This window comes from Pseudomonas sp. ICMP22404 (genome assembly GCF_006227205.1).
In the GTDB taxonomy this organism is placed as follows: Bacteria; Pseudomonadota; Gammaproteobacteria; order Pseudomonadales; family Pseudomonadaceae; genus Aquipseudomonas.
This window is the reverse complement of sequence record NZ_VCNG01000023.1, coordinates 1-57,671: the sequence shown is the minus strand read 5'-3', so window position 1 is coordinate 57,671 and position 57,671 is coordinate 1. Positions and strand designations below refer to the sequence as shown.

The 57,671-nt window shown below is 57.5% G+C and carries 42 protein-coding genes and 1 pseudogene; 22 read left to right on the top strand and 21 right to left on the bottom strand.

Features of this window, described 5'->3' with window-relative positions; translation table 11 throughout:
- Positions 1-59: 59 nt before the first annotated feature.
- Positions 60-845, top strand: a complete 786-nt coding sequence (locus FGE05_RS28030; RefSeq protein WP_139650093.1) for a GIY-YIG nuclease family protein — start codon at positions 60-62, stop codon at positions 843-845.
- A gap of 101 nt (positions 846-946) precedes the next feature.
- Here FGE05_RS28030 and FGE05_RS28025 read toward each other — a convergent pair whose 3' ends face one another.
- Positions 947-1,150, bottom strand: a complete 204-nt coding sequence (locus FGE05_RS28025) for a hypothetical protein (protein WP_139650092.1) — start codon at positions 1,148-1,150, stop codon at positions 947-949.
- A 20-nt stretch (positions 1,151-1,170) separates the two neighbouring features.
- Here FGE05_RS28025 and FGE05_RS28020 point away from each other — a divergent pair, with 20 nt between their 5' ends.
- From FGE05_RS28020 to avs1c, 4 genes are all read left to right on the top strand, one after another.
- Entirely contained in the window at positions 1,171-1,512 is a 342-nt protein-coding gene (locus tag FGE05_RS28020) for a hypothetical protein (RefSeq protein ID WP_139650090.1), read from the top strand.
- Between the two features lie 379 nt (positions 1,513-1,891).
- On the top strand, positions 1,892-3,079 hold the full coding sequence (gene avs1a, locus FGE05_RS28015) for an AVAST type 1 anti-phage system MBL fold metallo-hydrolase Avs1a (RefSeq protein WP_139650088.1): 1,188 nt from the start codon (positions 1,892-1,894) through the stop codon (positions 3,077-3,079).
- Entirely contained in the window at positions 3,069-8,873 is a 5,805-nt protein-coding gene (avs1b, locus tag FGE05_RS28010) for an AVAST type 1 anti-phage system protease Avs1b (protein WP_139650086.1), read from the top strand. Before avs1a ends, avs1b begins: the two co-directional genes overlap by 11 nt.
- A 17-nt stretch (positions 8,874-8,890) precedes the next feature.
- Positions 8,891-9,166 (top strand): AVAST type 1 anti-phage system protein Avs1c, encoded by a 276-nt coding sequence (gene avs1c, locus FGE05_RS28005; RefSeq protein WP_139650084.1) that lies wholly within the window; start codon positions 8,891-8,893, stop codon positions 9,164-9,166.
- Positions 9,167-9,335: 169 nt separating this feature from the next.
- On the opposite strand, the gene FGE05_RS28000 is transcribed toward avs1c, so the two are convergent.
- Entirely contained in the window at positions 9,336-10,391 is a 1,056-nt protein-coding gene (locus FGE05_RS28000) for a hypothetical protein (protein ID WP_139650082.1), read from the bottom strand.
- Positions 10,392-11,146: 755 nt separating this feature from the next.
- Between FGE05_RS28000 and FGE05_RS27995 the strand changes: the two genes are divergently transcribed.
- The 5 genes from FGE05_RS27995 to FGE05_RS27975 all read left to right on the top strand — a co-directional run bounded on the left by FGE05_RS27995 (position 11,147) and on the right by FGE05_RS27975 (position 19,027).
- The gene (locus tag FGE05_RS27995; protein WP_139650079.1) at positions 11,147-13,039 is read left to right on the top strand and encodes an ATP-dependent endonuclease; all 1,893 of its coding nucleotides are present in this window, start codon (positions 11,147-11,149) and stop codon (positions 13,037-13,039) included.
- Positions 13,036-14,793, top strand: coding sequence for an ATP-dependent helicase (locus FGE05_RS27990; protein WP_139650077.1), 1,758 nt, complete (start codon positions 13,036-13,038; stop codon positions 14,791-14,793). Before FGE05_RS27995 ends, FGE05_RS27990 begins: the two co-directional genes overlap by 4 nt.
- A 207-nt stretch (positions 14,794-15,000) precedes the next feature.
- On the top strand, positions 15,001-16,239 hold the full coding sequence (locus FGE05_RS27985; protein ID WP_139650075.1) for a hypothetical protein: 1,239 nt from the start codon (positions 15,001-15,003) through the stop codon (positions 16,237-16,239).
- 130 nt (positions 16,240-16,369) lie between these two features.
- Positions 16,370-17,671 (top strand): helix-turn-helix domain-containing protein, encoded by a 1,302-nt coding sequence (locus FGE05_RS27980; RefSeq protein ID WP_139650074.1) that lies wholly within the window; start codon positions 16,370-16,372, stop codon positions 17,669-17,671.
- Positions 17,672-17,860: 189 nt separating this feature from the next.
- On the top strand, positions 17,861-19,027 hold the full coding sequence (locus FGE05_RS27975; RefSeq protein WP_139650073.1) for a reverse transcriptase family protein: 1,167 nt from the start codon (positions 17,861-17,863) through the stop codon (positions 19,025-19,027).
- A gap of 266 nt (positions 19,028-19,293) precedes the next feature.
- Here FGE05_RS27975 and FGE05_RS27970 read toward each other — a convergent pair whose 3' ends face one another.
- The gene (locus FGE05_RS27970) at positions 19,294-19,827 is read right to left on the bottom strand and encodes a hypothetical protein (protein ID WP_139650072.1); all 534 of its coding nucleotides are present in this window, start codon (positions 19,825-19,827) and stop codon (positions 19,294-19,296) included.
- Entirely contained in the window at positions 19,820-20,695 is an 876-nt protein-coding gene (locus FGE05_RS27965; protein WP_139650071.1) for a WYL domain-containing protein, read from the bottom strand. Before FGE05_RS27965 ends, FGE05_RS27970 begins: the two co-directional genes overlap by 8 nt.
- Positions 20,696-20,824: 129 nt before the next feature.
- On the opposite strand from FGE05_RS27965, the gene FGE05_RS27960 reads away from it, so the two are divergent.
- The 3 genes from FGE05_RS27960 (at position 20,825) to FGE05_RS27950 (ending at position 24,940) form a co-directional block, all read left to right on the top strand.
- Positions 20,825-22,015 carry a metallohydrolase gene (locus FGE05_RS27960; RefSeq protein ID WP_139650070.1) on the top strand — a complete coding sequence of 397 codons (1,191 nt, stop codon included), beginning with the start codon at positions 20,825-20,827 and terminating at the stop codon, positions 22,013-22,015.
- Positions 22,012-24,237, top strand: a complete 2,226-nt coding sequence (locus FGE05_RS27955; RefSeq protein WP_139650069.1) for a Mov34/MPN/PAD-1 family protein — start codon at positions 22,012-22,014, stop codon at positions 24,235-24,237. Before FGE05_RS27960 ends, FGE05_RS27955 begins: the two co-directional genes overlap by 4 nt.
- 259 nt (positions 24,238-24,496) lie before the next feature.
- Positions 24,497-24,940 carry a hypothetical protein gene (locus tag FGE05_RS27950; RefSeq protein ID WP_139650068.1) on the top strand — a complete coding sequence of 148 codons (444 nt, stop codon included), beginning with the start codon at positions 24,497-24,499 and terminating at the stop codon, positions 24,938-24,940.
- Positions 24,941-25,422: 482 nt separating this feature from the next.
- Here FGE05_RS27950 and FGE05_RS27945 read toward each other — a convergent pair whose 3' ends face one another.
- Positions 25,423-26,739, bottom strand: a complete 1,317-nt coding sequence (locus FGE05_RS27945) for a hypothetical protein (protein WP_139650067.1) — start codon at positions 26,737-26,739, stop codon at positions 25,423-25,425.
- Between the two features lie 737 nt (positions 26,740-27,476).
- On the opposite strand from FGE05_RS27945, the gene FGE05_RS27935 reads away from it, so the two are divergent.
- Complete coding sequence (locus FGE05_RS27935) at positions 27,477-29,528, top strand: hypothetical protein (RefSeq protein ID WP_139650066.1); 2,052 nt, start codon at positions 27,477-27,479, stop codon at positions 29,526-29,528.
- Between the two features lie 183 nt (positions 29,529-29,711).
- On the opposite strand, the gene FGE05_RS27930 is transcribed toward FGE05_RS27935, so the two are convergent.
- Both FGE05_RS27930 and FGE05_RS27925 read right to left on the bottom strand, forming a co-directional pair.
- The gene (locus tag FGE05_RS27930) at positions 29,712-30,581 is read right to left on the bottom strand and encodes a hypothetical protein (RefSeq protein ID WP_139650065.1); all 870 of its coding nucleotides are present in this window, start codon (positions 30,579-30,581) and stop codon (positions 29,712-29,714) included.
- On the bottom strand, positions 30,535-31,080 hold the full coding sequence (locus FGE05_RS27925) for a hypothetical protein (protein ID WP_257225740.1): 546 nt from the start codon (positions 31,078-31,080) through the stop codon (positions 30,535-30,537). The genes FGE05_RS27930 and FGE05_RS27925 overlap by 47 nt, the downstream gene beginning before the upstream one ends.
- A gap of 410 nt (positions 31,081-31,490) precedes the next feature.
- Between FGE05_RS27925 and FGE05_RS27920 the strand changes: the two genes are divergently transcribed.
- Positions 31,491-31,898 (top strand): hypothetical protein, encoded by a 408-nt coding sequence (locus FGE05_RS27920; RefSeq protein ID WP_139650064.1) that lies wholly within the window; start codon positions 31,491-31,493, stop codon positions 31,896-31,898.
- 668 nt (positions 31,899-32,566) lie between these two features.
- On the opposite strand, the gene FGE05_RS27915 is transcribed toward FGE05_RS27920, so the two are convergent.
- The 3 genes from FGE05_RS27915 to FGE05_RS27905 are packed head-to-tail and all read right to left on the bottom strand — an operon-like array spanning position 32,567 to position 35,547.
- Positions 32,567-32,893 carry a hypothetical protein gene (locus FGE05_RS27915; RefSeq protein WP_139650063.1) on the bottom strand — a complete coding sequence of 109 codons (327 nt, stop codon included), beginning with the start codon at positions 32,891-32,893 and terminating at the stop codon, positions 32,567-32,569.
- Positions 32,893-34,254, bottom strand: coding sequence for an acyclic terpene utilization AtuA family protein (locus tag FGE05_RS27910; protein WP_139650062.1), 1,362 nt, complete (start codon positions 34,252-34,254; stop codon positions 32,893-32,895). Before FGE05_RS27910 ends, FGE05_RS27915 begins: the two co-directional genes overlap by 1 nt.
- Entirely contained in the window at positions 34,255-35,547 is a 1,293-nt protein-coding gene (locus tag FGE05_RS27905) for a CitMHS family transporter (RefSeq protein ID WP_139650060.1), read from the bottom strand.
- Between the two features lie 131 nt (positions 35,548-35,678).
- Here FGE05_RS27905 and FGE05_RS27900 point away from each other — a divergent pair, with 131 nt between their 5' ends.
- Complete coding sequence (locus FGE05_RS27900) at positions 35,679-36,575, top strand: LysR family transcriptional regulator (protein ID WP_176563041.1); 897 nt, start codon at positions 35,679-35,681, stop codon at positions 36,573-36,575.
- Between the two features lie 11 nt (positions 36,576-36,586).
- Here FGE05_RS27900 and FGE05_RS30545 read toward each other — a convergent pair whose 3' ends face one another.
- From FGE05_RS30545 to FGE05_RS27870, 7 genes and pseudogenes are all read right to left on the bottom strand, one after another.
- Complete coding sequence (locus FGE05_RS30545) at positions 36,587-37,450, bottom strand: methyl-accepting chemotaxis protein (RefSeq protein WP_373682528.1); 864 nt, start codon at positions 37,448-37,450, stop codon at positions 36,587-36,589.
- Positions 37,442-38,545: pseudogene (locus tag FGE05_RS30540) on the bottom strand (methyl-accepting chemotaxis protein); the annotation flags it as partial. The gene FGE05_RS30545 and the pseudogene FGE05_RS30540, both read right to left, overlap by 9 nt.
- Before the next feature lie 64 nt (positions 38,546-38,609).
- Complete coding sequence (locus FGE05_RS27890; protein ID WP_257225742.1) at positions 38,610-41,006, bottom strand: RND family transporter; 2,397 nt, start codon at positions 41,004-41,006, stop codon at positions 38,610-38,612.
- Positions 41,007-41,101: 95 nt separating this feature from the next.
- Positions 41,102-42,181, bottom strand: coding sequence for a YCF48-related protein (locus FGE05_RS27885; RefSeq protein WP_139650054.1), 1,080 nt, complete (start codon positions 42,179-42,181; stop codon positions 41,102-41,104).
- Positions 42,182-42,259: 78 nt separating this feature from the next.
- Positions 42,260-43,597 carry a DUF1329 domain-containing protein gene (locus tag FGE05_RS27880; protein WP_373682526.1) on the bottom strand — a complete coding sequence of 446 codons (1,338 nt, stop codon included), beginning with the start codon at positions 43,595-43,597 and terminating at the stop codon, positions 42,260-42,262.
- Between the two features lie 42 nt (positions 43,598-43,639).
- The gene (locus tag FGE05_RS27875; RefSeq protein ID WP_139650050.1) at positions 43,640-45,286 is read right to left on the bottom strand and encodes a DUF1302 domain-containing protein; all 1,647 of its coding nucleotides are present in this window, start codon (positions 45,284-45,286) and stop codon (positions 43,640-43,642) included.
- Positions 45,287-45,380: 94 nt separating this feature from the next.
- On the bottom strand, positions 45,381-46,148 hold the full coding sequence (locus tag FGE05_RS27870) for a coniferyl-alcohol dehydrogenase (RefSeq protein ID WP_139650048.1): 768 nt from the start codon (positions 46,146-46,148) through the stop codon (positions 45,381-45,383).
- Positions 46,149-46,423: 275 nt separating this feature from the next.
- Between FGE05_RS27870 and FGE05_RS27865 the strand changes: the two genes are divergently transcribed.
- Complete coding sequence (locus FGE05_RS27865) at positions 46,424-48,247, top strand: sigma-54-dependent Fis family transcriptional regulator (RefSeq protein ID WP_139650046.1); 1,824 nt, start codon at positions 46,424-46,426, stop codon at positions 48,245-48,247.
- 162 nt (positions 48,248-48,409) lie between these two features.
- Here the strand turns inward: FGE05_RS27865 and FGE05_RS27860 are convergent, their stop codons facing one another.
- From FGE05_RS27860 to FGE05_RS27845, 4 genes are all read right to left on the bottom strand, one after another.
- A complete protein-coding gene (locus FGE05_RS27860; RefSeq protein ID WP_139650044.1) occupies positions 48,410-49,075 on the bottom strand; it encodes a TetR/AcrR family transcriptional regulator in 666 nt (221 codons plus the stop codon).
- Positions 49,076-49,280: 205 nt separating this feature from the next.
- Entirely contained in the window at positions 49,281-50,210 is a 930-nt protein-coding gene (locus FGE05_RS27855) for an alpha/beta hydrolase (protein WP_139650042.1), read from the bottom strand.
- 18 nt (positions 50,211-50,228) lie between these two features.
- On the bottom strand, positions 50,229-51,671 hold the full coding sequence (locus tag FGE05_RS27850; RefSeq protein WP_139650040.1) for a coniferyl aldehyde dehydrogenase: 1,443 nt from the start codon (positions 51,669-51,671) through the stop codon (positions 50,229-50,231).
- Positions 51,672-52,006: 335 nt separating this feature from the next.
- Positions 52,007-53,248, bottom strand: coding sequence for an OprD family porin (locus tag FGE05_RS27845; protein WP_139650038.1), 1,242 nt, complete (start codon positions 53,246-53,248; stop codon positions 52,007-52,009).
- Positions 53,249-53,503: 255 nt separating this feature from the next.
- On the opposite strand from FGE05_RS27845, the gene FGE05_RS27840 reads away from it, so the two are divergent.
- The 5 genes from FGE05_RS27840 to FGE05_RS27815 all read left to right on the top strand — a co-directional run bounded on the left by FGE05_RS27840 (position 53,504) and on the right by FGE05_RS27815 (position 57,555).
- Positions 53,504-54,451, top strand: a complete 948-nt coding sequence (locus FGE05_RS27840) for a LysR family transcriptional regulator (protein WP_139650036.1) — start codon at positions 53,504-53,506, stop codon at positions 54,449-54,451.
- 91 nt (positions 54,452-54,542) lie between these two features.
- Complete coding sequence (locus tag FGE05_RS27835; RefSeq protein ID WP_139650035.1) at positions 54,543-55,346, top strand: putative hydro-lyase; 804 nt, start codon at positions 54,543-54,545, stop codon at positions 55,344-55,346.
- Positions 55,347-55,521: 175 nt separating this feature from the next.
- Entirely contained in the window at positions 55,522-56,061 is a 540-nt protein-coding gene (locus FGE05_RS27830) for a hypothetical protein (protein WP_139650032.1), read from the top strand.
- Between the two features lie 39 nt (positions 56,062-56,100).
- Positions 56,101-57,021 (top strand): LysR family transcriptional regulator, encoded by a 921-nt coding sequence (locus FGE05_RS27825; RefSeq protein ID WP_139650030.1) that lies wholly within the window; start codon positions 56,101-56,103, stop codon positions 57,019-57,021.
- Positions 57,022-57,252: 231 nt separating this feature from the next.
- Positions 57,253-57,555 carry a transposase gene (locus tag FGE05_RS27815; protein WP_257225739.1) on the top strand — a complete coding sequence of 101 codons (303 nt, stop codon included), beginning with the start codon at positions 57,253-57,255 and terminating at the stop codon, positions 57,553-57,555.
- The last annotated feature ends 116 nt before the right edge of the window (positions 57,556-57,671 follow it).

Here is a 57,671-nt window from a genome sequence, read left to right as displayed (position 1 = left end):
CGGTGGGCCTTCTCATCTGGAGGATCTGCGGTCAGAAGTGACTGTTAGAGAGAGCAACCATGGATTGGAAGCTAGAACGATGCACCCGCCACCTTTACGTATTGGAGCTGGAGAACGGCAAGTTTTACGTTGGCCAAGCGAAGGATCCTGATCGGCGTATTCGTAAGCATTTCAACGGTAGCGGCTCCGAATGGACACGTCTGCATGCTCCAGTGAAGGAGCTGATGCGCGAGAGCCTGCAAGACGTCGACTACCGAGCCGCGGAGTTAGCAGAGAATGAGCTCGTGCTGAAGCTGATGCGGCAGTATGGATTTCACAACGTCCGCGGAGGGTTCTTTGCAAATACCAGTGTTGAGCATGTTGAGAAAAACCTGGTCAGCCATGGCCACGGTTGTGTTGTGAGTGCCGGCCTGGCCAACCTCGTCGACCCGCCAGTGGTTGAGGCCGTTCATAGGCTATCGACACAGCCCCCGGGTCAATTCCCAGAAGCATCTTCAACGTCTAGGCATGTGCTGAGTGGAGCGGAGTATGGCTTATTCGTTCTCAAGCTAGAGGGCGGGTACTATTTTGTAGGTTATAGCACCAAACCAAATGTCCGAATCAACCGGCACTTCGCAGGGAAGGGCGCAGATTGGACATCGCTGCACAGACCGATTGAGGTGCTTAGCAAACGATCCCTCGGGTTCCTGACCGAGTCACAGGCCGCCACTAAGGCCACGGATGCAACCGTCGCTCTGATGCGATTGTTTGGCTGGGAAAAGGTGCGCGGAGGCATTTGGAGGTCGGTCGACGAGGAGGTGACGTTCAAGCAGCTTCGCCTGTCTGGCCATACTTTCAATCCGTAGGCGAATGATGAGATCTTGGAAAGATAGCTCTGATTTGTGCCACTGCGGAGAGGGGCAGTTCAGTGAAAGGCGGTTTGCGGCTGCTCTTTCAGCTCCAATAGCTAAAGCACGTCGGGTAACTGGCCCTGGCGCATCAGCAGTTGCAGGACATGCGCCAACAGGCGGAACAGGCACGCGAGGCCCAGCAGCACTACAGTCGCGAGGTCGAAGACCGGTCTTATCGCGAGGTCGATTGAGTTCGCAAGGAGAGCAAAGCGTTGGCCGTCCAGTTCAAGAAAGCCCATGCCCGCCTGCAAAGTCTGCAACAGGCGTTGCTTGCGGGCAGATGGAGTTGAGCGAGGCGCGTGAGCAACGTAGCGAGGCCTCGAGCCAAGCCCGAGGCCTCCAAGACCAACTGCAGCAGTACCGTCAGGCAAGCCTGGAGGCGACGGAACAGCGCAACGCCGTGCAGCAACGTTTGCTGCAGGCCGAAGCCGACTTGGTGAGCGCCCGCGAACGGGCGGCAGCGGCGCAGGCACGAGCCGAGATTCAGGCCGAGCAGCTGGCGGCGGCCACCCGCAGTGTTGCGACGGAGCCTGCTGGGCAGCCGCGCAAGGCCGCGTCCAATAAACGCGGAAAAGCCCGACCTGCAGGCGTCACCGCCGCGCCCGACCCCAAGCAGGCGTAATGCCCGCTGGGCCCATTGCTCCTCCCCTAGGCGCTCTGGCCGGAGCGGCAACCTGATGAGCCTGAAGGCAAGGCGTAGGTCATTGGGCGCGGTGCTTCCAAGCTTAGTACCGGCGCGCAGTTGGAACCAGGCTCGCCACCTGGCTTGTGTGATCAAGGGCTGGTAGCGATCCGCCGGTTGAATGATCGGATGAGCTGCGGCCCTGTATTCGCGTCCGAGGCGAGTGGCGTTCGATTGTGGTCAGGCAACAAATCTGATATCACACTGAGGTCATGTCGAACTAGAAAGGATCATGCATCCTAGTTCGCTCCTTTGCCCTTCATAAGTTGCTTCAAGCGAACCCTGGCCGGTGCGCCCCTAATTTTGTTGATACCCTCACATGCTTAAACTGAAAATGTACCCGGCCAAGAACGGCGATGCCTTCTTGATCAATGCCAATGGTCAGCATGTGCTGGTCGATGCCGGCTATGCCAGCACCTACACCACGCACCTTGCGGGGGAGTTGGCTGAGCTGGCCGAGCGGGGAGAGCCCCTCAGGCTAGTGGTATGCACTCACATCGACGCGGACCATATCGGTGGTCTGTTGGCCTTGTTCAACGACAACGGTCCTCCCGGGCGTCGCCGGATCGAGATCGACGCGGTCTGGCATAACAGTCTGCGCTCGCTGCCTTACACGGCAGAGGGTCCGCGTTTAGGCGATCATGCCGGTGTGCTGGAGGCCATTAAACGACGCGGCTTCCCCGTGCCGCCAGCGCTTGCCGTCAATCCTATCGGGGCCGAGCAGGGGAGTTCGCTGGCCAAACTCCTCAGGACTCAGGGGTATCACTGGAATAATGGTGACGGCTCTCGCTTGATCGATAACCGCAGTGTTCCTTACACCTTGCTCAACCAGGTGCACCTGGAGGTGCTCGGGCCTCGCCTCGAACGATTGGAAGCCTTGCGTACGCTGTGGCTGCGAGAAATACGCCGACTTGGCCATCGAGGCAAACTGCTCAACAGCGACTTGGTCGACGACGCCTATGAAATGTGGTGCAGCTGCGCAGCACAACAAACCAGCGCGCCGAGTGTTCGCCCCATTGCGGCTCACCGCGCCCCCACCCTCGCCGAAACCTATACGCCGGATACTTCGGAAGCCAATGGCAGTTCCATTGCATTGGTGCTCACCGCCGGTCAGGACCGTATGCTGCTTTTAGGTGACGCGTGGGCAGAAGATGTCCTCGACGAATTGACACGGCGCCATCCGGGGACCCAGCAGCTGATGTTCAGTGCTGTCAAAATCGCCCATCACGGCAGCCACTACAACACCAGTCCGGAGCTGCTTGCATTGATCGATGCGCCTTGCTACCTCATTTCCACCAACGGTGGAAGGCACGGCCATCCAGACTTTGAAGTCCTGGCAGCGATCGTTGATCGACCTGCGAGCTTTGAACGCAAGCTCTATTTCAACTATGAAACCGCAGCCGCACAACGGCTACGGAGCTATTCATCAAAAACCGGAGCGCGCTTCAGTGTTCACGTCGTCACGGATGAATGGATTCAACTAGGAGACGTCAGCTGTGGCGGATGAAGCAGTTAAACAAGCGACATGCCGGGTCACCAATGATCATCAGGTGGGCACAGGCTGGCTGATTAGCCCCTCCTTGGTAGTGACGGCCTTTCACTGCGTGGAAGCAGCGGTGGCCGCCGGGGCAGATCTCTCCGTCGAATTTGGCATCGGTTCCGCAGCGATACGGCATAGCGTGGAGGTTCAGGCTCACGATGAGGATTTGGATGTCTGTCTGCTGCGGCTTCCTGTCGCTCTGCAGATCGAGCCCCTCACGATTGATAGCCGACTGCCCCGAGGCGGTGAGCAATGGTCCGCGTTTGGCTATGCCGTACATAAGCTGAACCTAGGCCACGCCCTCAAAGGCACGATCCAGCAGACGTTGGACGAACTCATTCACGGCGTGGATCTTGACCTCTCTGTCAGCCCCGAGACCCAACTCACCGATTATGGTGGTCTTTCCGGAGCGGTGTTGATGGTCGCCGGGGATTGTCGCGGCCTGTTGCGGGTCAGTGTAAACACCGCTGTCGCGGCCATCAGCTTTCACCAGATGCGCCCGTTTCTGGAAGCCAACGGCGTATTGGCGAAGGCCGCTGCGGACGCAACGCCGAACGAGCCCGTCGGCGCCCGTCCGGACTTCGACGCGTTGTTTGAAGAGCGGCTGGCCACACTGCAGAACGGTTACCTGATCATGGACGGGGCACATGGCATCGGCAAGTCGACCTATTGCCAGCAATTTGTGCCCACCGGAGAATCGATCGAGGTGCTGGGTGTGTATGCGCTGTCTGAGCGCGGACGCGGGATCACGCCTGCGCACCAGGCTCAGCCGGAGGTTTTTTTCGATTGGGTCAATTCGCTGTGGTCGAGGACGATGAGCGGAAAACCGGCGCATCTGCAGGAGTTTTCTTACCCGGAGCTGATCCGGGCCAGCCACAAGCGCCTTCAAGAGCTGGCCGATCGACAGGTAACCGTAGGCAAGATTGGCGTGATCTTCATCGACGGCCTGAACGAAGCCGCCGGCGCTGGCACCGACGCGCTGCGACGTCTAGCGGCGTTGTTCCCGCCGACCTTGTCGAACGGGCTGGTCATCGTGATCACCGGTGCCGGTTTGGATGGGCATGCCGCGAGCCTGAGCACCGTACTGCCGGGGGCGATTCGGCTCACGCTGCCGGCGTTGGGGCCGGACAGCCAGCGAGCGCTGTGTGTCGAGTTGCTGGATCAGGGCATGGTGACCTCAAGACTGGTCACCCTGTTGTGTGAGCGGGCCAAGGGGCATCCGCTGTACCTGCGTTACCTGACCGACATGGTGAACTGCGGCGCAAGCGAGACCGACATTGTCCAAATGCCCGCATTTAGCGGCACCATCCAGGATTACTATGAAACCTTGTGGGGGCAGTTGTTGGCTGATCAGGATGCGGTCAACCTGCTGGGCATTCTGGCGCGGCTGCGCTGGGGAATTCCGACCAAGGACTTGGCGGATATGCTGCATCCGGCCGAGAGCGCGGTGTACGTCCCAACCCTCACCCGGATTCGCCATCTGTTGACTGAAGCGGACAACACCGAAATCTACCACGCGTCGTTTTCGGAATTTGTCGAGCACAAAACCGCTGCGGTGAGTGAGCGGCTGCAAGAACGGTTAGCGGTGTTCTGTTGCACAGCTCACAGCGGTGACTATGGACAGTTGAACCGGGTTTATCACGGGCTGCGGGGCGGCACCGCGGCGCAGCAGCAGGCGATCCAGCTCTGCCAGCAAACCTGGGTGGATACCTCGGTCACGCTCGGAGCGGAACCCGATGTGCTGCTTGGTGACATTGCGGCGACACTGGCCGCGGCGACACATATCGGCGCCGCGGAGGATACGATTCGCTTGCTGCTGTTGTCGCAACGCCTGACTTTCCGGTACAACACCTTGTTCACCCAAGCGGCCGAGCAAGTGGCCTTGGCCTTGTGTGCACTCGGGCAGACCGACCAGGCGCTACGTCATGTTATTCGCAACGGCCGCCTGATCGCCCCTCCGCTGGGGGCTTATGTAGTCGTTCACACCCTGATTCGGATGGGTAATACTGAGCACGCCATTCAACTCCTCGACACCATTCAACAATCATTGGATCCGGTTTTCGAAGCGTTTCGAGCGACAGGGAGTATCGAAACGGATCTTTTTCTCCAGACCATCATGCTGCGACTTCATGGATTCGCTCTGGAATGCTCCGCCGGTGGCGAACCACCGACAGGTCGCATCTTGGCGGCGGCGATTCGGCAGGTTCGCGCTACGCCGCAAGCATTTGGCGAGAGCGGCTTGGTTGACGTACTCGCCAACCTAAGCGGCAGCTTCCATGGGACGAGGCTATGTCTGGACGGGCGGTATACCCCGGTTGCGCAATTGCCGTTGGCCGCTGCTCCGCCGGAAGCCCTGGTGTCGATGCTGCTCGGCGTGCTGCACCATGCTGAAACTAGCGCGGGCCTGTACGGGACACCCTTGTCTGCCAGCAAGGTTGGCTCACTGCTCAGTGATCTGGAGGTGGCCAGTGATCGACTTCAGCAGCCCACCGAATTGAGTTCAGGTGTGGTCAGCACATTGATTGAAACCGGTGCGTCACCGGACCTGATCCGCAAGTGTGGCGGGACCAGTATCGTCAAGGACCGGACACTGGTGCTTTATGGGGACAATCGAGCGCGGCCGGACCTGGAGGGGTTCCAGGAGTCCTATGCACGGTGGCGTGCTGCGGAGTTTCTCGATGAGAGTCAGGTGCAACCAACAATTCGACCCGCTCCAGGCGATGACTGGGAGGCGTGGTTACGTTCGTTGGTGGCTGCTGTCGCCTGGGCAGACGGTGCTGCCCGTCGGGCAAAAGCAGGTGCTAATGAGCAGTCTCTATGTCACGTATGGGCGTTTCTGTCGGACCAAGTACTGCCGATGGTCACGCGTCCGTTGAGTGTGCGCAGCCAATGGAAACAGGCGTATGCCATTCCGGAAACCATTTTCCCTGCGCTTTTCCAGCGTTTGGCGAAACTGCTGCTGGACTGTCTGCCACAGCAGGCTGGGCAATTGTTAAAGGTTCTCGATCAGGGCTTCGCCGAGCAATTGGGGCTGTATAACGAAGGGTTTCGACAGAGCCTGGCCCTGGTGACGGCCCAATTTCTGACTGCGGCTTTGGAGCCTGCCACCGCTGATGCATTGTTTGATCTGGTAATCCGTTGGCGCGATTACGTCCAGACCAACGTGGAAAACCGTTACGAGCTCATTCCAGAGTTGTTGCAAATCGTGCCGTTGCTGACGCGCTTGGACGCACAGGAAGAGGCGGCCAGGACCTACCAGGCGGTATTACGCTTTTCGATGGGGCCGAGTTGGTACAAGGAAGATCAGTTGTCGCTGATGTCCAGCACACTCGCAGCGCTGCCAGCGGTCACGCCGGTACCGACCGCCTCATTGGTGCAGGTTGCGGCGTACCTAGAGCGGGCGAGCGGGGAGATGACGTTTCAGCGCTATGTGCGGGCTGGTAAAAGCCATTTCATAGCGCAACTGTGCCGACGATCCCTGTACAGCCAGGCCGTTGACTACTTCAAGCATCAAACGTGTGGAACCTTGTCGCAACTGCAAGTACAAGCGGCGGCAGGGGATTTGGACCGGGTGGGGCCATTGACCGGTATGCATTTCCCTGGCGGCGCGCTTGAAGAGCAGTCCGCTTTGCTCGCGCTGCTGCGGGAAACATCGGACAGTGTTGATTGGCGGTTGCACTGGGCTTTGCTGGAAGTTTACCAGCATGGCGATGAACGCTACCTCGACGACTGGGGAACGCACTATGCCCGCTTGATCGGCGTAATGGCAGCCGGTTCCGACGAGCTCATCTGGGCGACACGTCGCATATGGACCATTTCGCAGGGCATGAGTACCAAAAAGTCACGCAGTCTGCTGCGCGCCATGGTATCAGCCTTGCCTACGACCCATGCCCCCGCTTTTGAGCCGTTGCTTGTCGCCATCGAGAAACGGGCCGAGCCAGAACTATTCGAACCGTTGCCCGCCAGCTCCAGCCATGGCGCTTCCGCTGCGCAGCCGGCAGCGGTTGAACCTGCGGCGACGCCAGAGGCTGAGTCCGTCCACGCCAGCACCGTGGAGGAATCACTCTACCAGCCCGGCGTGTTTGGACGGTTCTCGGTTGACGACAAGGCGCGTATCGACTTGCAGGCGGCCCTGACACTCAAGCGTCGTGGTAATACTGCGGCTGCCGTCAAGGCGGCTGTCAACGTATTGCAGACGTTGCAGGAGGGCGGCTGGTCCATTTGGACGAACAACCACACTGGAGCACCCGCAGAACAACTGATTCAAGACGCGGTTGCAGAGGCTGACGCGGTGGTTAGGCTCTATGGCCCGCTGGTTTTGGATGAACGCCATGCGCAACGCTGGTGGATCGCGTCCCACCTCATCGATAAGGTGGCCATCAAGCTGGATGCGAAAGAGCAAATCAGGCTACTCGACATTTCTCTCGAGCATGTAGGGCACATGGTCGGAGCCGCCTCATCGACGGGATTCGACTACCTCGGAGGCTCAACCACGGATCCCGCCGCAGCACTTTTCGACTTATTACTGTGGACGCTCGATCATCCGTCCTGGGAGCGGCGCGATAGTGCGGCAGCGATGTTGCTCTGGTTGGTGAGCCAAGAGGAGCGCTATTTTCCCCAAGTGGCGCGACTGGCATTTTCGATGGATCCGCGTAACCGGGCGGATCTCGCGGCGGCGGCGCTGGACCTGCTCTCCCAACGCAATCCTGTGGATTGTTGGGAGCGCCTCGCGCCACAGATAGATGTTGCGGCGCTGCTCAGCGCATGTCGACACGTGTCGCGCTTGGCAATATTTTCACGAATCGTTGATCGCGCCGCAGGGCAGGGCAGCGTCTCGGCATGCACCGCACGGGCAGCACTAGACACCGTTTTAATCCAGCAGACCACTGGTTTGTCTGTCGAGCAGAGCGCCCCACCAGACTACTTCCCAAAGAGTCTGCGTACGCACTGGGAGACCCTGGTCGGGCAAGGTCTGGTAACGCCAGCCACGCGGATCACAACCGATGAGACGCTGGCGCGCCTCTGCTCACCGCTGTCAACAGACGTCGCGCAGTTACTGGAGCTGCGCGTCGCAGAAAACTTCAGAGAAGCGGAACAATTCCCGACGAGCCGCTGGGCCAACAAGGTAGGTTATGCGTTCAATATTGGCTTGTATCAACCCATGTCCCGAGAGCAGTTGTACGTTATAGACAACCTGCTACGCTGCTATAACCCAAACAGTAGCGCAACGCCGCAGAACGGGCCGCAACTGCTCTCAGACTTCATCGCAGCGCTGAAAAACCGGTCGCTAAAAGGATTCCGGCCGTTCAGTCAGGGATTAGTGTTTCTCGACGTGCAATCCGTTATCGAGCTCAATGGGGAAATGGCCACCGTTGAACTGCTGGCTCACCTTCGTCCTCCGGATCCTCGGCAGTCAGCGTATTTATCGTTTGAAGGGTTCAGAGCCAACGACGTGGCCCCACTTATGCCTGACGGGCAAATGGCCATTTGCGTGCGGGCCCGGCCTACGGTGGCGTATTTTGCATCGCACACGCCTTCCGTGCCGACGCGCAAGTTCCTCCAGTTGATCGGGGCAAGCGAATCGGCGACTGTCCGTTACCATTGGCGTGATGGCAGTACCGTAGCGGGAAGCGGAAGCAGTCGTTGCTACGAGGCGGCGATGCTTGCTATCCATGAAGGTGCATTAACACTCCCGCATGGATGGGATATTGGCTGGGAGATTCGTCTGAATGGCAAAGTCTTGGCCGTAATGAATAGTTAATAGGACAGGAGATCGCGATGAATTTTTTTGACACGCCAGGAACGCGCGCTGATTTTGAAGAGCGAATGGGCGTGCTGGCCGAACTCTGTCGAACCGGCCGCATGCGCTTTTTCGAGGGAGTAGGGGGGATGGAGAGCCTGACCCGGGTCAGATATTTACCGAACGGTAGGGTAGATTTGCTCAGTATTGATGAGTCAGCTCGCTTGCAAGCGAACTCTGCTCACCAGATGCCGAATTTCGCCGCTTCGCTTGCTGCTGATGAAGCTGAATCGCCTACGGCTGTGGTTAGCTGAACGCGGGGCGGCCAGTCGTAACAGCGCCTATGCCACTGTGCCCGTCCCCGAAACATTCTCAGCCGCCCCGCGGGTTGTGTTTTTCTCACAGACAAAATCCTGATCTGGGCGACGCTCAAATGGCATGGCGAGCCACATACGCCGCCACCAGAGCTCATACCCATTTCCCTCAGTCGTTGATGAACTCTTCAAATTTCCGGTGGAGCGTATGACCCGGATACCTGGAGATACGCTCACTTCCTACAAGATAGGAAGCAATGCTTTTGGGCTTTCGCCCCAGCTCGCGAGCGGCCAATGCTGAAACGGCACCAATCAACATCCCTGTGCATATCCTCCAAGGCTCATAAGGATTGCCGGAACCGATGGTTGGGAGGGCAATCATCGTGGCAGCCACGGGAATCCCGACGGAGAAGATGCTGCAGATGTCATCCGTACAGAAGAATTTAATCGAATCCCTATAGTCAGCTTTTGCCCGCTCAAATCGCTTCACAAAATCGCCGACGATGTACTGAGCGTGGCCTTTGTTGTTGCACGTTGAGATCTCGGCCTTCAACAGCTTTAGTTCGTTCTGAAACAGCGTCCTAACCTCGGTATGCTCCTCGCGAAACCTCAAAAGCTTGTCGATCTTCACGTGCTCCAGATTGTGCGGCAACAGGTCGTTGATGGCCATATTTGCGAGGTACGAATTGGCGTCATCATCGTAAACGGCCTCGGTGAAACATCCTTCGTTGGCGAAGTAGGTACCGACGGCCCAGCAGTCCGAGGAATCCGTTGTAAGCTGCAGAGAACGTCGTTCGGCAACGGACGTTGCAAGGTAGAACATGTAGCCGCCGGCCAAGTCTTCCGGCACCTCCAGAAAACCATCCGCGTTCAAGCGCTGGGCCAGTCCCTCAAACAACGGCAAAAGCTTGGCTTCGATCTTGTCCGGATTGATCCGCGTGAATGATTCTGACGAGCATCCTGCGGGCCAAACCAGGGGACTCGCCGTGCGGGTTCGAAGGTTATAAAAGTCCAGAAAGCGAGTCGCGGCGTTGTGCTTCTCGATCGGTTCAAGTGTCAGGTCGACTACTGCCCCGGCCTGGACTGCTTCCCGAACTTCCGCGTCGTCTTGTGGCGCATATTCCGCAGGTACTATCCGGTGGATGCCATCCCAAACCAGCAGCGACCGCTTCAGCGCGTCGGTATCCTGGAACTCAATTGATGGGTAGTGCAGGGAGCGTGTCATGTGGACGTCCTTGTATTCTCTGAAAAAGGTCTTGAGAGTAGTCCCGAATAGAAGATCATTACGAAAACTAGTTGGCCCATCCTCCGGCCAACGCCCTTTAAACCCCAGCTCAAGGAGCGGTGCTGGCCCGTGGTGAGCGGCCGACGATGGAGCGGTTACACCTGGAACTCGGTCCTGGTCGCCAGACCTGCCGGCGGAAGTGTCTCAGGCCTTCGTCGCCATCTGGCAGCAGGCGATGGAGTACTAGAGCAATCAGTGGACGAGCAGCGCAAGGTGCTGACGGAGAAGCTCGAGCAATTAGCCATGCTGGGAGTCCGAGCCGCACACGCACACTGACAGGCTGGCGAGGCGGTAGCGGCCCGCCAAGCGGTTGAAACCCAGCTGGCATAAACAATTGCTGGATCAGCGGCAAGTTCATACAGCATCTCAACGGACGCAAGCCGACATCCTATCTCAGCAACTGACGCTTCAAGTCCTCCTAGCCAGTGTCGAAACCGAAGGGCCGTAAACGTCCCACAATGGCTTCAAAGCGGAAAAAGTAAGAATTCAGCCTGCGCCTCTCCGTGCTGGCGCTATTTATTGATTGGGGCGACGGCTTAAAACCAGGCTAGGGGGGCCTTGCTCGCCGTTCTGCACCACTGTGTAGCAACGCACCTATAGATCATGGGCTAATGGCCTATGGACATCCTTCGGCCATTTAGAGACATTGGTCAGACCCCGCGGGCGCCAACGTTAAACGGCAAGGATGAGATTTAATGTACTTGAAACAGCTAGAGATTGAGGGCTTCAAGAGTTTCGGCAGGCGTTTCACGGTTGAGTTCCACGCAGGGCTGAACGTGTTGGTCGGAGAAAATGGAGCCGGAAAAACCGGCGTGATCAATGCGTTGCGTCAGTTGTTTCAGGATTCGGAGTCGGGTAAACGCTCGGTCGCCGAGCGCGACTTTCACAAGTCGTTCGAGCTTGATGCCGTGCCAGCCTCCAGTTTCGCCATCAAGGCGATATTTGGCGACCTCAGCATCTTTGAGAAAGTCGCACTCGATTCCTGGTGTGGCGAGCAGGACGAGGCGGTGCTTAATTTGACCGTGCTCAACCGCGAGATGCGCGGTCGCTATAGTCAGGACTTGTGGGGCGGAGCTATCAGGACGGGCGTCTTTAACCAGCAGACGCTGGACCTTATTCACTGCATCTATTTGCCGCCGCTGCGTGATGCGGAGCAAAAGTTACGGGAAGGGCGACAGTCCAGACTATCCAGGCTGATGAAGGCTTTATGCAAGGATCAGTTGCAAGCCTGCGCCAAGACCGGAACGTTGCATCCTCTTGAAGTAAAAGTCGCTGACTTCAACTCCCAGTTGGCCGCTGAACAGGACATTAAACGGGCGAACGCTCTGATCTCTAGTAGTCTGCGTGCGGCTCTCGGGGAAAGGCTGTCGCAAAACACGACGATTCAGTTTTTCGAATCCAACTTCACCAGGATCGTCGAAGGTTTGCGGTTGCTGTATTTCCCCAACGCATCACCCGCCGAACTGTCGCAATTCCGCTCACTGGATGAGAACAGTCTGGGCTACAACAATCTGCTCTATATCGCCTCCATCCTCGCCGAGTTGATTGTCGAAGATGGCGAGGGACCAGGGGAGCGCACACTGCATAAGCTGTTGCTGATTGAGGAGCCCGAAGCGCACCTGCATCCGCAGCTGCAAATCAGGCTCTTAAAACACCTACAGGAGGTGGCCCTCAACAAGAATATTCAGGTGGTGATTACTACCCATTCAACGGTGATTTCGTCAGCTGTTTCCATCAATAACATCATCCATATCAATGGCGGCGTCGAACCATTGGCCGTTCCGGCGCGCTTTTGCGGTCTGTCGGAACCAAGTCGGCGATTTATCGACCGCTGGCTGGACGTCACCAAGTCCAACCTACTTTTTTCTAAAGGCGTCATTCTTGTCGAGGGTGTGGCCGAAGCCATTGTGCTACCAGAGCTGGCTAAAATCGTTCTCGCGAATCGCGGCAAAGGGTTGAACACGTTGGACGACTATGGGGTGTCCGTCATCAATCTCAATGGCATCTATTTCGCCCATTTCATGCAACTGTTTTGCGAAGTCGAGGGGCAAATGCGTAGCCGTAACCTGCCCATCCCCTGCGCAGGTCTCACTGATAAGGATCCGGTCAAAACCCAGAAGGTGCGGGTACAGGATCAGTTGGTCGACGTGGTCGTGAAACCGCATGCAAGGAATTTGGCGGACGGGACCAACCCTGCACTGGGCCTGATCCCCAACATTGCGATGTCCCAATACGGGCGCTTGTTTAGTGGCGAGCTGAAAACCTTTGAGTATGACCTCGCAATGACGGCGAGCAATCTGCAGCTGATGCTGCAGGTGGCGTATGACAACTGGCCCACCGATGGCCCGATCAAGGCTTCGTTCAATGACATGCTTGCGGCCGACTTTGGGGCTCTGTCTGAAGCGCAGAAAGCCGAATATGCCTACGAGCTTTTGGAACGCATTGATTCCAATAGTATGGGGAAGGGGCTGTACGCCCAGCTACTGGCCGACAAGCTTGAACAGGGCAACTGCGCGTTTGCCGTACCGTACTACATCCAACAGGCCATCTTTTGGGCGTGCGCTATCGCTGAGGAAGCAGTTCAATGACCTTTCCCAGCGAAGAGCAGCGGCGGTACCTCGACTCCTCCATTGACGACAATGTTTACCTGGAAGCCTGTCCAGGGAGCGGAAAAACCGAAGTGATTGCCGCCAAGGTGGCGCGCGAAATCGAAGATTGGCAAGATTATCCGGGGGGGATCGCGCTGTTGTCATTTGCCAACAGCGCCGCCGATGAGCTGAGGAGCCGGCTGATCGCTCACCGGCAACGGGCCCCGGTGGCCTACCCGCACTGGGTGTCGACGATTGACAGCTTCATCCTCAATTGTCTCGTGGGGCCCGTCGCCCATCGACTCACCGGCTATGCCGGCAAGGATGGCGACTTCCGGCTGCGGTTAGTCGATGCCTCGTCAACGGTTTACGTCAAAACTAAATACGCCATAGAACACATCCACGTTCCCGCCAACCAGTATGACTTTGATCTGGCTACGGGACAGTTTGTCTTCCGGACGGGGGAGCCAGGGCTGGACCGTAAGCTGAACGCCGCGGTCTTGGCCGAGTGGCAATTGCGTGACCTCAGAGATGCCAAGACGCGTTTCAAAGCGGCAGGTTTTGCCACGTACCGAGATGTCGAACATCTCGCCATCCAGATCCTGCAGGAGGCAAAGTTGTCAGCCTTTTGCGCGCGATTGGCCTTGCGCTATCCATTTTTGGTGATTGACGAGTGTCAGGATCTCTCGGTGGAGCAGTTGACCGTCCTGGAAGGTTTACTCAAGCTGGGTGTGAAAATGCATATCGTAGGGGATCTCAACCAGTCTATTTACGGGTTTCGCCATGCGGATCCTGTACGTGTCGTACGGTTCATCCGCGATCATGGATTTACCTGTCTGCTACTGCGTCAGAACTTTCGCAGTTCGCAGGCCATTGTCGACCTGTGCTCTGAGCTGGTGCCGGGAAGCAAAATTCACGGCAATCCAACGATTCAACCGGCTGTGCCAGTGATTGTCGAGTATGACGACTGTCCCTCGGAAGCGATGCCTCTGTTCATGCGCCTCAGTGATAGCTATGCGAACCGGGTGATCGTCTCGCGTGGTCATTCGACGCTGAACCGGTTTTTCAGCGGCGCCAACGACCTGAACGATACTGAACGCTTGGCACTTGCTTGCTCCTTGGCGTGCAATGATTCGGCGTTCGCCATCCAGAAGTCGCTCGCGCTGTTTGGAGGGTGGCTGGCGAGCAAGTTGAACTACTCAGCAAAACCCAACGCCTTTCACTGCCCTGTGGATGTCGAATCCGAACTCGAATGGCGATTGTTTCTTCATCAGGCGTTGGCATTTTTCACAAGCACAGGCGCCTCTGTCGCGGGTCAGCACTGGAGTGGGTGGTGCCGGGTGGCCAAGGCCCGTCTCAATGAACTGCCAATGCAGGCCTTTGTCATCGCGGATATCGCTGTGGCTATTGCTCCACTGGCAGCACATGGGTTGCGCTCCCCGGCGGGACTCGGTGAGCAACTGGTCACTCAGAGACTTTCATTGGTGGCGTTGCACCAGAGTCGCATTCGGCTGGCAACGATTCATGAGATCAAAGGAGAAACCCACGAAGCGACAATGCTGGTCTCGGCCTCCAGACGAGGGGATCAGTCACATTGGGCGGATTGGATTAGTGACAAGAACTTGGAAGCGGCAAGGCTTGCCTATGTCGCGAGTTCAAGACCCAGGAATTTGTTGGTTTGGGCAGTCAAAAAATTGAAAGCCGCAGAACGAACCACCCTCCAACGGCTTGGATTTGAAATTGCTCATCGATAATCCAGCAATGACAAATGTAAATCCTCGAACCAAGAGAACCTCGTGCGCGAAGAGGCGAGTTGTACGCTAGCTTTTACTCGCTTGTTGACCCCGCAAGCTAGCGAGTTTCGGATAGCTGAGCAAACTTCCACAATTCAGTAGATGTCAATGGGGCCTAAACACGACTTCGAGTGTTCCAAGACATGAGTGATATCAAGGAGAAAGCGCTTGCAGCCAGCAGTAATCGATGTGTTGTATCGAGCGGTGGTTTTTAATCATCAGGAGGCTTGGCAGCAGCTCGATGAGCGCGCTGCTGAGTGCGCAGCGATGCGGAGCTTAATCAGTACCGATCAAAGAGGAGGAATAGATCTAAGTCTTGGACTTGGCGTGGATGGCAACGAATTTATAATCCCGATTATTCAGGGGCCTAGGGCGTTTTTTGTTTCAGCGAAGACGGCTGTGCAGGGAGCGCTGCAGGCAGGTCGCTCCGATCTGTTGCTTGATTACTCGCTTAGTTTTGACTCGAATTTCGCTGAAAGATTAAGGCGGCTAATCAATCAAAAAACTGCTTCTGCAGATCAGGATCTTGCACGAGTCAAAAGCGTTCTCATGTTGAAGGCGAACAATCCGCGGGTCCAATTCGATATTTTGCCGTTTCTTTATGAGAATGTCCGATTTTCAAGAGATGACGCCAGTAACGAACGACCGATCGACACGCTTGTCGCGTTCCGCACTTTGGACTATCTCGATTGGGAGCGCTACCGCAACACAGAGGAGTTGCACTTTAATGGCGAATCGATCCGCGCCTTGAAGGCACGACTTCGTCCTGCGGCTGAGCGGTTTGTTTGCGATCTTCACACGAACGAAGATTTTTTACGCCATGAGGCATCAGCCTTGGCTACAGAAGCCTTACTGCTGAGGCTGGCGGGGCTTTGGCATGTACCCAATCGAGATGTGAAAACGATCTTTGGAAAACTGATCGATTACTGCGTCAGTGATCTAGGTTTCATTCCGATGACCGACTTGAGTTTGATCTGGAAAGGAATAGCGACCAAACAGCCGGCCGGCTTTTTTGGACCTGTCACTGGTCGTTCGCACAAAATGCTCGAAGAAACAAAGGGAATGGCTTGGGATATCTCACACCTACGATTAATGGAGCGTATGGCCGCTCAATATAGCTATGACGCTTTTTATATTCCGTTTTTTGTCTCGTTAGATGCCAAGTGGCGGGCGTTACTGCATTTGAATCCGATCCGCTTCATGTTGTTCGATGACAACACTCGTCGGATGCTCTCTGGGCGGGCAGATGAAGCGAGCTTCCAGGAGATCTGTCTATCCAGCGCTAGCGAAAACACTAAACGTTTCCTATCTCCTGCACACGTTGAAAAGCGTCGCGCTGCCGCCTTGTCGTTGAGCATTGATGCCATGCACACTTTGGTGCGGAAAGAGCAGGAGTGCTGGTTGTGAATAGGATCCTTCCGAAAGTGTCGGCGGAATGGCTATGGAGCAGGGACTATCATCTGAACTAGCACAATGGGCTATAAATGCCACCACGCCTACCGTGCAGACCACACCGGCTGATAGGAATATGTGAACCATGGACAAGCCTACTCCCATAGCGAGTGACGCCCGCGCCCGCGCCTGGCTAGAGCAGTTCAATCTTGGCGACCGTTCGCGTGCCCGGAAGCTGCTGGAGGCGTTTGCTTTCGTATCGCGAGATGACTTCATCAATCACATGCGTGCCATGCTCCTGCGGGAAGCAGAATCGATACAGGGCACCGTGGCGCTGTATGCCGAGCGCGAACTTAGGCATCGCTTGGGTAAACCTAACCGTTTGTTCAGCGAAACCCGACGCTCCATCAGGCGTGCCATTGGCGCAAAAGGGCCTGACGCGGTGAGGCCAACGAAAGCCTATGACCCCTCGGTTGGCAGTGAAGGCATTGTTGCACAGATGATTTCTCAGCTTTGCCAGGAATATCCCGGAAAATTCCTGAATCACCCTGGCCCGGAGCAAATTCGCCGAAAACGTGTACGGGCTTTCTGGGTGGTTACGGATCTTATTGGAAGCGGTGATCGAGCATCAAGCTATCTTGAAGCGGCGTGGCTTGTGAGATCCGTCCGCAGTTGGTGGTCAGGAAAACTGATGAGCTTTGCTGTCATGGCGTATTCCGCCACTGGATTGGGTGAGCGTCGGGTAACCAGACATCCATCAAAACCGACAATCCATATCGTTCTACCCTGTCCCACCATCGACACTTGTTTTTCCGCCAAAGAAGCCGAGCAGATGAAGGTGCTTTGCACCACTTACGATCCCACTGATGGGGAACCAGGCCACGGTCCATGGTTTTGGTGCGGCCCAAGCCTTGGCTACGGCAACACCGGAGCGCTGCTTGTATTCGCACACGGTGCGCCCAACAACGTCCCGCTGATGTTTCACAAGGCCTCAAAGGACAAGAAAAAAACTTGGACGCCTTTGTTCCCCGCCCGGGTTTCAGCCGGTATCAGCAAAGAGGTGTTCGGGATTGACTTGACGGCCGAGAGCATCAGCGCTCGCCTGGCTAACCTTGGCGACCAGAACCTAGCCAAGTCCAAGGCGATTTTGAAATCCGACATCGACACAGGAATGTCTTTCCTAGTGCTAAGCGCGCTGTTGCGGCGCTCCCGCATGAGCGACCGCGCACTTGCAACTCGAACGGGCCTGAAAACGTATGAGCTGTCGAATCTTCTCCAAACAATGACTCGGTACGGGTGGATTGACTCCCAACGCAGGCTCACTGACAGAGGTTATGGCCAGCTCGAGCATGCCAGAAAGCAAGAGCATCTCGCAAAAGAAGCCGCACCTGTTGGCAATCTGATACTAGAGCCTTACTATCCATCCTCGTTGAGGCATCCAGTCTAGATTCTAGCTCCGGCGTACGTTCCTAGAATGTTGCTGCCATGATGGGTTGGATTCTCAACTCATCACCGGGCGCAGACTACTGCTGCCCTATGTCTTAGCTCCTGCTTACGGTTAAGCGCTCACGCCACAGTCTAGTGGCGTAGCCTTCTGACTGTGGCGCGAGCACTCACCCTGCGGGTGTCAAAGTAGATGAAGGACTGGACGCCTCAACACTACCGCCGAGCCAAAGGAGCAGAGACCGTTGCAGCCCAAGTCATGGAAGCTGCTATCGCGGCGTCTCAGAAGACGGTCGCCGTTCATCCGTCACTGCCCCCAATATTGACCCTCAAGCATCTCGCCCATCTTACCCAGGTGCCTTACAAACATCTGAGAGATTACGTTACTCGCGAGACTGAGTCCTACAAGATATTCCGCGTCCGAAAGCGCGCCCGGCCGGGTCAGCCTACCGCATTCCGCGTGATTTGCGTTCCACCTCCGAGCCTGTCAGTAGCACAGCGTTGGATCGCGCAACACGTATTGGCCAAAGCCAGGCCTCATGCGGCCAGCACGGCCTTTGCACGCAACTGCAGGCTCATTGACGCGGCTTCGCCTCATTGTGCGAGTCGCTGGTTAATCAAGATCGATGTCCAAAGATTTTTCGAATCAATCTCGGAAATCGACTGCTACCGGGTTTTCCGTAACCTCGGATACCAGCCCTTGGTATCGTTTGAACTGACACGCCTCTGCACCCGAAACGGTAACTTCAGTCGCATCCGCCGCGCCATTAAATGGCGGCGAAAGGTTTCCTTGTCCAAATCAAAGATTCCCAAGTATGCGTCTCGCGACATTGGCCATCTTCCACAAGGCGCTGCCACCAGTCCCATGCTCGCAAACCTTGCGATGATAGAAGCCGACAACCTGATAACCGAGCTTGCCGGGAGGTTTGGGCTAACCTACACCCGCTACGCGGATGATCTTACGCTCTCTACAACTGACGTTGCATTCAAGCGGGAGCAGGCTCGCCGGACAGTGAATGAGGTCTATAGGATCCTCTACCAATTTGGGCTTAACCCAAACCTGGCCAAGACTACGATTTCATCGCCACGGAGCCGAAAGGTCGTGCTGGGGCTACAGGTGGCTCAGGAGTCACCCAGGCTGACCCGAACATTCAAAATGAAAATCCGGATGCACTTACATTACTTGGAGCGCGAGGACGTAGGACCGTTGAAACATGCAGAGCGTCGGGGCTTTTCAGCGGTTGCTGGCATGCGCAACCATCTGATGGGACTCGCTGCCTACGCCATTCAGATCGAGCCTGACTATGGCGAAGCGGTAAAGGCAAGGCTGGAAGCAGTGAAGTGGCCGGTGTTGTACTGATGGTAATGTACTGATGACCAGCAGCGAAGAGAGTGAAAGCGAGCATTTGCTTTCGCATCTGTGGACTCCAATTGACCTGTGCAGGGTATATCGTACTTATTGGTCTGTTCTTAGCCAGCGGCGGTTGCTTCTTGTCCTTCTGCAGATCATCCGACCTTCTCTGAGGTGCTGACGGAGCTACAGGTATGAGGTGCCACTGAGCACCCATGCCAAGTCATGGACAGAAGGCTGGTAACCTATCGTTTTACATCCCAAAAAGATCAGGCTTAAGGTGTCGTTGGGGGAGAGGGTTTGGTTGGCTCGGCCTGATCCGCTTTGACCTGCCCGCTGCGCGTTTTATCAATGCCCCAAACCGCCTTCGCAACCTCCTCAATTTTCGCCACGAACTTGTCGACGTTGAAGCCAGCTATAAAGGCCAGTGCGAAAAATCCAATTTCGCTTGCTCCGGCGTTCGCGGTCGACTCCAGTACCAACAAACCTGCTTTCAAGAAGAGGTAGCTCACTGCACCAGCAATTGTGCTGGTGATGGGACGGATGAAATACCAGACGTGCCAGTCCGAATCCCAGCGTTTGTAAACGCACTTGTTGAGGTAGATCGCGCGGAAGCAGTACAGGGCTCCGCCAACGTAGGCGATCGCGCCACACATCAAAGGCACTCTCAGCGGCCTATAGGGTTCAGAAAGCCAACCCAGAGCCATTGCACCGATGGAATAGGTCGCGAAGACCAGTAGTGCCAGCAGATACAAGATGATGGGAATCGTCAGATTCCTCTTTGGCTTGGCTGGAGTTGCTTCACTCATTTATTGCTGACTCCTTGTGAGCGTTCTCAATCCGAAGCATCACGATTTGCTGATGTTCATTGACTGGATCGCCTGGCTTCTCATTCAGATTCAGCCGGCGGTTTAGGTAATACAGTTGTGCCTTGCGAGCCTTAAGCCGAGCTTCACCATTCACCATTTGGTAATCATGCTCGATCGCTTTTCGCTTTTGAGGCGGGTAGCTCGGATTCGGGCCGATGACCACTTCGATGAAGGTCTCCCATTCAACGTCTTCTGGCACCTCTGAAGGAGGGGCGAACGAAGCTTTCAGAGCATTGATGCGACCTAGAACGAAATCCTTGAAGGCCTGTGATTTGAAGCAGAAGGCGCGGGTGTGCCAACGGAAACCGTCATGGGCAAACGACATTGGGAGGATTGTCCGAACGGCGGGCTCGTCGAAGTTGGTCATTGATCGATAGTCGACGTCCACGGCCTCGCCGACCTGGAGCGCCCGAATCAGCTTGATCAGGATCTGCTGATCAACCTGCCTCGTGGGGGACGGCAGGCTTGCAACGGGGGGCGTCCAACCGATGAAGCTATCCGTGGGGGCGATATTGCCAACGCCGCGCTGCAGCAGCTCATTCAAATAGTACGCTGGATCTGGGTTGGTCAGGACGGGTTTGAAGTCAGGGCCTGCCACATAGGCTTTTAGCGTTCGGTCGTAGGCCATGTTTTCAGGGGCAAGCTCCTGATAGGTCGCGAAATCCAGTGACGCTTGGGGGACAGAAATCCCAAAAAAGCTAGTCAGGTCTGAGCGATTAAGTTTTCGCTCCCACAGCAGCCGAAAGTCAATGAATTCAAGGCGGCGCTCTTGGCCCCAACGTCCGGTACGAGTAACGGTTGCAGTCATTTGAAAACAGCCTGGTCGTTGATGGGTATAAAAAATATTCGCATAGTATCTAGACGCGTTTAATTTCTATACGTATCTTACCTTGACTGTAGCGTTTCTCAAAGATGGCGCACTGCCCGGGGAGGGATAATGTCTGCCAAGGTAACGTTTTTCCAAGTAGGTACCGGCGACATGACGTTGATTCGGCTGGCCGATACGTCTGTCACCAGCATTCTGATTGACTCCCGGATCCGACAGGCAGCGGACAACCCGGACGATGACATGCCTGACGTAGGGAGGGCGCTAAGGGAACGGCTGCAGTGGGATGCCAAGGATCGTCCATTCGTCAACGCCTTCCTGCTGAGTCATCCTGACCAAGACCATTGCGCGGGTCTGAGGAATCACTTCTGGCTCGGCGATCCTGCGGATTACCCTGACGATGACAAGAGTCGTTGGGAAAAACGTATTTTGATCCGTGAAATGTGGTCGTCGCCGCTGGTATTCCGTCGGAGCTCGAAGACCCACATTCTCTGTGAGGACGCGAAGGCTTTCGATAAAGAGGCACGGCGCCGAGTGACCTACTGGCGCAACCATCGGATCGCAGGTGATGGGAACCGAATCCGCATCATGGGCGAAGACAACCAGGGGAAGACTGACGACCTAGGTCCCATTCTGGTTAAAGCCGGCCAGACCTTCAGCCAGATCGCAGGTGAAAGCCTGCCGCAGTATTTCACTTCGCACTTACTTGCTCCGGCACCGCATGAAGATGATGCGGATCTGGAAGACAAGCTGTCGAAAAACGAGTCGAGCGTGATTATGAATATTCAGATCTCGCCATTTGCTTACTCGCAAACAAAAACCAAGTTCCTGGTCGGTGGTGATGCTGAGGTATTGATCTGGGAGCGGATGTGGAGTCATTACGCGTCCACGCCCGAAGTACTTGAATATGATCTGCTCCTGGCTCCGCACCACTGTTCCTGGCACACCTTGTCTTGGGACAGTTGGTCAGGCAAGGGGGAAGAGGCCAAGATTAGCTGGGACGCCCGACAAGCCTTGAGCCAAGCACGCTATGGCGCAACGATCGTCTCCAGTAGTGTCGAGATTCTCGACGATGATTGCGATCCACCCTGCATTCGGGCGAAGCGGGAATATCAGGACATCCTGGACGAAGTGGATGGTTGGTTTTCTTGCACAGGGGATCTTGGCGAGAAGGCTTGCATGGACTTCGAGGTTCGGTCGGATGGCAAGGTCAAGCTGCTGGCGGTTGCTGCAGCGCTTGCCGGAGCGGTACCGAGCTCCGTAGCGGCGTCGATTCCGCCTCGCGCGGGCAAATGCGAATGATCGAGTACTACGAACTCGGTGAGCCATGGGCCGGGTCAGGGGAAGATCAACTCTATCCCCAGACCCAGGCGCTGCTCAACGCCTTACGGGCGTGTCCCTACACCGAAGTTCGAGAAATCAGGAGGAACAAGCCGGGGACTACAGTCAGCGAATACATCGTCATCGATGCTGGAGACGGTACAGTGGATTCGGGAAATCTCGCCGGAATCAGGCGACGCGAGCGACTGGCCGTAGGGGTGAACCCCGGCTTCCGCGTGCAGGTGGTGGTCTACGCACTGCGCAAAGACTTTCCTGTGCTGTCGCACCAGCATCCACCATCCGCAGGCGGGGCTAGGGTGCTTTGTCTGTATGACCACGCGTGGTCGACGGTCGAGCGAACCTGGACACCGGAGCGTTTCATTGCTCGGATGTTCTGGTGGCTGCGAGAGTCTGCGCTATTGAAGCTGCACAGGGAAGATCAGCCGCTTGAGCAGCTTTTTTTCCTGAGCCCTTACCAGCTCATCCTGCCTTCCAACTATGCCGATTACGCAAAGTCGAATAGCAACACGTTGACCGTCAGCAAAGTGGATGCAGGTGATTCGATCATCTTGAGGGCCGACCCCACTGAACCAGGTGATCAGTCGAAGAAGGTCAGGATGGTTTCAATGGTGGTCAATCCTGTGGGATCGCCAACGTTGGCGGGTTATCCCGAGACATTGGGTGATCTGCATGACCAACTGGTCTCTTGGGGCAGCGACCTCTATCAAGTACTCCATGCGAACGTTTATGAGGCCGTTGAAGGTGGTGTTTCTGCTGCGTCCGCCCAAGGACAAGGCGTCCTCATCACTGTCTGGATTCCGCGCGTACGCGATGGCGAGGCTGAGCGATTTGACGTCGCTGGGTACATGCTGGACGTCTCTCTGTTTGACCTTGCAAAGGCCCTGGATATGTTGGCGCCGCCCGATTCGAACGGGGTGAGTCACCGTAGCTTCGTCATCGGCGGAACTGGCGGTACTGCCTGGCGAGCGTTCACGCTTATGTCGGTAGAGGTTCGAACGGCTCTTACACCCAAAGCCGCCCGCGATCTATCGGGCACCCCTGAAGAAAACAGTGACCTCCTAGGCGTCCTGGCCGGGGTAGGGGCCTTAGGCAGCGTATTGGCTGATCTGTGGATTCGCCAAGGCTGGGGGCGGTGGACGATCATAGACCCTGATCGGGTGCTGCCTCACAATTTATGTCGCCATGTGGCGTTCGATTCGTGCGTTGGCCTGCCAAAGGTCAATGTCGTGAGCGAACTGGCTGCCGCAATCTTTCCAAACTGGGTTCCACCCAAGGCAATTGCCAAAAGCCTGCTTGAGGGCAGTGAAGAGATAGCCTCGTCGTTGAGCGCTGCGCAAATCGTGGTGGATGTGACGACTACATTAGAAGTGCCACGTGAGCTCGCTCACAGGCAGGATGTTCCCCGAACCGTGAGTTTGTTCGTTACGCCTTCAGGACTCTCAAGCGTGATGATTCTCGAAGATCAGGACAGGCTTCAGCGCATCGATGGCCTGGAGGGACAATACTACCGAGCAATTCTGGAGAACGATTGGGGACGTGAGCATTTAGCCTTGCCTCTGGGGGATCGCTGGGTGGGCGGTGGCTGCCGTGACATTTCGGTAAGGATGTCTGGCGAGTCCATTCATGGTCATGCAGGGATCCTTTCCCGGCAACTGCGGCAGGCAGTGGCCAAGCCACAGGCCAGGATTTGCGTCTGGGAGTCAGATGACCAATCCGGATCAGTCACCGCTCATGAGATCGGCATTGCGCAAGTGCACACGGTGCAATCATCCGGCTGGACGGTGAAGTACGACGAGTCACTGGTTCACAAATTGTACGCTGCTCGGCAGAAGACCCTGCCGAACGAAACGGGTGGCGCGATCCTTGGCGTCACCGATCTGAAGACAAAAACAATTGTCGTTGTTGACGTTCTGCCGGCACCGCCAGACAGCGAGGCCAGTTCGAGCCATTTCATCAGAGGACAAGAAGGCCAGGCGAAAGCGCTGGAGGTGGTACATCAACGTACTGCCGGCATGGTGGACTATGTGGGCGAATGGCATTCGCATCCCGATGGGTGTCCTGCTTGTCCGAGTGAACTCGACGATAATCTGTTGAGCACCCTGCATCGTAAGATGAGCGTTGAGGGATTGCCGGCGCTCATGGTGATCGCTGCCAAAGGTGCGGTAGGGATTTTTGTGCGTTGATTAGAGCGCATGCGTTTTGAGTTTGAGGGAAGGTGAAACAGGTATGGACACACATCAATTGGGGTGAGTTTCGTTACGACACCTTCACGAAATTGGATGAGTTCAGGGTGTGAGTCGCTGCCATGGCCGTGTAACGGCAGCAGCTGATTGGTGCCGTGTTTATAGCGTGAGCTTTCTCTGAGAGCAGGTGGCTGCGCAAGTTTTAAGCAACAATAAATGACCCTGATTTTGCCGTGCGCGGCGTTTTGGAAGTGAATGTATGTTCAAGGATATTCTCGAAGCTCTAGGGAAGGTAAAGTCCCGTTCGCTGACAATAGTGTTTCTGGCGTTAGCACTTTCTACATTTCTAGAGGAGGGCGGGACAATTGCCCATCCTTTTTCTGCGAGCAGTTTGATACTGCCAATACTGGTGGTGGTGGCTTCGGTCGTTGTGATTGCTTGGGTGCAATTCATTAATCGCCTCAATAGCTACCTGGCCGACCATGATCACGCTAGTTGGGGGCCGATAACTGGTGGAGGGATCCTGGCATTTTGTTTGTCTGTCACTTTTTGGTATGTATCCAGCGTGCCTGACCCTATAAATCTCAAGCTCCTCGGTACGCCGAATTTCATTCGTATGTTTGCGCTCTATCTGTTCGCTATTGAAACCATCAATATTGATCGTTACCTCGTTCGCAATGAGAGAACGGCAAAGCTTGGCTGAAGCAGAGGGGTGAATGCCAGCGGGGTTCGTAATCGCGCTGCGTGTGAGGACCTCCATGCAGTACCAAGTACCACTGAAAGGCTGAGCATCGGGACAAACCTTTTCCAGACAATCGCAGACGGCGATCTAGGTGATTTAGGTTTAGCCGCAGCCAGAGGATGAGCCAAATATCACCGGGCTTTGCAGCGCTCAAGTCGGCGATTAGTGAATTGGCTCCTGAGGGTTTGATTTCAGAAGCGGTGCTAAGCGGCCTGAGAACGAAAGGGTTCGGTGAAGGCAGACAACGATGCCGGTGATTGTTGAAAAGGTCTACATGAATATCTATAGCATAACCTTTAATTTAACTTATGGGCGATGTGATATGTACACAAGAGCGGCAACTAACTGATAAATATGAATATATCCAGGTCACATGCCACTCTAGTGCTCATCGAACCGCGCTCAGAAGAAAAAGGGCGGTTCTGCTAACTTCGCACTGCTTTTCAGTGGAAGTGATAGTGCAGTACAACTGCAGAATGACCATTTGCTCGATGCACTCTAAAGCCGTGCAGATCGTTTGTTACGAGCTTATGCGGATGGTGACCATTGCAGCGGTCAGGAATGCAATGAACGAAATGATCAGGCGAAAATTTGGCAGCCATGCCTTTCACCCATGAGTGCTGTGAGCCATGATGAGGTACTTGTACGGTCGCCACCAAAGCCAATCGATTTGCACCATAGTGCGCCTGCATTGAATTGAACGTTGGCATGTCCATACACAAGTCGCCGAGGCAGAGGAGGCCAGCTCGATCCAGTATCGCTGAAGGACGCCTCGGCGATCTCATTAGCACGCTGCGCTCACCGTCAAAGTACGAACATGCACTCACTTCGCTCAGAGGGCGCACCATCAGGCAGAGCGAGATGTTATTTCGTTGCTTACTAGTCGCTCCGAAGTGGTGCTCATAGACCTTCTTAAAGTGTGATCGCCAATTTCGGTGAAGCCTGAGGGGGTAACTCAATCCAGATGAATCAATCGCAGTTGCGATCTGATCCTGCACGACATCTATTGACGCGAACGATTTTCGTGCTACCCGCGCACCTCCTTTTGTAATAAATAAGTCAGGTTGGTCGGAGTTGAAGAACATAAATTCCAAGGGGAGCGTACCTGGTCCGAAGCTGGCCGCATGATCCATCTCGAATGAGGCGCCGCCCCATTTTTTGGAACGTGCAGCAACTGCCGGTGACATATCATCAACCAAAAGTGGCTCGAGGGATGAGCCAAACACATCATCGCTAGGGCGACTGGCAAGCTCGTCCCACTCAGGCGATGGATTATCGCCGCGATCAGGGAGCGTCGAGCGTTCGTCCCCAGAAACGCCACCCTTCACGAATATCACCGCCCCAACTTGCTCAGAAAGACCACGCGTCAGAAGCCACTGGACTGGATCGAGCTGGAAGAGCGCTGTCGACGCAGAACATGTGCTGGCATCGCCAGCCAAAACCTCTTCAACTCGCTGGCCTATACACATATAAGGGACTGCCAACCAGCGTACGCGCCTGTTTTGTAAGAAATGCTCCACACCGTTCACATGATCGTTGTCAAAGTGGGAAAGAACCAGCAAATCGATTTCCTGCGGCAACCAGCCTGCGATGTTTTGATCATTAATGGCTTTTTCTACACGATGCTGACTTCTAGATCCGCAGTCATAAGCCCAACTGAATGCGGCCCGTCGCAACTTCTTATTCCAAACTACCCCGGTGAAAAACGTTCCGTGGCCTACCGGATGGAAATGTTGACGCACGTGCAGGTGGCAATTCATAACGTTCCTTACCTAAACCCTGATCCAAAAATTGAAATATTATCGGAAGATTAGTGGAGATAATAGCTAATAGCCAGTATCAAAAACACAATCTCCGCCTTGAATCGGCCCTTGGCTTCAGATGATCAGGGCGCCAAAAAATTATCAGCAAACGCCGGGGTGCAAGCCACGCAGACGACGCCCCCACTTCACGACTGGTTGATCTTCACGCGACGGCTTGACGATGCTGATCATTGCAATGTCGTGAGTCAACACCAACAAATGGAGGGATGTCTGGCGCCTCCCTGCAGGAGGCTTAAATATTAGCGCTCTAGTGCTCTCACAACGCTTTATCCACGCCCAAGTAGTTCATGCCCGCGTGAGGCAGCAATAGTATTAGGAATACAATATTGGCTTCAGATGATTGTGAGATCCTCCATTGTGACGATTTTTTAACTAGATTTTAAATTCTAGAGATAGTGGATTTAGTGGACTCAAACGACACGTGCGAGCTTCTCCTACAGTACATAAAGTTTCGCGCACTACGCATTAAACTAAATACGACGCCTAAGGGGTCATAATTTTTCTAAAGTACGACCAGAAATTTAGACTCATTGCTATTCGCAGGCCCGCAATATAGTATTGAGTTTTGCATAAAGTGGCGCTATTTTACCTGTTTGGCTTACCCAGAGACGCTCTTAACAGGAGTCGCATGACTTTCACTTTACCTCAACTAAGTACAATCAAGGAATAGAATTATGAGCCCAGCCACTGATAAGCTAATCAACGATCTCATCGCCAATAGAAATTTTTTTGAAGTGCATTCGGCGAGATCAGAAAATATTCTTTTGCCGCGCGCTAGTGAACAACTGAGGAGTTCTATTGACGCACTGACGAATCCTTCAGTTGATGAGAGAGTCTCGGCTGAAGAGTTTCTAGATTTGAAGAATTACTTCCAGCTTTTTGCGCTCTGCGAAAAAAAGTACGAGTGCATAGTTTTGCTTATCAATCAAGTTGATAGCCACACTGCACGTCCACTCTATTATTCGAGCCGGGTAACAGAGTGGATTGATGTGTGGAGTCAGATTGCGAAACTAAATCAAACTCTCGAGCCATTATACGACAAAAACATAAAATGTCGCGCAGAGGCCATACTAAGACTAAGAAGCAACGGCATAGAAATCATACTTGATCAGGCAGATGCCGTTCTGACGGAAAAAGTGAGAATTCAAATACTTTCGCGCATAAAGTATAGGGCTGAGAAAGTAGGTCATAATTTATTCTTAATGGTATTGCACATAATAGAAACGAAACATTATCGCCCGATGCACGAGCGTTATTATTTTCGAAAAGAGCTGTCGATATTAAGCAATTCGCCTCAATCTCCTCTGGGGTATTTGTACCAGCTTTCTCTTGCCCATTTGGAAAAGAAAAAAAAGAACCGCGATACTTTCAGGCAACTCAAGGAAATATTCGAGTTATCGGAGGATCTTGTCACACTGATGGGTGTTCAGAGGGTTGACTATCTTGAGGGCTTCATGAATAAACCTGTCGATCTGCTACCCTTCCTTCAGAAAAGTACGATCCATGATCAGTTATTTACCCTAGATCAGATGAACAAGCAGGATGCTTTAACTCTGATGGATGGACTGTTTAGTGATTGTCCGAGCTTGGCAGTATATAGAGATATTTATCGTGCAATGATCAAACATCCAGGACGACAGTCGTTATATTTTTACAAGGATTTAATTGTCAGAGAGCTTTGCATGAGACACACCGCGGCCGATGTTGGCAATGCAATCGATGAGCTTTCTTTTTCGTCGCAGGAGATTAATTTAGATTATTTAAACCCGTTAAATATCGAAAAATTAAACTCTTTCCAAAAGCCATTTATAAAAAGAAAGGATGATTATCTGTTCCCCCACCCCCATTTTGCACACACAGGCTTCATTTACACTATGTATGATAAATTACTCTCATCTTTAAAAGAGCGGAATTATAAAGGAGCCCGCCTTTCTCAAGAGATCGGCAGAAGGTCAGAGAAGCTAGTGGAAAACATACTATCTCAATATGGAGTCAGATATTTAGCAGGAAAAAAGTATATTGTTACAAAAGATTTTTTTGATGAAATTGGCTCCACCGCTAAAGAGGGGGAGTGCGACTTTGTGATCGAAAGCCCTAGCCACATTATGTTCATAGAGTTGAAGTCAAAGACGCTTACAGCGAACGCCCGGAGTGGGAATAGTATTTCCGTACTACTTGATCTTGCCCTTTCGCTCTTCACTTCGATCGAGCAGGCAGGGCGCCATGAATACGCCCTCAGAAGGAAAGGGAAAATTGATTTTACGGACGGAACGTCCTTAGATTTGAAGGGGCGAGACATTGAAAAGATCTCCCTTACAGTCTTCGACTTCAATAGTCTGGCTGACGTGAATTTAATTCAAGATCTACTGGCATTTATTCCTAGCATGAAGTTTTTTTCGAAGGAGTCGGACGAACAAGAAGAGCTTTCAAAAATTAAAAAAGTAGTAGACAAGCTGAAGATGCAACAGCAGTGCGATGTATTCCGAGAAGTCTATGAGAAACCTTACGGAAGATCGATAAATTTCGGCAATAGATTTTTTAGTGTCGGGCAATTTATGAGTATCTTAAAATATTCCAGAAGCACCGAGCACTTCGTTGAATTAATAAATAAAACCCGACAACTTGGGAATAATACCAGGGACTGGTATTATATATTCAATAATTTTGTTATTGATATGCCTAATCACCAAGGTGTCTTTAGTCGCGATTACAAACAAAAGACTTAAGGCGGAAACGCACTTCTATCGTTCAGAGAAGGGCGCGCAGGACCTTCACTGCCTGCCTTTTATGAGCTGCTAGCTTTGTAATCTCCGGATTATCCGCTTACCGATGCGCCGTTAGAGGCGCGAGCGCCTACTGGTTGCACCCGGACTTTCGGGACGTTCTGTTCTCCATCACCAAGACGTTGCTCAACGAAGGCTCTCAATCAAAGGGCTAATCATTTTTTTGATGGAAGGAATCGAGGTTCCGATCTGATGCGACCCGATTTCGTCTCCCTGCTTTCGAATGTGAATAGAAATGCTACGGTCATCTTCAACTTTGGCAAAGGCTACCAATCCGTTCTCTAAAGGATGAATTCGCACATCGTCTTCTCCTCCGGGATAATTAACTGCCAGTTGAAAATCGCTTAGAACTTCTATCACTTTTACTGCTGTATGCACCCATGAACCATGCTGGCCCGTCATGTATGAACTGCTGCTCACCAGCACAACCGCCATCATCAGCGAACCAAACGAATGGAGCATTGCAGTTGCGGTGGGTCTGGGGATTTTCTTTTTTAGGCCCACCACTTCCAATACGGGGGCGAGCATCTGTATTGAATTAAGTGTCATCGTCTGGATAAATCCGACTATGATCATCACGAGCGCAAAGAAAAGGAGGGCTATGGACGCAACGGTCATCAGTGCAGGGATGTAAAAGGCGACGATGAGAAAACCGACTGTTACGTCAAAGCTTTGTGGCGGTAAACCTAACGACTCGGAAACAAGCGACCGAGCCATCACCGTGGCGATCAGAAGGACTACAAAATGAAGAAGGGCCACGGCGGTTTTCCCCAGCGTACTTTCCCATACAGCGCTGATCCATTGAACCGCTGGCATACACCACGAAATGAAACCTCCTACAACTCCGACTGATCCAATTATTACAACAATATCCATCGCAAGGGCGCCGAGCCATTGTGACAGTACCATTCCGAGTAAGAAGGTCGTCATGGAGAAAATATAAAAGAGGTTAGACGCGGACATTTCGTTGTATTTGCATTGAATCCAGTCCTGCATGATACCGGTTACTCGCTCTTGGAAATCCGCACAAATGTTGATAGTCGGCGACATCGGCAAATACAACTTCGATGTTAGCCAGGGTGGTTGAGTTCTGACGGGCGCGCGGAATGTAACGGGTCACGCACCAGGACAGGTACTGCTTCAGCAACCGCAGGTACTGGTCACGGGTACGCGGATCGATCTGCGGAAAAGGTGCCGTTGCAGCTTTGCCGATTCGGGCGACCAGATTGTCGGCTTGACGGCCGCTTTGGAGCCAGATGGCGTAACCATCCAGTAAAGCCAGAATCGACTCGAAGTGGCAGGCCAAGATGGCGTCATCGGTGTAGAAAGCCTGGATCGCGCGCAGATGTGCCGCAGTAGTGTTGTAAGCGCGATACCTTAGCTTGAGTTGAACGTAGATGAACGGAATGAGTATGGGCAACGGCGCTGCGTGACCAGCTTGCACGAGCAGCGGCACACGCTGACCTGAAGAGAAACGGCACTGAATCAGCGTCATCGGCAGCCACCTCATTCAAGGACTCGCCATGAACATGGAGTACATGGCCCGTTGAGAGAGTGGACGTCAGAAGCGGGTTTGTCGAATCAGTGGCTTAGGCAGCTTATGAACATCCATGACATGACCTGTCGTTTAACATAATATACATTATGCGTAACAAGATATTACCAATGCAGCGTGGATATGAGCGTACCTCGCTCCAGCGCTTACAGGATTTGGATCAAGACAAACACGGGTGCCTGTCGATCCCTTGAGACTCAGCTCACACGCTACGGGCCTGGCTCTTGTTCTGCGAGGAAGCCCGTGCAAGTCTGCTGCACGTAGGTCTCCAAGGCTCAACGAAATAGTCCGCGAAGCCTTGGAACTAGAAAAGCACTTACAATCGTTTTCCCTTTATTCGGACCATCATCATGCAGCGTCTCTTACCCCTGGCTCTATTCCTCCTGACCAGCCAGGCCATGGCGTACCCAGCCCTCAAGGACACCGAGCTTTACACCCAAAACGCCAGCGACTGCCAGGATGTCGATCTCAGCACCTGGCAGCATCCAGCGCGAACCGTGCTGGAGAAAAACGGCATCAAGCTGGAGCGGGTTCAGCTATGTAACGGTGGACGCTATCCGATCTTTCTGGGTGAAGTCCCGTACGACCCTCAGGGTCAGACCAAGGATTTCTTTCTTCCCTTGTATGAGCAACTACGCAAGGCCAACGGCAAGTGGCCGTACGTACTGGTCGCCAGCAATTATGGCGAGATGGTGTATGTCAGTTATCCAAGGAACGATACTATCTCCCTGGCCTATGAGAACTTTGAGGCGCCCTAGGCTCTGTACGAAAAGCCTTGATACTCGTTCATGCCGCGTACAGGCCACTAGCGCTGGCTGACTGCTCGCGGCAACGGGCTCCTTCAGCCCTTCTACCCTGCCCCCGGATCGTCGAATTGCCTGGACTTTTCGTTCGGATACAAGTGGTTATCCGGTCGCGAGATTGCCAGGCATGCCTGTAGATTCTCCATAGCAATTAACCACTGATCAATGAAAAAACGCCAACATAATGGCGTCCATTTCGCTCTAATCATCAATATTTGAAAAAGTGACGTTTTCCCGACGGAAGGCATCAATACGCCATTGCTGGAGGTTCGAAGGAAGGATCATCATCCGCTTGTCACTGCTACTCGCTTAAGCCCTCCGGGCTTTTGCAGGACACATCAATTGCATTGCTTCTATGGGAGCAACATCAGGATGATGACCGTATACATTATGGTTATGACACTCTGCAGGGGCGACGAAGGCTGCGTGGACGTGCGCAAAACGGAGCCGACCTATGTCACTAAAGAGTTGTGTATGGAGAAAGCCAGGGACATAACGCCCCGCAAGGGCGTGAAGTTCAAATGTCGCAGCGAGCGGTCGTGGGGGCCGAGCAAGGTACCCGGCGCGAATACCTTGGACAGCGTGGTCTCGACCGACGCCAAGCGACAGCCTTGAAACCCGGCTCAAGCGCTCGGCATATCCAAGTCGAGCAGCGCCGCCCCCAACGCCTTCCCATGGGCATCGAGTGCCAACGAACGGGTGACGCCACCGCGCAAGACACCGGGCAAGACGAAGTTGAGCGCGCACACCCGAGGGAGTTCATAGCGCCGTATCGCCGGTCCATGGGGGGGCAGCAGTTCAGCAAAATGCTCGGCCACCCGCTCTACCGTCAGCCATTCGCACAGGCGTGGATAATCTTCGGCGTGGAACGTAATCACGGAGATATTGGATGTATCGCCTTTATCTCCCGTACGGGAATGGGCCAGGTCACGCAATTTAAGACGAGTCACTACACGTCCTCCAAATGAATCTGCACGCTGACAGCGTCCCGTGGCAGCAACAGCGACGCCACCGCCACCACTTGGCGCACGGATTTACTCGCTCCGCCGCCGCCGTAAGGACCGTTGGTGTAGAGGGTTTCCACTTCGTTTCCAATCCGCACGGCCTCGGCGCGATCGGTGCAACGGGCCGCGACCCGCAGGCGCACTTCCCAAGGCTCGCCGTCCAGTCGGGCACCCAGCTCAGGGCCGTGCAAGGCATCGACGCCGATCAACTCGGCGTGGATTTCTTCATAGGCCACGCCTGTCAGTTTCAAACGTTCCAGCACGACCTCCCGCGCCAACCGGCCACGCGCCAAGGCCCCTGGGCCGCCATAGGACATCTGGCCTTCGCCGATCCAGCCGTCGAGATAACCCACTGATACTTTCAACGATGAGGGGCGCTCCCGGCCATCGGCGCCCTGGACCTGTACCTGATTCGGTCCCTGGAGCGTAAACGACACCTCGGAAAAGTCCGCGCTGACGTCTGGCGTGAGGTATGCGGCGGGGTCGTGCACTTCATAGATCATCTGTTCGGTGCAGGTCGCGGTATCGATGCGCCCGCCTGAGCCTGGGACTTTGCTGATCACTGCATGGCCCGTCGCGTCCACTTCGGCGAGGGGAAATCCCAGCCGCGCCAGGTCCGGCACATCCTTGAACCCAGGATCGGCAAAGTAGCCTCCACTGATCTGGCCTGCGCATTCGAGCAGATGGCCGACCAAGGTGCCGCGTCCTAATCGTGGCCAATCGTCTGCGGCCCAGCCGAACTCGAACATCTGTGGCGCGAGGAACAGCGACGGATCCGCCACTCGCCCAGTAATGACCACGTCAGCATCCGCCTGCAAGGCCTCGATGATGCCGTCCACGCCCAGGTACGCGTTGGCCGAAATCAGGCGTTCGCCCAATGAGGCCAGGGTGATGCCGTTGTCCAGTGTTTGCGTCGGATCGCCGAGCAGTGTCGCCAGCACATCGTCACCCGTTACGGCGATCACTTTGAGGCCAGACAAACCAAGCTGCCCGGCAATGCGCCGCACTTCCCGCGCTGCGCCCAATGGGTTGGCCGCGCCCATGTTGGTGATGACGCGCAAGCGGCGGCGCCGGCCATCGGTCCCGCGACCGATAAAGGGCAGTACCAGACGCATGCGCTCGCTCAACAGCGGATCGAAGCCCGCCTGCGGATCGAGCAGTCGCGCTTGTTGTGCCAGGGCGATGGTGCGTTCGGCCAGGCATTCGAACACCAGATAATCCAGCTCGCCGTGCTCGGCCAGTTCAATCGCCGGTTCGATGCGATCACCTGAGTAACCGGCACCTGAGCCGATGCGTAAGCTTTTCATTCAAAAGACTCCAATGAGCAGCGCCGTCACCGTCATCAGCACCGAGGCGGCGAACAGAAAAGGAATGGTGAACCGTTGATGATCGGCCAGTTCGATCTTGCACAACCCCACCAACAAGAAGGTCGCCGGGGTCAATGGGCTGACCGGGAACCCGGTGGTGTGGACACCCAGCAGCGATGCCTGGGCCACTTGCAACGGATCGACACCCAGGGCACGGCCGACTTCGGCCACCACCGGCATCACGCCAAAATAGAAGGAGTCGGGATCGAACAGCAGGCTCAGCGGCATGGAGATGAACCCCACGACCATCGGAATCAGCTTGCCGTGCCCGGCGGGAATCTGTGCCACCGCCACCTCGGCCATGGCCTTCAGCATGCCGCTGCTCTGCATGATGCCGGTGAAGACCCCGGCGGCCAGGAGAATGCTCGCCATCGTCAGGGCGGTTTTCGCATGGGCGTCGATGCGTGCCCGTTGGGCATCGACGTTGGGGTAATTGATGCACAACGCCAATACCGTGCCGAGCATGAACATCACCACCGGATCGACCACACCGGCAATCATCACGCCCATCACCACCACGGTCAGTATCAGGTTGAGCCAGAACAGCCGTGGCTTGCGCAAGGCGACTTCGGCCTCGGACAGTACCCGTTGAGGTATCACCTCCACCCCTGCCCCGGCACCCAACCCCAGGCGTTTTTCTTCGCGACGACCAAGGAACCAGGCGCAAGCAAAGACGAACGCCAAACCGACGATCTGCACCGGAATCAGCGGCTGGAACAAGTCGGCCACCGGCACGTGCAAGGCCGCCGATGAACGCAGGACCGGGCCGGTCCATGGCAGGAAGTTGACCCCGGCCGCCATCGCCGTGACACAAGCCAGGATGCGTTTATCCATGCCCAGGCGCGTATACAACGGCAGCATGGCCGGAATGGTCACCAGGAAGGTCACGGCGCCGGAACCGTCCAGGTGCACCAGCAGTGCCAGCAACGCGGTACCCACGACGATGCGCGTCGGACGGGTGCCGACGCGTTTCAAGATGCGGTCAATGATCGGGTCAAGCATGCCGGCGTCGGTCATGACGCCAAAGAACAGAATCGCGAACACGAACATCCCGACCACGGGGGCGACGTTCTTGATGCCGGTAATGATGAACGCACTGGTTTGCAGGCCAAAACCACCGATCAGTGCGGCGATGATCGGCAATGCGATCAGTGCAACCAGGGGGGACAGGCGCTTACTCATCACGCAGATGAGCAGACAGAGAATGGTGACGACACCGAGTATGGCGAGCATAGGTAGGTCCTGTTCGGCATTCCTGACCGCCATGGCGATGAAATGCGCTGTTGTTGTTTTCACCGAGTATTGGAATTGCCGGTATTCTTTGTAAATTGAAATGTTCGGCTGCCTGTATTCGGAAAAACAAAATGAAGAACTCGATCCAGCACATCCGCGCCTTCCTGGTCGTGGCGCAAACCGGCAACTTCGCCAAGGCTGCCGCGATGCTGAACCTCTCGCCTTCAGCCCTGACCGTGCAGATTCAACAGTTGGAAGATTGGCTCGGCGTGCCGCTGCTCGAACGCAGCCCACGTCATGTGGCGTTGACCAGTGCCGGACAGAACAACCTGCTGCCCATGGAGAAACTGTTGCTGGACCTGGACAACATCGTCAGCGCCTCCCGGGACCTGGCGGCGCTGCGTCGGGGTGTCGTTACCATTGCCGCCCTGCCCTCGCTCTGCGCGGCTGCGCTACCGCCGCTGTTGAAACAGTTCCGTGAACAGTTTCCCGGGATCGAAGTGCGCCTGCGGGACGTGGTGGCGCGCCGGATCGACACGTTGGTGCGCGACGGCGAGGTGGATTTCGGCCTTGGGGTGCGGGCAAGGACGAGCCATGGGTTGGAATTTCAACCGGTGCTGGAGGATCGGTTGTGCCTGTTCATTCCAGCCGACCATCCCCTGGCCCGTCGACGCACGGTCAAGCTAAGCGAGTTGACGGCGCAACCGATCATTCTTACTGGGCGCGACAGCAGCGTTCGAGAGTTGGTGGAGCAGCTGTTCGCCGACGCCAACCTCCCATTGTCGCCGGGCCTCGAAGCCAATTACATGTCGACGGTCCTGGCGCTGGTGCGCCAGGGGTTGGGCGCAAGTCTGCTGCCGGAGTCGGCGGACGAAGGTCGGGAGGGATTGGTGAAAATCCCCGTGGACCATCCTGGCGTTACCCGTCAGATCGGCTTGATCACCCGCCAGGGCCAGACAATGGCGCCGGCAGCCGAGCAATTCATCGAAATGTCCAAAGGTTTTTTTGAGGAGATGACGAGAGCCTGACCAACCTGGCTTCAGGTCCGGAACTGTGCGACGGCCTCCCGCAGCTCGTGCTCCAGCCCGGCCAGATCCCCGCAAGCCAGGACCACTTGCTGATTCACTCCGACACAATGTTCGGCCTCATTGCGCACCTGCATGACATTGCGGCTGACCTCCTCGGCCACGATGCTCTGCTGCTCGGCGCTGGCGGCGTTCTGCTGGTTCATCTGCTCGATCAGCGACACCGCTCCGGTAATGCCGCCCAAGGCGGTGCTCACCTGATCAGCCAGGGTGACGGTATCCACCATCAGGCGCGCGCAGCCCTGGATCTGCCCAACGCTGTGTTGCGACAAATGCTGCAGTCCGACAATCAGGGTCTCGATCTCGCTGGTCGAGTCCCGGGTGCGCCGTGCCAGCGCCCGCACCTCATCGGCAACCACCGCAAAGCCACGGCCCTGCTCTCCCGCCCGAGCCGCTTCGATGGCCGCATTGAGTGCCAGCAGGTTGGTTTGTTCAGCAATTGAGGCAATCACGTCGGCGACCGTGCCGATGGTCTCGACCTGCCGTTGCAAGGACTCGATGGCCTGCTCGGAAAGTGCCATTTCCGCTGCCAGTCGATGGATCTGCTGGCTCGCCAGCTGCACCACCCGCTCACCATTGCGTGCCTGGTGGTCGGCCTCGCCGGCGGCCTGGGAGGCCTGTTCGGCGTTGCATGCCACTTGTGCGACCGTGGCGGTCATCTGTTGCATGGCCGTGGCGGCGTGTTCGGTCTCGACCCTCTGGCGTTGGGCCGCCCCACTGCTCTGGGCACTGGATGTACTCAGGGTCCGGGTCGTTTGCCCAAGTCCCACGACACTCAGTCCGATACGCGCCACCAACTGGCGCAGGTTGGCGGTCATCTCTCCCACTGCGGTCATCAACTGGCCCAACTCGTCTCGACGCATGGCCATGCCTTCGGCCGCATCACTCAGGTCGCCCCGGGCAACACGCCGGGCCACCTGCAGTGCTTCACGCAGAGGCACGACGATCAGATGACGGATAACCAACGATGCCAACAACGCCAGGGCGACGATCACCAGGGCGCCCACCGCTTGCAGGCGCATCATCGAACGGCCTCGTTGGCCCATCTGCCTTTGTCGATCGGCGGCGGCTTGTTCGACCTGGCTCAGCACGGTCTGTGCCTGGGCGTCCATCTGCCCGGCGGTCTGCTTGCTCAGCGCCCGGCTATCCCGATAGCGCTGGAATGCCTTGCGATATTCGACCAGCGCCGCCCGAGCCGCCGCCAGGGACGCTTCGGAGTTCTCATCCACCCGGCCCTGGAGCAGTTCCAGCGCGTCGCTCATTTCCTCCACTGACTCGGTCCAGCCTTGGAGCGCCTGCGCTGCGCCCTCCTCCACATAGATAAACTCCCTGTTGCGGGTGACCAGCAGTTTTCGCTGCAACGCCGAGGCCTGTTCCGCGAGGCTCAGCGGATCGCCTTCCGAGGCCTGGCCGCTGTTCAATACGCCGCGTACCTGGTCGTACATATCCAGTTCGACAGCCTCGAACTGCAGGCGGGCCTGTTCCGCCTGCTCCTGCATATGGCGCAACGCATCTGCCGCCAGGCGCTGGTGATCGATGAAATGTGCAAACTGGCCCTCATAGCCATCGACGGATTGCTGCATGGCGGTCAGTAACGGCACATCCTCGCTCGATGCGCCGGCCTTCGCCTTCTGGAGTTGAGCGCCCAGCGCCTGGATCAGGTCCCGAACCTGGCGCATCGCTAGAGGGTCGGGATCCAGTGCGTAGGTTTTCTCGGCACTGCGCAGCTGCAAGGTCAGGCGATTGATCTCCACCATGGCATCGACCTGCCGGCCGTGCTCCAGCAAACTGCCGGTCGCATACAAACCCTGGGCGATGGCGGCCACCGCGAGCAAGGACACCAGGCCGAAACCGAGCAGCAGCTTCTGCCCCACCGAACAGTCGGCAAGCAGGCGGGCAGTTTTCTTCAGCATTATTCTTATCCTATATCTGAAGCAGATCGATAGCACCGGTGAATACACTCGCTGAACCGCCCCGTCAGCCCTCCTCGACCGCCTGCAACGCGCCGCAGGCTTCAGGCTTTTTTGCGAACAACCTCTGCGGCAACAGGAAGTAAGCCAACGCCGGCAACAGGATCAAGGCGCCGAGCATGTTTACCAGGAACATGAACGCCAGCAGGATACCCATGTCGGCCTGAAACTTGATCGGTGACCAGGCCCAGGTCGCCACCGCGATGGCCAGGGTGATGCCGGTCAGCAGTACCACCTTGCCGGTGAACAACAAGGCGCGGTAATACGCCTCGGACAGCGAGGCACCGGTACGCATGTGCGCCAGGATGATGCTCAACACGTAGAGCGCGTAGTCGACACCGATGCCCACACCGAGGGCGATCACCGGCAAGGTGGCCACCTTGACGCCCATGCCCAGCCCGACCATCAGCGCCTCGCACAGAATCGACGTGAGTACCAGCGGCAGCACTGCGGCCAGCACCGCACGCCAGGAGCGAAAGGTCACCCAGCACAGCAGGATCACCGCGCCGTAGACCCAGAACAGCATCTCGTGCATGGCCTTTTTCACCACAATGTTGGTCGCTGCCTCGATCCCGGCGCTGCCGGCGGCCAGCATGAACTTCACCTCCGGCAGTTTCTGTTGCGCGATGAACGCTTCGCTGGTCTGCACCACCCGTTCCAGGGTGTCGGCCTTGTGGTCGGCCAGGTACACGTAGAGCGAAAGCAGCGAGCAGCCCTGGTTGAACAACTCTCGCGGTGCCCGGGTCTGCACGGCGCCGAGGGCGCCGTCGTTGGGGATCAACTCGTACCACTTAAAGTTGCCCTCGTTGTACCCGGCGGCCGCGACTTTACTCATGGCGGCCATGGAGTTGGTGGACTCCACCCCGGGCAACTGCTCCAGTTGCCAGGCCAGCGAATCGACCGCGGCCAGGGTCGGATAGCGGGTGCACTGGTCCTCCGGGGTTTTCACCATGACCACGAAGATGTCCGAACTGGCCGCGTAGTTTTGCGTCATGAACGCTGCATCACGGTTGTAGCGCGAGTCTGGACGCAGCTCCGGCGCGCCGGGATCCAGATCGCCGATCTTCAGGTGCAGGCTGACGGCAAACCCGCCTGCTGCCAGGGCCAGGCCGAACAGGCAGGCGGCAATGGCCCAGGAACGCCGGGTAAACAGGTCGAGAAAACTCCACAGCGGGTGCTTGACGTTCGCGGTCAACTCGGCGGTTTCCGCCCGCAAGCTGCGGGCAGCGGCCTTGGCACCGACGCCGATGTAGCTGAGCAGGATCGGCAGCAGGATCAGGTTGGTGAAGATCAGCACCGCCACGCCAATGCTGGCGGTGATCGCCAAGTCCTGGATCACCTGGATCTTGATCACGATCAGCACGGCGAAACCCACCGCATCGCAGAGCAGCGCGGTCATGCCGGCGGCGAACAGACGGCGGAAGGTGTAGCGTGCCGCGACGACCCGGTGGGTGCCACGGCCGATGTCCTGCATGATCCCGTTCATCTTCTGCGCGCCGTGGCTCATGCCGATGGCGAACACCAGGAACGGAACCAGCGCCGAGTACGGATCCAGATCGTAGCCAAGGGTGGCGAGCAGGCCGATCTGCCAGAGCACCGCCACCAGGGAACAGAGCACCACCAATGCCGTGCTGCGCGCACAGCGGGTGTACCAATAGAGCACTGCCACGGTCACCAGCACGGCAACCGCGAAGAACAGCAAGACTTGCCCCAGCCCGGCGATCAGGTCACCAATGATCTTGGTGAAACCGGTGATGTGGATCTGGATACGCTCGTTCTGGTACTTGTAGCGCAAGGCTTCCAGTTGCCGTGAAAACTCACCGGCATCCAGTGCCTTGCCAGTCGCCGGATTGATTTCCAGCAGCGGCACGAAAATCACACTGGACTGGAAGTTGCCGGCCACCAATTGACCGATCTCGCCGGAACGGGCGACGTTGGTCCGCACCTCCTCCAGGCTGGCCGGCGAGCCGTCGTAGCTATCCGGAATCACCGTACCGCCATCCAGGCCATCTTCGGTCACGGCGGTCCAGCGCGTGGTCGGTGTCCACAAGGACTTCATATAGGGTTTGTCGACACCGGGCAGCAAGTAGATCTCGTCGTTGAGCTTGGCGAGGGTATCGAGGTAATCCTTGTCGAAAATAGTGCCCTCCTTGACCGCCACGGCGACGCGGATCGAGTTGCCAAGGCCGCTCAGTTCGCTGCGCTGTTCAAGGAAGTTGGCCACGTAGGGATGAGACGTCGGGATGGTCTTCTCGAAACTGGCATTGAGACCGATCTTGCTGGCCTGATAACCCAGCACCAGGGTCACCAGCAGGCAGAGCAGCATGACCCAGGGCCGGTGATTGAAGATCGCCCGCTCGCCGAGGTTGCCGGAACGCGGATCGAAATCCTCCAGGCGGGCCATCACCACTTGCTGTTCGAGGGAGGAATTATGGTCGTTCACATCGGACTCCAAATACGGCCGCATGGGCTGTGCAAATAGCGCTCTGGCAAGTAGGTTCAGCGTTGCGCCGAGACAAGGGCTTGATCGAGGCGGGTCAGCCCGCCCAGGCCGACGCAGATCAAGCTGCCATCCGGGGCGGCCACCAGACCGGCGATCGAGGTACCGACCGGGCCGGAAAGATGCCGCAAGCGGCTTCCTCGACCGGAACTGAGCAACAGGTCACCGGCCTGGCTGGCCAGGACCAGCGCCCCATCCTTCAGTTGAGTGCCGGCGGAGAAGGCCACTTCCAGGCCGGTTTCGATACGCCGCCAACTGCTCCCCTGGTCACCCGACCAGAAGGCATTGCCGCGCAGGCCGAAGGCGATCAGTTCGCCGCTGGCACTGCCTTGCAGACCGAAGAAACTGCCGTCATAGGGTGATTCGAGTGCCTGGAAGCTGCTGCCGTTGTCCCTGGAGCGCAATAACAGACCCCGTTCGCCGACGATGAACAGTTCGCCCCCCATTGCACGAATGCCGTACAGGTTGAGGCCCTCGGGGTTGTCCACCTGCTGCATCCACGGTTTCCAGGTCACGCCACCGTCCACGGTACGCAGGATCAGACCATAGGCACCGACCACATAGCCGTTGCGACGGTCGCTGAAGTACAGGTCGAGAAACGGCTTGTCCGGCCCGTCCGCGACCAACCGTTCGGCGTCTTCGACATGCTTGGCATCGCCGCCCTGTTGCGCGGCAACCAGCGCCAACTGTGCCGCAGCGACGCCATCGAGTTGCTTGACCCAGGTTTCGCCACCGTCAGTGCTGTGCAGGACCACGCCCATGTGGCCGACGGCCCAGCCCTGCTCGTCATCGACGAACTGCACCGCCGTCAGGCTGACGCTGACCGGCACCCGGGCCTGGCGCCAGCTCTGGCCGGAGTCATCGGAGAGCAGGACGATGCCGCGCTCGCCGACCGCCACCAACCGTTCGCCAGCGCGAGTCACCGCCAGCAACGCGGCGTGGGTGGCCTTGGCACTCTGCAGTGCCGCCTGGTCGAGCAAGGCAATCCGGGGGCTGGCCGTTGTCCAGCCCGACATCAGCAAGACCGTCAGCGCCAGGATCGCCGACAACGCCCGCCCGAGTGAAAAGTTACCGTTCATATCCCGCTCCAACCACCACTCAAGAGTTATCCAAACGCAACGCGCCGATGCCGGGGCTCCGGCGCGCTGGGCAATGACTCAACGCGAACTGTCGTTGGCCATGGCGTCAGGCGTGAAGAACGAAGATGGCGGACGCGGGTAGCTCTGGTACTGGACATCCAGGTCGTTGGCCGCGGAGTTCAGGAAGTAGGCACCGGTCTCCAGGTTGTAGCTGCCCCACGACATCTGCGCGGTGAGCGCTGGCATTTCCGGGGCCAGCAGGGTCAGCGAGTAGTTGGTACGACCCAATTTGCCCTGGGCGTCGTAACCGTCCACCAGCAGCACTTGCCAGGAGTCCTCGTCGACGTAATAGGTGCGTTTTGGCACCACGTGACGCTTACCGTCCTTGAGCGTGGCGTTCACCACCCAGACCCGGTGTTTCTCCCAGCGCACCAGATCCGGGTTGAGGAAGTTCGGCTTGACCAGATCGTCGCTCTTCGCCGCGGCCGCACGGTTGTTGTTGTAAGGCACCAGCAGCTCTTTCTTGCCCACCAGCTTGAGGTCGTGACGGTCGGTCGGGCCGAAAATCATGAAGGCCTCGTCGAAGAAACCCACACCCGAGGTGACGAAGTCCGGCGTGTCATAGGCGATGTTCGGTGCGCGCCGTACCCGACGCTGGCCGACCAGGTACTGCCAGGCAGCGCGTTTGCCCGGGTCCATGTCCCAGTGGGTCATCAAGCCCTCGCCGGCCTTGGACGATGGCAGCTCCGTGGCCAGTTTGCCGATGAGGAACTTGCCGCCGAAGGTTTCAAGACTGCCGTCCTTGAAGTAATAAGGGCTCTGATACCAGAAACGTGCCCGGGTGGCCTGGATCTTCTTGCCGCCGGCGGTCATCAGCCAGGTGTCGAACGGTGAATAGAAGGTGTCAGCCCCTTGCCAGGACAGCCGGTAGTTCCATAGCACCTCGGCACCGTTCTGTGGCAGTGGGAACGGAATCCCGCCATAGGCGCCGCTGACTTTTTCCGAGTCCACTTCCAGAGTGGCGCGGGTCGCGTTCTTCAGGGTGTTGTCGTACACCCATTGCGGTGCAGCGGCGCTGCGGTGAGTCGGATAGACGTCCAGGCGATAACCGGGGTACTTCTGCAGCAAGGCTTTGGCGCCGTCGGACAGCTGGTCGGCATATTGCGCCATGTTGGCCGCGCTGACCGAGTACAGCGGCTTGTCAGCGGCAAAGGGATCGGCACGTTTGTCGCCGTTCTTGTAGCCTGCGGGCACTGTCGTATAGCCCCCGGTCCATGCCGGAATGCTGCCGTCCTTGTTGCCCGCGCGCTCGGCGCCCATGGGGGTGAGTTCCGTATTGAGCCGTGCGGCCTGATCAGGGGAAACCGCCGCCTGCACCGCGCCGGCACTGAGCAAGGCAATGGCCAGGGCCGACATACGCAAGGAAAATTGGCTTTGCATAGGGGATGAAACCTCTTATTAGAATGTGGTTTTCACGTACATGGAGACGAAGTCACGGTCGGCCAGCGATTGCGCATAGCTGAAGTTGCCCGCCTCGTTCAGCCCTGCCGCAGCCTTGCCGAAGAAGTTCACGTAGTTGATGCCGAAGTCCCAGCGCTGCAGGTAAGTGGCCTTGAGCCCTACGCTCCAGTCACCGGCGTGGGAGTTGCCGAAACCACCCTTGCTGACGGCCGAGGAGCGACCGTCGAGACCCACGCCGAAACCCACCGGTACGCTCAGGTCGAGACCGTCGGCCACTTGGAAGTAAGCCGGTTCGGCCAACACCCGCAGCGCGGTGGCATCCCGGGTGGTGTTGGGGTCCAGTGCCCCCGGGTTGTCTGTCACGCTGAGGGTACGGTTCCAGGCCAGTTCGGCCAGTACCGAACCACCGTCCCAAAGCGCGCCGGGCGATAGCAGGTAGATCGTCGACAGGTTCACGTGCGCGGTCTTGCCCCTGGCGTAGAGCGCATCACCGTTGTTGTCCGCCGCGGTGCCCGGTGTCACCACTTGCAGGTTGCTGACCAGGGGGGCGTTCCAGCGCACCGAGGTTTCACCAGCGAAGTTGAACGGGCCATATGCGGTGGAGAAGCTGGCGCCGACGGTCTTGATGTCTTCGGCGTAGACCTGGCGATAGGAACTCAGGATCGGCAGCCCGGTGGCGGCGGCCGCCGCACCGTCCAGGTAGGCATACAGCGCACTTGGCGTCTTGTCGTGATACTGGGCGGCGTAGAAACCCAGTTCAAGTTCGGTGCCTTCGGGTTTGAAACGCAGTTGCATGCCGCCCTGCCCCGAGTTCTTGGCCTCGATATCGGAAGCATGGACGGTGGTGTTGCCAAACACCTCGGTCCAGTCCCCTGCCCCTTTGCCGATGCCGTCGTTATCGCTCAGGTAGCTGCCTGCTCCGGGCACGTTGGAACGCTCCCACTCGAACTGGTAGTAGGCCCCGACGGACAACTGCGGGTTGATCTGCAACTGGCCGGACACTTGATTGACCGGGCGCAGGATTTCCTTGAATTGGGTTCCCGGTACGCTGAGCAGCTTGACGACGTCGGTGGGTCCTTGGGCGGCGGCGATGCCGTTGCTGCCGTAGAACAGGCTCTCGCCATAGATCAGGCTGTGGCGGCCCAGGCGTACGGTGCCCTGGCTCGCGTCACCGACATCACCGCGCAGAAACACGAAGGCGTCCAGCAGTTCGGCGTCGCGCCCGTGCAGTTCGCGGGTATCGCTGAGGAAGTGTGGATTCGCGCTGTCGTCGGTGTCCTTGTTATAGACATCGTCGTACCAGGCCGCCCCGCTGAGACGCAGGCCGTAGTTTTCCCGACTCAGGTCCATTTCGCTGAACAGGTCCAGCCGGTTGGAGACCAGGCCGCGACTGAAGTTCTTGTCGCCCTGGCCCTGGATCGAAGGGTACAAGCCGCCCGCCGTGGAGGCGTTGGTCAGGTGGTCGTCAGCACCCTGCAAGCGCCAGGCCTGGCTGTACTTGATGGTGTTGTCCCAGCGCAGGCGCCAGTCACTGTCGCCCAGATCGATCTGTGCGGCCTGAGCCTGTGAGGCCAGGCCGGCAAGGCACACCGAGAGTGCCAAGGTGGAACGCTTGAAGCCCGGGTAGCATCGAGTGTTGTGCATGGTGTTCCTCATTGTTCTTGTTGTTTGGAAACGTGTTGTCTGGAAAACGACCGGCAATGAGCGGCCCGCAAATGCGCAGGCGGTGGTTCCTCGTTCAGATGTAGGTGGACGCCAGGCCGCCATCCACAGGCAGGTTGACGCCGTTGATCCAGCGGGACTCGTCCGCACTCAGGAAGGCGATGGCAGCCGCCACCTCATCGGCATAGGCCGGACGCTTCATGCGATGAGCATCGGCCTCGACACGTTCCTGGCCGAGCATGCTGACGAAATCACCCAGGATGGGCGTGAACACCGGGCCCGGTGCCACGCTGTTCATGCGCACCGAGGTTTGCAGGAACCAGGGCTGGGCCTGCACGTAGTTCCAGACGATCAGGGCTTCTTTGAAATACTGGTAGCAGCTCTCCTGGGGCACCGGGTGCTGGGCCAACCAGGCTTGTCCCTGGAAGAAGCTCTCCGTGCGGGCCAGGGCCTTGTGCAGTTCCAACCGCTGCGGCCACTGCGCACCGAGAATAGAGGCAACGTTGACGATACTGCCGCCGGCACGGATGCGCGGCAGCGCCGCCGCGCAGAGGTGACGCAGGCCGAGGTAATTGACCTGGGCCACCAGCTGCGGATCGGCCGTTCCTGGTACTCCGGCGATGTTACACAAGCCGTCGATCTGTTCCGGCAACCGGCGCACGGCGGCATCGATGGCCTCGGGGTGACTGAGGTCGGCCTGGACAAAGTCATCCAGGCTCAGGTTGGGCTCGTTGCGATCCATGCCGATCACGATGGCCCCGTGGGCACGCAGGGTTCGGGCTGTCTCGGCGCCGATGCCCGAAGAGACTCCGGTCACGACGATCCTTTTGCTGGTCAGCTTCATACGGGTTTCCCGATTCGTGCTCGTACTGCCTCCCATGAAAGCGGGCAGCCAAGTCATATTGTTATTGCCGAACTAGTTAAGCTCGGTAACTAGTTGTAGCAAGCGATATGCCATCTAACGGCAATAACGGGGCAACCGCTCAAGCTCGCGGCATACAGACATTCTTGGTGAATATCGACGTGAGACGGGGGAAATCGGGCGCCGAAAAAAGTGATGATTTCAGTAATTTCATGCTGCACTATGCAGATTATGATTACTCATATTAAGGATTTCCGATGGCAGACAAGCTGATCTCCCTGGCCGAACTCTCCGGCGGAGTCCGAAAGAAACACGTGCGCGGCGCCAGCGAGCAGTTGCCGCCCGGCGCCGCCCCTACGCTTCAGGATCTGACCGAATGCCTGATGTTCAGCCCGGGCGACGGGCGCATCTGGCTCAACGGCGCACGCATGCTGTTGATGCACAGCAGCGGCGTCGGCGCGCTTCGTCGGGAGATGATTGAAAGCATGGGCCTGGCCCGTGCCCGTGGCATCCTGCTGCGCACCGGCTACCACTGCGGTGCGCGGGATGCGGCACTGATCAAGGAACGCTTCCCAGAGGCCGACTTCCTGGCGCTGTTCGCCGCCGGCCCGATCATCCACGCCATCGAAGGCGCGGTTAAAGTCGAGCCGGTGCATTTCGAATTCGATATGAACCTGGGCACCTATTACGGCGAATTCCTCTGGCACCACTCCAGCGAGGATGACGAGCACATCGCTCAATTCGGCATCGGCACCGAGCCGGCGTGCTGGATGCAGACCGGCTATGCCACCGGATACACCTCGGCGATGGTCGGTCGATTGATCCTTTACCGCGAGGTCGAATGCCGCTCCACCGGTTCCAGCATCTGCCGGCTGATCGGTAAACCCGCTGAAGAATGGGATGATGCCGAAGAAGACCTGGCCGCCCTGAAAGCGGAACCTTTCGTCAGCAGCAGCGGGCGTAGCACGGTACCTCCCAGCCCTGGCGGCAAGGGCGTATCGCCGCCCGACCCGCAAACCGATCCGCAACCGACCCAGGACGGCGACATGGTCGGCATCTCCTCGGCCTTCAACGCAGCCTGCCACATGCTGCGCCGAGTCGCCCCGACCCAGGCGACGGTGCTGTTCACCGGTGAATCCGGCGTCGGCAAGGAAATGTTCGCACGCATGCTGCACCGCATCAGTCCGCGACACGATGCGCCTTTTGTCGCGATCAACTGCGCCGCCATTCCGGAAAACCTGATGGAATCAGAGCTGTTTGGCGTTGAGCGCGGCGCCTTCACCGGTGCCACCCAATCCCGCGCCGGGCGTTTCGAGCGAGCTGATGGCGGTACGCTGTTCCTGGACGAAATCGCCACCCTAAGCCTGGTCGCCCAAGGCAAACTGTTGCGGGCCTTGCAGGAAGGTGAGATCGAGCGGGTCGGCGGCAGCCGGACCTTGAAGGTCGATGTGCGGGTGGTCGCCGCGACCAACGTCGACCTGCGCGCCGCCGCACAACGCGGCGAGTTTCGCGAGGACTTGTTCTTCCGCCTGAATGTCTTCCCGATCCACCTGCCACCCCTGCGCGAGCGCAAGGAAGACATCCCGTTGCTGATGACTCACTTTCTGCACCGCTTCACCCGCCATCATGGCCGCCAGATCAGTGGCTTCACCCCGCGCACGGCCGACACCCTGCTCGCCTATGACTTTCCGGGCAACATCCGCGAGCTGCAGAACCTGGTGGAGCGCGGCGTGATCAGTGCGCCGGATGGCGGGGCCATCGACCTGGCCCACTTGTTCACCAGTGGCGAACGCCTGGCCCAGCCGATGTTTTCCATTGGCAACCGGGGCCAATTGGCGGCCGCTCCGAATGACCCGGCCACCCCTGCGCCTGTCGCGCCCGTCCATGCTGGCAACGAGGCGATCCAGGCCTTGTTCGGCGGCAAGGACCTGAGTCGGCTGTCACTGCAGGAGATCGAGGAAACGATGATCGACCATTGCCTGGCCGAGGTGAAAGGCAATGTCTCCGAGGCGGCGCGCCGGCTTGGTCTGACCCGAGCTCAACTGTCGTATCGGCTGTCGCGGCGTTCAGGGGGTGAATAACGCAAGCTCAAGGCACCATTGAAATCATTGTGGCGAGGGGATTTATCCCCGCTGGGCTGCGCAGCAGCCCCAAGAACAGACAACTCGGTGTGTCATGCTAATTGAGTCGTCAGTTTTGGGGCCGCTGCGCGGCCCAGCGGGGATAAATCCCCTCGCCACAGGTTATTGGACTGGCCCACGCTGGATGAAGCAACGCCCAAACATGTCGAGGGCCACGTCCACCCGTTGGCCGATCTGTTCGTCAGACCAGCTCTGCTGGACCCCGAGGGTGAACAGCTTGAGCGGTTGCGAGATCAGCAACGCATCGATCAGTTCGACCGCCGGTTCGACATCCTCCTGAACAAGAAGCCCCTTGCCCGCTGCCTTGTCCAACCAACTGTGCAACAGGCCCAGGCATCGCTCGGCGCCTTCCTGATACCAGATCCTGGCGATGTCCGGTGCAGTCTCACGTCCTTCCACTGCCATCAAGTAGAGTCCTAGCGCCAACGGCGACAAGGTCAGGCGCGCCCATAGGGTCAGGTACATGCGCAGTTCACTGAGCAGACCCTCGGCGCAGTCGATACCGCTTTCCAACAACAGCTCGAGCGTCGACAGGTCCCGGGCCACCAATTGCGAGAGCAGCGCTTCCTTGCTCGTGACCAGCTGGTAGAGGGTTTTCTTCGAGATGCCGGTGGCGCGGGCGATGGTGTCCATGGTGACGTTGGCGAAGTTGCCACTGCCGAGTATCTGCGCCGCCGCATCGAGCAACAGATTCATCTGTTCCTCGCGACTGCGCAGTGGCGGACGGCCCCGCCCGCGCTTGACGGCCTGTGGGGAGGTTTCAGGCATGACGGATCCTGGCTAGCGTTAATCAAACAAGCAACATAGTACCCTGTGGCGAGGGGATTCATCCCCGCTGGGCTGCGAAGCGGCCCCAAGCAGACAGCTCGGTGTGTCATGCTAATTGAGTCGCCAGTATTGGGTCTGCTTCGCAGCCCAGCGGGGCGGTGCGACGTTTCGCTAAATCCCCTCGCCACAAGCGTCATCAAAGACTCTAAACCAGTGCGCTATCAGCCTCTTCCACCCTCGCCCCCTCAAAAGCCCCGCGCAACCCATCCTCGATGAACTGCCACGCCTCATCCGCAGAAGCATCCGGCCCCAGGTGAGTGAACATATGATCGCAGCCTGGGAACATTCTCTCGTTCACCGCAACGCCGGCCTGACGCAGTTTCTCCCCATAAGCCTGGCCTTCGGCGCGCAGGATATCGTACTCGGCAGTGATCAATGTGGCGGCAGGCAGGCCCCGTAATGCCTCGACCGGCGCCAGCAACGGCGAGACGAGGGGATCGCGGGCCTGGGTCGGGTCGCTCAGATAACACTGGTTAAAGAAGCGCATCAAGCCCGGACCGAGCAGCGGCTTGTCGATCGTCGAATGCTTCAGTTCAGGAGCCTGGGAGACGTCCAGCGCCGCATAATCTATGACCTGGTGCACCACCCTGAGTCGCTCATGTCCTCGCGCCAGATTGGCCAGCCCGGCAGCCAGATTGCCGCCGGCACTGTGTCCTCCGACAGCGATACGCTGTGGGTCGATACCCAGCGTCGCACCCTGCCCGGCCAGCCACTCCAACACCTCGAAACTCTGACGCAAACCTGCGGGAAAGGGATGCTCGGGCGCCAGGACATAATCCAGATTGACCACCAGGCAACCCAGGTTGTGAGCCAGACGGCGGCAATAGCTGTCGTCGTGCTCCGGCACTCCAGCGACGAATCCACCGCCATGCAGGTTCAGGTACACCGGGAGAGGTTCCCCAGGCGACGTATCGGGCCAGTAGAACAACGCCCGCGCCGGCCCCCAGGCTGTCGGGATGTGCCGTTCCTCTACCGCGCGCAGCGGATAACGTGCCGCGTCGTAGATGAATTTGCCTTTCATGCGCTTGGCAAGGGCGCGCAGCAGCTTGGCCTTGAGCGTTTGCAACAGGTTCATGGTCAGCCTCCCGGGGCCTCAGTTGGCCGTCAGCAAATGGTCGAGCAGGCCATGGATCATCGGGCCGTAGGGAGCACGCATCGCCAGGTTGGACTCACCGATGGCGCTCTGCACCACCACTGCCTTGGCATGGCTGAAGGTACGGAAACCATAGACGCCATGATAGGCCCCCATGCCCGAGTGACCGACCCCGCCAAAGGGCAGCGCCTCGAACAGCACATGGCTCATCACGTCGTTGATCACCACACCGCCCGACGTCGTGCGCGCCAGCACCTGCTCGCGTTCATTCGCATCCTCGCCGAAATAATAGGCCGCCAACGGCCGAGGCTGCCCGTTGACGTAGTCGATGGCCGTGGCGAAGTCGCGATAGGTTTTGATCGGCAACAACGGGCCGAAGATTTCCTCGCGCAGTACCTGCATGTCCTCACTGGGATCGAGCACCAGGGTCGGGGCGATCTTGCGGATCTCGCGGTCGCTCAGGTCTTCTTGCGCCGGGTTGATCTCCACCAGTCGCGCACCCTTGGCCTCGGCATCGGCGAGATAACCCCGCAGACGGTCGAAATTGCGCGGGTTGATGATCGACGTGTAGTCGGCGTTGCCGCGCAGGGTTGGGTACATGGTGCTGACAAAACGAGTGGCCTCGCCGACGAAGTCCTCCAGCAACTCTTCCGGCAACAACACATAGTCCGGGGCCAGGCAGATCTGGCCGGCGTTGAAGGTCTTCACCGTTAATACCCGCTGCACCACGGTAGCCAGGTCGGCGCTACGGGAAACCAACACCGGAGACTTGCCACCCAGTTCCAGGGTCACCGGCACCAGGTTGTCGGAGGCGGCACGCATGATGTGCCGGGCCACTGACGTCCCGCCGGTAAATATCAGATGATCGAACGGTTGCGCACTGAACAACGCCCCGATCTGCGCATCGCCCAATACCGTGCAGAGTTCACGCTCGTCGAAATAACGGGCGATCAACTCGTCGATCAACGCCGAGGTACGCGGGGTCAGCTCCGAGGGCTTGAGCATGGCCCGGTTGCCGGCAGCAAGAATGCTTGCCAGCGGCCCGAAGGCTAGCACGATGGGAAAATTCCACGGGCTGATCACCCCCACTACACCCAACGGCTGATAGTCGACCCGCGCCTCGCAACCGGGGAACGGAGCCGGATGCGTCTCCGATTGCATCCACTCGGCCAGGTGCTCGCGGCAATGTTTGAGGCTCGCCACCGAGCCGGCGATATCCGACAGCAGAGTCTGTTCGCGGCTGCGGTTGCCGAAGTCCGCAGACACCGCCGCGACGATGGCTTCACGGTTATCCAGCAGCAGGGCAATCGCCCGATCAAGACGGTCACGGCGCAACGCCAGGCTTGCGGGCCCTTCGTCCAGGTGGGCCTGTTTCATGCGTGCAAGTGCGGTAGCGAGTTGTTCGGTGGGAGCCGCTGTAGCGTGGTGACCGAGAATACTCATGGCGTGGGTTCCTGCTGGTGGAATTGTTATTAGCCAGTACTAATACCGGGCAAGCAGGCACCTCTGCCGACTCGCAGGTGGAGTATGACAAAAAACAAAACAAAGGAAACCCATAAGTTTCCTTATTTTCAGCAGTCGAATGAGTGGCATTTTAGCCAGCAAACAGGGAGGAAATCGCAAAAAATGGCTTGCGTCGCGCAATGACTCAATCGGACGGGTGCGTTTTCTGAGAACACTGGATCAGTGGCCGAAACCGCAACCCCATGAAAAATTGATTATATTTTTTAACTTGTTATGGGCGCTGTCCATTGGAACAGCGCCTTGCACTCCCAGTGCTACCAGAGCGCCATCGTATAGCTGACAATCAACCGGTTCTCATCCAGGTCATTGCCAAAATTCGAGCGCACCGAGGCGTTGCGCCATTTGAACCCAAGTCCTTTCAATGTCCCGTCCTGCACGACATAGGCAATGTCGGTATTGCGTTCCCACTCCTTGCCCTCCCCCGGCGCGGCACGTTGCACGTTATCACCGGAAATGTAGCGGGTCATGAACGTCAACCCAGGGACACCGAGTGCGGCGAAGTTGTAGTCATAGCGGGCTTGCCAGGAACGTTCGTCGACGTTGGCGAAGTCGCCGATCTGGACGAAGTTGACCAGGTACGGGTCGCTACGGCTGATATACGGGAAAGGATCGTTGCCACTCATGCGCTGGTAACCCAGACCCAGTGCGTGCCCACCCAGGCTGTAAGTAAACAGCGCGCCGAAGGCCTGGTTGTCGATGTTGCGGAAGTTGCCGTCCTCGGTGCTGCGCGAATAGCGCACGTCGCTCTTGAGCGCCTGGCCGCCCCCCAGGTCCAGGGTGTGGACGAACCCGAGGTAGTTCTGCTGGTAGATATCCTGCAGTTTTCCATAACGGTACTGCGCCGTGAGGTTCGGCAGGAACTGATAGTCCGCCCCGGCAAACTGGAACTTGTCACTGGTGCCGCCGATGCGGTTGGCGGTCATGTCCTGATAATCGGTGGAATCGACGACGTTGATCTGGGTGAACTGCCCACCGGTCAGCTTCAATCGATCGATTTCCTGCACGTTCAACAGTCCACCTTTGAACGTCGCCGGCAACAGCCGCGTATCGTTGGAGCTCACCACCGGGTCCTTGATCTGCAGCGTTCCCGCCTTGAGGGTGCTGTTGGATACCCGCACCTTGGCGGTCAGGCCCAGTTCGCCGTAGCGGTCTTGCGACCCTCCGGACAAATCCGCCGGCAACAGGTTGGTGCCCGCCGTACCGCCACCCGAATCCAGTTTGAAACCGGCCATGCCCAAGGCATCCAGGCCGAAGCCGACGGTGCCGGCGGTGTAGCCCGATTCGATCCGCAACAGGAAGCCCTGGGCCCACTCCTCGGCCTTGTCCCGCGAACCTTCCTGGCGAAAGTCGCGGTTGAAGTAGAAGTTGCGCGCCTCCAGGCTGCCTTTGCTGTCGGCGATGAAGTCCGCCTGGGCGGCAGGCACGCCGATCAGGCTCAAGCCAAGCACCGTACCGATTGGGGCGTATATCCGGGGGGAGGATCTGAAATGCTGCATGCGTGCTCCTTTTATCGGCGCGAGCGGACCCTCTCGGGGGGCTCTGCGGGCGCCTCGTTATTCTTGTGTGAAGACGTTGTCGTTCGGACACGGGCGCAGTGAGCTGCGTCGTCGGCGTGGATTCTTCGCGCCACGCTCTGAAAGCGTCAAACGGGAAAAAAGCCCGGTCGGACATAAGAAAAATTGATGCGCTCGATGGCCTGATCTGGAGTAACAATTGCAATCATAAGAACCACACGCACCAAGAGACCCGTCATGAACCTCAAGTTCCTCGAAACCTTCGTCTGGGTGGCACGCCTGCAGAGCTTCAGCCTGACCGCCGAAAAGATGTTCAGCACCCAGGCGGCGATTTCCGCCCGGATCGCATCGCTGGAGGACGAGTTGGGCCTGCGCCTGTTCGTCCGCGACTCCCGGGGGGTGTCGCTGACGCCTGAAGGCTTCAAGGTGCTCAACTACGCCGAGCAGATGCTCGAGGTCCAGCGTGCGCTGAAACAGTCCCTGGACACCGGCAACGAACAGCAAGGCCTGGTGCGCATCGGCGTGATGGATACGGTGATCCACACATGGCTGAGTCCCCTGATGTCGATGCTGATGCAGGCCTTTCCGGCGGTGGAAATCGAAATCACTGCCGACGCTGCACGCAATTTGTGCGATCAGCTACAGAAGGGTTACCTGGACATCGCTTTCCAGACCGACCTGGTCCGCCACGAAAGTGTGCGCAACCTCGAATTGGGGCACTACCCCATGCACTGGATCGCCGCCAGTCATTCGATCTATGCCCGGCCCTATGCGTCGCTGGCCGAGATGGCGAGTGAACGCATCATCACGTTCGTCAAGCAGTCACGCCCCCATCAGGATGTACTCAACCTGCTGTATGCCCAGGGGGTCAACGCGCCACGGGTCAGTTGCGTCAACTCGGTGTCGGCCATGACGCGGTTGATTCGTGACGGTTTCGGTATCGGCGCTCTGCCCGCGGCGTTGGTGGCCAAACCCCTGGCGAGCGGTGAGCTGATCCAATTGGAGCCGGGCACGTCCCTGCCCCAGTTGAACGTCGTTGCTTCCTGGCGCGCGGGCGTTGGGCTGGAGCTGGTCGAGAGCATCGTTCAGATGAGCCGCCAGGTGGTGGGTCAATATGCCCTGGATGTGGGTCCGCAACGCATGGTGGCAGCGCCCGGCCTGAACGGCCCGGTGCCCCTCGAATAACTTTTATTTGTCGCGGGGTAGCAACATTCCTTGTTGGACGTCATCGCCTGGGTTTTCTAAAAAGGACCGACAACCACAAGGAGAAACCCTGATGTCCCTTCCCGCCCTGTCATTTGAACAACTGCAACAGTACGCCCCCCTCGCCCTGCGCCAGAGCATTGCGGCCGGCCAGTATCAGGGGCACACCAGCGGCCTGGGCAAGGGACGGGTACAAGCCAATATCGTGATCCTCCCCGGCGATTGGGCCAACGAGTTCCTACGCTACTGCACCCTCAATCGCCAGGCCTGCCCGCTGTTGGACGTGACCGAACCCGGCGACCCGTACTTTCGCAACCTGGGCGACCCCATCGATATCCGCCACGAAGTGCCCCGCTACCGGGTTTTCCGTGACGGCGAGTTGAGCGAAGAACCGCTGGACATCGAGCATCTGTGGCAGGACGACATGGTCGCCTTCGCCCTGGGCTGTTCCTTCTCCTTCGAACAACCGTTGCTGGAAGCCGGCATTCGGCTGCGACACATTGATCTGGGCCGTAACATCGCCATGTTCCGCACCAACATCGACACTCGCCCCACCGCCCGGCTCTCCGGCAAAATGGTGGTGACCATGCGGCCGATGAAAGCCGCCGCCGCGATCCAGGCGATCCAGATCACTGGTCGCATGCCCAATGTCCATGGCGCTCCGGTACACATCGGCGACCCTACGCTGATTGGCATTCAATCCCTGGACAGACCCGATTACGGCGACGCCGTGCCGGTCGAGGCGGATGAGATCCCGGTATTCTGGGCCTGTGGCGTAACCCCGCAATCGGTGGTCCAGGCCTCCCGTCCGCCGCTGTGCATCACCCACGCACCGGGTTGCATGCTGGTGACGGATTTGTGGAATAGTGCTTTGTAGACTTCTCGGTTAACCACACACCCTGTGGGAGCGAGCCTGCTCGCGATAGCGGCGGCAAGCTCGGTATCGAGTTGCCTGACCCACCGCCTTCGCGAGCAGGCTCGCTCCCACAGGTATTGGGTTGCTTGAACCTTATTTATTAGAACAGCACCTTTCAACCCGATATGGACACCCGATGAACACGGCTCAACGATCGATCCAACAGTACATCAACGCCAAGGACGGCAATCGCCCTCACCTGCTGGACCAGGCCTTCACTACCGATGCCACGCTGGACATGGTCGTGCGCACCGGCTCGATTTCTTTTCCGGGGCACGTGGAAAGCCGCGAGGCCATTGGCGATGTCCTGGTCAGGCGCTTTGGCCAGACCTTCGAAAACGTCTATACGTTTTGCCTGAGCGCCCCGCCTTCCGGGAATGCCAAGGCATTCCAGTGCACATGGCTGGTGGCGATGTCGGACAAGCACAGCGGCGAGGTCAGGGTCGGTTGTGGGCTGTATGACTGGCAGTTCGAGCCTGAGTCCAATCTGGCCGAGGGGCTGACGATCACCATCGAGCACATGGTGACGTTGCCGGCAGCCGATCTGGCGCCGGTCATGGCGTGGGTCTCGGCGCTGGACTATCCGTGGTGCGACGTTCGCGCGCTCATGGACAGCGTGCCGGATACCGCGGGGCTTGAAGCGGTGCTCCAGTATGTGGCGGTCCAAGCGCAGTAATCCACTCATTGCCAATCTCAGTACCGGAGAGCCGCCAACGTGAATATCAAGTTTCTGGAAACCTTCGTCTGGGTCGCTCGCCTGAAGAGTTTCCGGCTCACGGCAGAGAAACTGTTCACCACCCAGGCCTCCATCTCCAGCCGGATAGCGGCCCTGGAAGACGAGATGGGTGTGCGGCTATTCGTGCGCGACTCCAAAGGTGTGTCGCTGACCTCCGAAGGGCAACGGGTGCTGGAATACGCCGAGCGCATCATGGACACCATGCAAAGCATGAAGGCGGTGATCCAGGATCCGCGCCAGGTTCGCGGCCGGATCCGCATCGGCGCCATGGATACGGTCATCCACACCTGGCTCAGCCCGTTGGTGACGCGCCTGATGGAATGCTATCCGGCCCTGGAAATCGAATTATCGGCCGACACGGCGAGCAATCTGTGTTCCCAACTGGAGAAAGGCTATCAGGACGTCATCTTCCAGACCGACATCCTACGCCTGGACAGCGTGCGCAATGCCCTGCTGACCCGTTATCCGATGCATTGGGTGGTGCGCACCGGCTCTGTCTATGACCGGCAATACGCCTCGCTGGAGGACCTGTCCCAGGAACGCATCGTGACGTTCTCACGCAACTCGCGGCCCCATCAGGACATCCTCAATCTCTTGCACTCGGCGAACATCGTGTCACCGCGCATCAACTGCGTGAACTCGGCCTCGGCCATCACCCGCCTGGTTCGCGACGGCTTCGGCATCGGCGCCATGCCGGCGGCGCTGGTACAGGGCGAATTGGCCCAAGGCACATTGACCTTGGTGACTGGCGTGCCGTTGCCCTCGGTGATGGACATCGTTGCCAGTTGGCGTACCGGCGCGGGCATGGAACGGGTGGAAGACATCGTCAGCCTGACCCGGGAGGTGGTGGGTGAGTTCGTCGCCGCTCTGCCGGTAGAGTGCCGTCTGGACGCACAGTAGGCGTCCCTGACCTCTGTGGGAGCGGGCTTGCTCGCGAAGAAGTCATCAAATTCAACATCGATTCAAACTGACCCACCGCCTTCGCGAGCAAGCCCGCTCCCACAGAGGGTGCGATAAAAAAATAGTAGGCACACGCCGCATTGCCCCTGTGGGAGCGAGCCTGAACTGGCCTAATGATTTTGGACACTTCAATCGGGCGCTATGATGGCGCCCAAATCTGAGGTGTTGGATATGCGCAAATCTTATTCCCGAGAGTTCAAGCTCAAGGCTGCCAGCTTGGTGCTGGACGAAGGCCAGTCAGTTCCCGAAGTCTGCGCCAGTCTGGATATTGGCCCTACCGCATTGCGCCGTTGGGTTGATCAGGTTCGCCAAGAGCGTTTGGGCACCACTCCGCAGGGGGCCAAGGCAATTACCGCCGAACAGCGAGAAATTCAGCAGCTCAAAGCGCTGCTCAGGCAAAAAGACCTGGACATTGAAATCCTAAAAAAAGCCAGTGCTCTCCTGCTTTTGGACTCCAAAGATCATTCTCGTTGATCAACGAGCTGGACGAGCAGTACGGCGTTAACAATTGCTGTCGGGCGTTTGGAGTCAACCGCAGCAGCTTTTACGCCTGGCGTCAGCGCCAAGGCAAGGTGAAGCCTGAGCGGGAG

Coding starts and splice junctions, on each gene's coding strand:
- FGE05_RS28030 (WP_139650093.1), top strand. CDS start 60: ATGGATTGGAAGCTAGAACGATGCACCCGCCACCTTTACGTATTGGAG.
- FGE05_RS28020 (WP_139650090.1), top strand. CDS start 1,171: ATGGAGTTGAGCGAGGCGCGTGAGCAACGTAGCGAGGCCTCGAGCCAA.
- avs1a (WP_139650088.1), top strand. CDS start 1,892: ATGCTTAAACTGAAAATGTACCCGGCCAAGAACGGCGATGCCTTCTTG.
- avs1c (WP_139650084.1), top strand. CDS start 8,891: ATGAATTTTTTTGACACGCCAGGAACGCGCGCTGATTTTGAAGAGCGA.
- FGE05_RS28000 (WP_139650082.1), bottom strand. CDS start 10,391: ATGACACGCTCCCTGCACTACCCATCAATTGAGTTCCAGGATACCGAC.
- FGE05_RS27995 (WP_139650079.1), top strand. CDS start 11,147: ATGTACTTGAAACAGCTAGAGATTGAGGGCTTCAAGAGTTTCGGCAGG.
- FGE05_RS27990 (WP_139650077.1), top strand. CDS start 13,036: ATGACCTTTCCCAGCGAAGAGCAGCGGCGGTACCTCGACTCCTCCATT.
- FGE05_RS27980 (WP_139650074.1), top strand. CDS start 16,370: ATGGACAAGCCTACTCCCATAGCGAGTGACGCCCGCGCCCGCGCCTGG.
- FGE05_RS27975 (WP_139650073.1), top strand. CDS start 17,861: ATGAAGGACTGGACGCCTCAACACTACCGCCGAGCCAAAGGAGCAGAG.
- FGE05_RS27970 (WP_139650072.1), bottom strand. CDS start 19,827: ATGAGTGAAGCAACTCCAGCCAAGCCAAAGAGGAATCTGACGATTCCC.
- FGE05_RS27965 (WP_139650071.1), bottom strand. CDS start 20,695: ATGACTGCAACCGTTACTCGTACCGGACGTTGGGGCCAAGAGCGCCGC.
- FGE05_RS27960 (WP_139650070.1), top strand. CDS start 20,825: ATGTCTGCCAAGGTAACGTTTTTCCAAGTAGGTACCGGCGACATGACG.
- FGE05_RS27955 (WP_139650069.1), top strand. CDS start 22,012: ATGATCGAGTACTACGAACTCGGTGAGCCATGGGCCGGGTCAGGGGAA.
- FGE05_RS27950 (WP_139650068.1), top strand. CDS start 24,497: ATGTTCAAGGATATTCTCGAAGCTCTAGGGAAGGTAAAGTCCCGTTCG.
- FGE05_RS27945 (WP_139650067.1), bottom strand. CDS start 26,739: ATGAATTGCCACCTGCACGTGCGTCAACATTTCCATCCGGTAGGCCAC.
- FGE05_RS27935 (WP_139650066.1), top strand. CDS start 27,477: ATGAGCCCAGCCACTGATAAGCTAATCAACGATCTCATCGCCAATAGA.
- FGE05_RS27930 (WP_139650065.1), bottom strand. CDS start 30,581: ATGCAGGACTGGATTCAATGCAAATACAACGAAATGTCCGCGTCTAAC.
- FGE05_RS27925 (WP_257225740.1), bottom strand. CDS start 31,080: ATGACGCTGATTCAGTGCCGTTTCTCTTCAGGTCAGCGTGTGCCGCTG.
- FGE05_RS27920 (WP_139650064.1), top strand. CDS start 31,491: ATGCAGCGTCTCTTACCCCTGGCTCTATTCCTCCTGACCAGCCAGGCC.
- FGE05_RS27910 (WP_139650062.1), bottom strand. CDS start 34,254: ATGAAAAGCTTACGCATCGGCTCAGGTGCCGGTTACTCAGGTGATCGC.
- FGE05_RS27905 (WP_139650060.1), bottom strand. CDS start 35,547: ATGCTCGCCATACTCGGTGTCGTCACCATTCTCTGTCTGCTCATCTGC.
- FGE05_RS27900 (WP_176563041.1), top strand. CDS start 35,679: ATGAAGAACTCGATCCAGCACATCCGCGCCTTCCTGGTCGTGGCGCAA.
- FGE05_RS30545 (WP_373682528.1), bottom strand. CDS start 37,450: ATGACCGCCAACCTGCGCCAGTTGGTGGCGCGTATCGGACTGAGTGTC.
- FGE05_RS27890 (WP_257225742.1), bottom strand. CDS start 41,006: ATGGCCCGCCTGGAGGATTTCGATCCGCGTTCCGGCAACCTCGGCGAG.
- FGE05_RS27885 (WP_139650054.1), bottom strand. CDS start 42,181: ATGAACGGTAACTTTTCACTCGGGCGGGCGTTGTCGGCGATCCTGGCG.
- FGE05_RS27880 (WP_373682526.1), bottom strand. CDS start 43,597: ATGTCGGCCCTGGCCATTGCCTTGCTCAGTGCCGGCGCGGTGCAGGCG.
- FGE05_RS27875 (WP_139650050.1), bottom strand. CDS start 45,286: ATGCACAACACTCGATGCTACCCGGGCTTCAAGCGTTCCACCTTGGCA.
- FGE05_RS27870 (WP_139650048.1), bottom strand. CDS start 46,148: ATGAAGCTGACCAGCAAAAGGATCGTCGTGACCGGAGTCTCTTCGGGC.
- FGE05_RS27865 (WP_139650046.1), top strand. CDS start 46,424: ATGGCAGACAAGCTGATCTCCCTGGCCGAACTCTCCGGCGGAGTCCGA.
- FGE05_RS27860 (WP_139650044.1), bottom strand. CDS start 49,075: ATGCCTGAAACCTCCCCACAGGCCGTCAAGCGCGGGCGGGGCCGTCCG.
- FGE05_RS27855 (WP_139650042.1), bottom strand. CDS start 50,210: ATGAACCTGTTGCAAACGCTCAAGGCCAAGCTGCTGCGCGCCCTTGCC.
- FGE05_RS27850 (WP_139650040.1), bottom strand. CDS start 51,671: ATGAGTATTCTCGGTCACCACGCTACAGCGGCTCCCACCGAACAACTC.
- FGE05_RS27845 (WP_139650038.1), bottom strand. CDS start 53,248: ATGCAGCATTTCAGATCCTCCCCCCGGATATACGCCCCAATCGGTACG.
- FGE05_RS27840 (WP_139650036.1), top strand. CDS start 53,504: ATGAACCTCAAGTTCCTCGAAACCTTCGTCTGGGTGGCACGCCTGCAG.
- FGE05_RS27835 (WP_139650035.1), top strand. CDS start 54,543: ATGTCCCTTCCCGCCCTGTCATTTGAACAACTGCAACAGTACGCCCCC.
- FGE05_RS27830 (WP_139650032.1), top strand. CDS start 55,522: ATGAACACGGCTCAACGATCGATCCAACAGTACATCAACGCCAAGGAC.
- FGE05_RS27815 (WP_257225739.1), top strand. CDS start 57,253: ATGCGCAAATCTTATTCCCGAGAGTTCAAGCTCAAGGCTGCCAGCTTG.